Source organism: uncultured Bacteroides sp., assembly GCF_958445495.1.
Lineage (GTDB): Bacteria > Bacteroidota > Bacteroidia > Bacteroidales > Bacteroidaceae > Bacteroides.
Genome location: NZ_CAUCSQ010000030.1, coordinates 1 through 52,431, shown reverse-complemented (window position 1 = coordinate 52,431; position 52,431 = coordinate 1). Strand labels below are relative to the sequence as shown.

Sequence of the window (52,431 nt, the reverse complement as noted above, 5' to 3'; positions counted from 1 at the left end):
ATTTAATTAAAACTTGAATAACTCGTTTTAAAAGAGATGTATTTTGCTAACTTTGTATCATCTCTTTTGAAAACATATCCGTACTTGATAATCGTTGAAAGAAGAGATTCAGAAGCCGGAAGATGTTCGAGGTCTTCCGGTTTTTATTATGCCCTCTTCCCATCGGGACTCTGCAATTTATTCCGTGTTAATTCCTTTACTCATACTCTTCATTTTTAAGGTTGAACAATCATAGTATCATATCGTCTCTGATAACCGGTTAATAGATAGTTATATTGCGTCTTTCAATTTTATACTGCAACTTCTCGGTGGATGCCAATGCATCCAATACTTCCTGAATGGTTTGTTCACGACGGACAAAATTACCGTAGAACCGGAAATTGTTTAATGAATCATTGGCTATGCGGATTTTCACATTGTAGCTACGTTCCAGCTCTTTCACGATGTCCGGCAGAAGTTCTTCATCGAAAAACAAATAACCGTCTGTCCACTGGGAGGCATTGGAGGCCGTGACCGACTCCACCGTCATCATCCCGTTTGACTTATTTAATACGGCTCTTTCATCAGGGGAGAGAAAAGTTTCTTTCTCGCTTTTTAACTTATTATTTAATTCGACTTTCCCTTCCAACAGTGAGACTACGACTTCATGGTCTTCAAGATAGTTGCGGAAATTAAATTTCGTTCCCAGCACCCGTAACTGCAAATCTTTCGTTTTTACGTAAAAAGGAATCTCTTCATTCCGTTTGACTTCAAAATAACCTTCTCCCTCCAATTCGATTTTACGGTTATCAACTCCGAATCCTTGCGAATAGGTCATTCGCGAACCGGCATTCAGCCAGACCAACGTACCGTCCGGCAAATAGAGTTTGGTCTTCGAGCCTAGGGGGGCCTCTACCGAAATATCCGCAAATGTATCTTTCACATTTACTTCACCTCTCCAATATGAAAGAAATCCTACGGTGATTATCGCTGCAACGACTGCCGCATAACGCCACAAGACTGATAAACGGAATTGCTTCCGGGAAGATTTCCGCTCTTTTTCCAGCCGTATGCGCTCTTTGAAAGTGCCGAATGCTTTATCTTTATCATAGATAGATGCAGCCTCACGACTTACGGCTGAAAACCAGACTTCCCGCTGCCGGATAAAATACGCCTTATTTTCAGCCGATGCAGCTATCCAACCTTTTAATTCGGCCCGCTTATCTTCATCCAGACTTTCTGCCAGATAGCTTGCAATCAGTTCGTCAATGTATTTCTTTTCTTCTTCCATATTTCTGTTTTCTATAAAGGGGACAGTAATTTTTTAATTGAGGGTAGTCAAAATATGATTTATTTTCATTTTTAATTGAAGAAAAATAAAAAAAGGGCAATCAGGTATTTGCTCAGGTTCTTTTGCAAGGATGCTAATGCACTCTTTATGTGATATTTAACGGTATTAATAGAAATACCCAGGTCTTGGGAAATTTCTTCGTATGATTTTCCCTCAAAACGGCTTTTATCGAACACGCGACGACATTCGTCGGGAAGTTTATCTATGGCTTTATATATCTCTTCTTCCAGCTCACGCTCTAACAACATTCCTAACGGATGGGAGTCGGTCAGTATGATTTTTTCATCCGATATTTCATCAGGCATAAGGGCGGAAAAGGAGAATTCCCTTTTTTCCCGTTCCAGATTCAGATAATTAATACAACGGTTACGGACGGCTTTTAACAGATAACTGCGGATAGAAATCGAAATTTCTAAAGTCTCGCGAATCTCCCAGATGTGGAAAATGGTATCTCCAACGATGGTTTCTGCCAGGAATCGGTCTCTCACATAGCCGTTGGCAATATGACACAGCAGGGCATAATGATGGTCATAAATGTATTGCCAGGCATTTTCATCACCTAGTTTCAATTGCTCTACTATTAAAGTTTCAGTATGCTCCATGTATGTATTAGTCAAGTTAATGGCACAAATTTAGAGAATTATTCGAATTTAACGCATATACAAAGAAAAAAGGAGATGCGTTGTATCAACGTATCTCCTTTTCTTCCTTATCTGAATATACTGTTTTATTTCATCTTATAGACCAACGTCCCACCCTTCACAATGTCTTCATGCGAGATTGATTTTTCCGTATAAGGTTCTCCGTTCAACGTTATGCTATCCACATACATACGTTCTTTTGACAAGTTTTCCGCAATGATTGTGAAAGTCTTTCCATCAGCCAAATGCAGCACCATCTTAGGCAGTTGCGGAGCACCGAATACATACTCCCCGCTCACCGGGTCTACCGGATAGAAGCCCATCGCGCTAAGCATATACCAGGCAGACATCTGTCCGCAATCATCGTTTCCACAAAGTCCGTCAGGTTTGCTCTTGTATTGGGTATCGAATATTTCACGAACCAGTTCCTGAGTACGTTCCGGACGGCCTGCCAATGCATATAAATAGGTGACATGATGGCTCGGCTCGTTGCCGTGGGCATATTGTCCAATCAGCCCTGTCACATCCGACAGGCTCTCACCTTCAAGTTTAACGGTGAACAAAGAATCCAACTTATTCAGGAAAGGTTCTTCACCGCCGAACAGACTGATTAATCCCGGCACATCGTGCTGTACATGCCAGGTATATTGCCATGCATTTCCTTCGGTATAGTCACCGCCGATGCTTTCGGAATGCCCTAACGTACTTGGATTAAACGGCGACTTCCAGGTTCCGTCGGACTTGCGCGGACGCATGAACTGTGTCTCGGAATCGAAGAGATTCTTATAATAATCCGCCCGCTTCGCAAAATAGGCCGCGTCTTCTTCTTTACCCATGCGACGTGCCATATCGGCGGCGGCATAATCATCATATACAGACTCTAACGTGGAAGATACGGATTCCGCCTTTATCAGGTCTGTCGGGAAATATCCGTATTTCGTATAAATCTCCCAATTCGATTTCAACGGATGAGAGACTGTCTGTGTCTTCTTTATCATATTGAAAGCACGCTCGGCATCAAAACCGCGGAATCCTTTACGGTAGGCTTCGGCGATGACCGATACGCCGTGATTGCCAATCATGCAGAAGTTCTCTTTTCCCCATAATGCCCAAATAGGCAGGAAGCCTTGCACCTCGCCCTGTTCTATCAATGAATTTACGAAATCATCCACACGTTCGGGAATCATCAATGTGTAGAACGGATGGGCGGCACGATATGTATCCCATAAAGAGAAGGTAGAATAGAAAGTTCCTGTCCCGGCTTTCACAAGGGAATCGGCTGCGTTACGATACATGCCGTCTACATCTGAAATCTGATTCGGCTGAATCAGCGCATGATAGAAACAGGTATAGAAATTGGTTTTCTCGTCATCCGTACCGTCTATTTCAATACGGCTCAGGTAATTATTCCACTCATGATGGGCGGCAGTCTTTACTCCGTCAAAATCCCATCCCGGAATTTCGGCTTCCAGATTCTTTTTCGCTCCTTCTACACCGGTAGTGGAAAGGGCTACTTTCATCATCAGTTCTTCTCCCGGTTTCATGTCGAAAGTAGCAATGATGCGTTTGCCTTTTTCCGTTTCTCCCATCGGAAGGTAAAGCGAATCCACAACAGGACGGTTGAACTTCATCACGAAGAAATAGTCTTGCTCCACCCAAACCGTATTATTGACATGGCCGGTCAATGTCTGCGCGTCTTCCCAGTTTACTTCACAACTGTTTACCTGGGAGTGATACTGCTCTTCTCTCCATGCGGGCCCATGCTGCAGGTCAATCAGGACGGAAGCCGAATCAGCTTTAAGATAGGTGTAACGGTGAAGGGCCGCATGAATGGAAGCGGTCAGTTCCGCTTTTACTTGAGGCTCTGACAGCTCAACCGTATAATAACCCGGAGCGGCCGCCTCTTTGTCTTTGGAGAAACGGCTGCGATATGCATCCCATGCCCGGACACGTGTGCCTGTTACGGGCATTACCAGAATGTCTCCCAAGTCCATACATCCCGTCCCGTTCAGGTGGGTTTGGGTGAATCCCCAAATCAACGTATCCTGATAAACATATTCGGAACAGTAACGCCAACCGACTGCACCCGTCACAGGACTGGTCTGCACCATTCCGAAAGGATAACAAGCTCCGGGAAACGTATGCCCGTTATCGGCAGCACCGATAAAGGTATTGACGTACCGGGTATAATCCTGCGTTTCCTTTTTTTCCGTCGGTGTACAGGAAGAATAAAAAAACAAACCTGCCAAAGCGGCAGTCATAAAAGGAATTTTTCTTTTCATGTAGATATAATGTTAAGTTAATGCCGTATTACGTATGCTGATATTTATCTGGTTTTCCACGATAGCGGTTTTCCGCCTTTTTCCAATGACAGCAAGGAGCCGCGACGCATATCCATGTCAGGTCCGTATCTTTGAAGGGAAACCGCCTGTCCGGTGCCGGGCATGGGATATGATGCATCGCAATTATCATTATCTCCTGGCAAGCAACGGTTCGCACTTATTCCTTCACGGGCGGTCTGCGCCTGTACGGTCCATATCGGCAGAAGTAACATAAGTACGGATATGAGTTTTTTCATAATAGTATATTCAATGTTTCAATAGTTGCACTGCAAAATTAGAGAATTCTTCCCATTTAAGAGAATTATATACAGACAAATATATTTAAATCTTAGATGGAAGAAGCTTTGATTTATATCGATTCATTGTGATAAAACAAAAATTCATACGACTTATTGAATAAATATCAACTCAATTATTTATCTTTGTTAGCTTAATAATAAGCTGGCGTAAAAAACAACAAGTACAATGAAAGATTTCTTGAAATTCACACTTGCCACAGTGACAGGCATCATTTTGTCAAGTATTGTGTTATTTATTATCAGCATGGTGACGTTGTTCGGTATCATGTCTGCTTCGGATACGGAAACAATCGTAAAAAAGAATTCTGTAATGATGCTCGACTTAAACGGTACGTTGGTGGAACGTGTACAGGAAAACCCGTTGGGCATTTTATCACAGTTACTCGGTGACGGGTCTGATAAATACGGGCTGGATGATATCCTTTCATCTATCAAAAAGGCCAAGGAGAACGAAAATATCAAGGGGATTTATTTGCAGGCAACCTCATTGAATACTTCTTATGCTTCTTTACAGGAGATTCGTAATGCGTTGCTCGACTTCAAGGAAAGCGGAAAGTTCATCATCGCTTACGGCGATTCTTATACTCAAGGGCTTTATTATCTTTCCAGCGTGGCCGACAAAGTGTTGCTCAACCCCAAAGGCATGATTGAATGGCGGGGTATCGCTTCCGCTCCTCTTTTCTATAAGGAGCTGCTTCAGAAAATCGGCGTGGAGATGCAGATATTCAAAGTAGGGACATACAAATCTGCCGTCGAGCCGTTTATCGCGACGGAAATGAGTCCCGCCAACCGCGAACAGGTGACCGTTTTCATCAATTCCATCTGGGGGCAAGTGACCGAAGGGGTTGCTGCCAGCCGCAATCTTCCGGTCGATTCCCTCAATGCTTATGCAGACAGCATGCTGATGTTCTATCCTGCGGAAGAGAGCGTGAAATGCGGATTGGCAGATACTTTGATTTACCGTAACGATGTACGCAATTATCTCAAGGAAATGGTGGAAATCGGTGAGGATGACCGCCTTCCCGTATTGGGACTGGCAGATATGCTCAACGTGAAAAAGAATGTTCCTAAAGATAAAAGCGGCAATATCGTCGCCGTTTATTATGCGTCCGGCGAAATCACGGATTATCCGGGTTCTTCGGCTGCCGAGGAAGGTATTGTAGGGCCTAAAGTAATCCGGGATTTACGCAACTTGAAAGATGACGACGATGTGAAGGCTGTCGTGCTCCGTGTCAATTCTCCGGGCGGCAGTGCTTTCGCTTCGGAACAAATCTGGCATGCCGTGAAAGAATTGAAGGCTGAAAAGCCTGTCATTGTCTCTATGGGCGACTACGCCGCGTCAGGCGGATATTATATTTCTTGCGTGGCTGATACGATTGTTGCGGAACCTACGACTTTAACCGGTTCTATCGGTATCTTCGGGATGATTCCGAATGTTAAAGGATTGACAGAAAAAATCGGCTTGACTTATGATGTGGTAAAAACCAATAAACATTCGGATTTCGGCAACGTCATGCGTCCTTGCAATGAGGATGAAAAATCATTGCTGCAAATGATGATTGCCCAGGGATACGACACCTTTGTAGACAGATGCGCCGAAGGACGCCACATGACGAAAGAGGCCATTGAAAAGATTGCCGAAGGACGTGTGTGGACGGGTGAAACGGCTAAAGAACTAGGTTTGGTAGACGAACTCGGAGGCATCGACAAGGCCTTGGATATTGCCGTGGCAAAAGCGGGTATCGAGGGTTATACCGTAGTATCTTATCCTGCCAAGCAAGATTTCCTGTCTTCTCTGTTCGAGGTGCAGCCCGCTAATTATGTGGAATCACAACTCCTGAAAAGTAAACTGGGCGAGTATTATCAGCAGTTCGGTTTATTGAAGAATCTAAAAGAACAATCCATGATTCAGGCGCGTATTCCGTTCGAGCTGAATATTAAATAAACCGCAATTGCATGAACGGGCGCTTTTTCAAAATACACAAATGGCTGTATCCTGTCTCGTGGCTATACGGGGCAGTGGTAACCGTGAGGAATAAGTTCTTTGACTGGGGATTGCTCCGGTCGAGGAGTTTCGGCATTCCTGTCATTTGTGTCGGTAACCTGTCTGTAGGCGGAACGGGCAAGACTCCTCATACCGAGTATTTGATAAAGTTGCTTCACGATAAATACCAGGTGGCCGTACTAAGCCGCGGATACAAGCGGCGTACACAAGGTTATGTGCTTGCCACTCCTCAAAGTACTGCCAGGACGATTGGCGACGAGCCTTATCAGATGTACGCTAAATTCCCGTCCGTCACGCTGGCTGTCGACGAGAACCGTTGCCACGGGATAGAGAAGTTGCTTGAATTGAAGGAGCCTGCCGTGGATATTGTTTTATTGGATGATGCTTTCCAGCATCGTTATGTCAAACCGGGATTAAGCATTCTGCTGACTGATTATCACCGGCTTTTCTGTGATGACACATTACTTCCGGCAGGACGTTTACGCGAACCTGTCAGCGGAAAGAACCGGGCGCAAATCGTAATCGTCACCAAATGTCCGCAGGATATCAAGCCGATTGATTACAATATTATCACTAAACGGCTGGGGCTTTACCCGTATCAGCAGTTGTTTTTCTCTTCGTTCCGTTACGGGAATCTGCGACCCGTATTCCGGCAGGAAGGGAAAGAAGCTGGCATAAGTACGGTTCCGGCAGGCAAAGAGATTCCTTTGTCTTTACTGACGGGCATGAATGTATTGTTAGTAACGGGTATCGCATCCCCTACTCCTGTCCGGGAAAAGCTGGAAGGCTGCGTAAAACAGATAGAGACATTGTTTTTCGGCGACCATCATGATTTCACCCACAAGGATATGCAACAGATAAAGGAGCGGTTCGGGAAATTAGCCGGTGAAGGACGTTTGATAGTCACGACCGAGAAGGATGCGACTCGCCTGATGAATCATCCGGGATTGGACGAAGCGTTGAAACCGTTTATCTATGCTTTACCCATTGAAATAGAAATATTACAGAATCAACAAGATAAATTTAACCAACATATTATTGACTATGTTAGAGAAAATACAAGAAACTGCCGCTTATCTGAAGGCAAAGATGCACACCAGTCCTGAAACGGCCATCATTCTCGGCACCGGACTCGGAAGTTTAGCCAACGAAATCACCGAAAAGTATGAAATAAACTATTCTGATATTCCCAACTTTCCGGTATCTACCGTAGAAGGGCATAGCGGTAAGCTAATCTTCGGTAAATTGGGTAATAAAGATATCATGGCTATGCAGGGCCGTTTCCATTATTATGAGGGTTATTCGATGAAGGAGGTGACTTTCCCCGTACGTGTGATGCGTGAACTGGGTATCAAGACATTGTTTGTATCCAATGCCAGCGGCGGCACGAATGCTGATTTCGAAATCGGCGACTTGATGATTATCACTGACCATATCAACTATTTCCCCGAACACCCGCTTCGCGGCAAGAATATTCCTTACGGTCCCCGTTTCCCGGATATGAGTGAAGCGTACAGCAAGGAGTTGATTCGCAAAGCGGATGAGATTGCCAAGGAAAAGGGAATCAAGGTGCAACATGGGGTTTATGTCGGTACGCAAGGCCCGACTTTCGAAACTCCGGCTGAATATAAATTATTCCATATCCTGGGGGCCGACGCCGTAGGAATGTCCACCGTGCCCGAAGTGATTGTCGCCAACCACTGTGGCATCAAGGTTTTTGGCATTTCTGTCATCACCGACTTGGGGGTAGAAGGGAAAATCGTGGAAGTGACGCATGAGGAGGTACAAAAAGCTGCCGATGCCGCTCAACCTAAAATGACGACTATCATGCGTGAACTTATCAACCGTGCCTAAATTATTGAACTTGGCTTATGAGAACTGAAATAGCGACTCTCGGTGAATTCGGATTGATTAACCGTCTTACCGATGGTATTGAATTAGAGAATGAATCCAGTAAATATGGCGTGGGTGACGACGCTGCCGTCCTTTGTTACTCTCCGGAGAAACAAATATTGGTAACTACCGACCTTTTAATGGAGGGGGTACATTTTGACTTGACTTATGTGCCTTTAAAGCATTTGGGATACAAGGCCGCCGTAGTCAATTTCTCCGATATTTATGCCATGAACGGCACTCCCCGGCAGATTACCGTTTCTCTTGCTCTTTCCAAACGTTTTTGTGTGGAGGACATGGAGGAACTTTATGCGGGTATTCGTCTTGCCTGTCAGCAATACAACGTTGATATTGTGGGAGGGGATACGACTTCTTCTCTCACCGGACTTGCCATCAGCATTACATGTATCGGCGACGCCGACAAAGATAAGGTGGTTTACCGTAACGGCGCTAAGGAAACTGACTTGATTTGCGTAAGCGGTGATTTGGGCGCCGCCTATATGGGTTTACAACTTTTGGAACGTGAAAAGGCGGTACTGAAAGGTGAGAAGGATGTCCAACCTGATTTTTCCGGTAAAGAATATTTATTGGAACGTCAATTAAAACCGGAAGCCCGCAAGGACATTATCGAAAAACTTGCTTCTGCCAACATTGTTCCGACTGCGATGATGGATATTTCCGACGGTTTATCTTCCGAACTTATGCATATCTGCAAACAGAGTAATGCCGGCTGCCGCGTTTATGAGGAGCATATCCCGATTGATTACCAGACTGCTGTCATGGCCGAAGAATTCAACATGAACCTGACGACTTGTGCCATGAACGGAGGGGAGGATTATGAGCTTCTTTTCACTGTCCCCATAGCCGACCATGAAAAGGTTTCACAAATAGAGGGTATCCGTCTCATAGGACATATTACCAAACCTGAACTTGGCTGTGCCCTAATCACTCGTGACGGACAGGAATTTGAACTGAAAGCCCAAGGATGGAATCCTCTGAAAGAAGAGAAATAATGTTTCCAACACATGACATAATTATTTTTTAATTCATATAACACTGATAATAAGCGCCATAGTTTATTATCAGTGTTTTTTATTTCTGAAAGTCTTGCAAATTCCAAAAGTTTCACTACCTTTGCAACCGCAAAAGAGATATTAGAAGTTAAAGATAAATAGAAGGTGCCATAGCTCAGTTGGTAGAGCAAAGGACTGAAAATCCTTGTGTCCCCGGTTCGATTCCTGGTGGCACCACTTGAAAATCAGAGAGTTACAGTAATATAGCTCTCTTTTTTTGTACCCATATATACAGAAAAACAGGGTAATGTTTCTATCATTTGTGAATCATTGGGGCATAGTTCAGAGAAAGTAACCTAGATTTGTCTGGACAGCTTTGAGAACAATCAGATTGACAGAGCTATAGAGTTTCCTGAAATAGTGGAAGCTTTGATTTATGGAATGAGGTCAAGAAAAGTTATATAGCTAAGAGACTCTGTTCTTTCTATTTGGAAGTGTAGAGCTTCTTAGCTATATTTGCGCACTAAGGCATGATAAACACAAATTTTATAGTAATGTCAGATGGTGATAAGGATAAACTATTCAGTAGAATGGATTCAGACATAGCCCTTATTATAAACATCTGAAAACGTAATGTGTTACTTCGATATAACCGGAATGCAAATATCCACTATCCACTTCTTCTCTGGATGTGTTTCGCTATTATTCAAATAGACCTCAAAAGGCAGACCGCAACACTGGCAGCCATGTTCATCTATTAAGCGGTACATACATTCCCATGCAGGCTGAAACTCATCCCATGAAATTTCAAATCGGCCGATGGCATATTGCCCGGCAGGAAGGGTGTACGCACTGATTTCCCCGTCCGTCTTCATAGGCTCTTTGACTATCAGACAGGCATCCGAAATACGTTTTCCTTCCTCTGTCACGTTCGGATTATCGTGGTAAATGGCAGCCAAACGAAAATCCGGCGTTGTAACCAAGCCTTTGGGATACGCCCAACGTATTAGTTTCTCAAATGACTGTTGCATAGTGGTATATGCTCCATAATGACGGCAATACACTACATGGGTAACGTCTAACTGTTTAATCTCAAAATTACAATTCATACATTTATCTCCTATTTTTAATGTTTTACGCTGGCAAAAATAGTGAGAGTATGTACGACTTTGCGGACTGATATTGTGTTCCAATGTACAAATCTTGCTATCTTCTTGCTGCATTTTGCTTCGGTAGGCCTCGGCAGTCATGCCAAAATGTTTCTTGAAGTTACGGCAAAAGACATTGACGGAGTTAAATCCATATTCAAAGGCAATGTTCATAACGGGCTTTTGAACATCATTTCGCAATTGGATTGCGGCAAGTTCCAATCGCCTGCGCATGATGTATTTAGCTAATGATTCGCCCATTACAGCAGTAAAGATACGATGAAAGTGATAAGTAGACAAACTGGTTTGTTCAGCCAACAGTTGCACATCCAGTTTTTTATCTATATGAGTATTGATGTAGTCGATAACTGCATTAATTGATTTTGTGTATTTATCGGGTTCTTCCATTGCCTACTGATGATTTTAGAACAAAAGTACACATTATTACGGATTCTACCACTACCTTTATATCACGATAGCAGAAACTTATGCTGAATAGCTGGGAAATAAACTGTAAGTAACTTATAAAATAAAGGGAACAGGACCGAGAGAGGAAATTTGAGAGATACCTTTGACTGTATTTAAAGAAACCATTATTAACGCCTTGTCACACCGTGATTATTACGAACAAGATGCAAGCATTACGATAGAAATGTTGACGACCGGGTAGAAATTTCCAATTCCGACAGACTTTTGCCCGTTATGGAGAAAGATTTCAGGTATAAAAGCATGATATGTAACCCGCTAATTTTCGGTTTATTCACCCATATGTAACTGGTAGAGAGTTGTATCTGACATTCCTCGTATGCAGAAAGCTATGAGAGAAACGAATCTTTCTGAATCAGAATCCCACATAAAGGGGATGTTCTCAGTTGTATTTAAAAGAAATATCAGTATCAAGAATGATACTGTAAATGATACCGTAAACTCAAAAGAACAGGAAGTTCCAACCATCATCAAGCAATATCCGGGATTTAACTCATCCAAGACAGCAGAACTAACAAGCCAGCAGAATTAATAGGAAAAAGTGCGCCTACCGCCAAATGTTATTTGAGTTCTTCGGTTAGATTAAAACTGATAGAGTTTAAAGAAGCGCAAAAACCAGGAGGATAGTTTATAAATGAATCACATGAATAAATTTGAAGAACAAATCATAATACATAAAGAGCGTTTAAAGGGAATACCTCAAAAGAATAGACAACAATGGCATTCCGAGTAACAATATAAACTATCGGAATCTATGGGATGAGTTATAATAACTTATTGAGAAATAATGTGCAAACTGATTCCCGGTCGCAGGTTGCGCTATTTGAAAGTCTGAGAATTACAGAAATGCAGCTCTTTTTTATATCCGACATATGAATAGAGACATAGGACAATGTTTTCTCTAGTGTTTTACCTCAAATGGTAACAACAGACATAATGGTAACAACAGACATGATACATGATATGAACAAATATAAACCGTTGAAAACAGGAGAAAGACCCTGTTCCATTAATACGATTCTTCTCATGACAGGTCAAATCAAGAAAAATAAAAAGAAGAAAGACTTGCATGTTTCCAATAAGTAACATATATTTGTTCCCGGATAGTAACATTCGATACAATGAAAGGAAAAAACATAACTGTAGAAAGAGACCGGGAAGCTACCGAGAAACGGCTGTTGGACACCATTGGTAAAATGATTGCCGAAGAAGGCTTCGAGAAAATCGGTATTAATGCCGTAGCAACCCAATCAGGTGTTTCAAAAATATTGATATACCGCTACTTCGGTTCAGTGGAAGGATTGATGGCCGCCTATATACGGCAACATGATTTCTGGCTGAACCTGCCACTCGAATTTCCCGACCGTGAACAATTGCCCTCCTTTATTAAAAACATGTTTCAAGGACAAATAGAACAATTAAGAAACAATCCCACCCTCAAAAGGCTTTATCGCTGGGAACTATCTTGTAATAATGACATGATTGCCCAGTTAAGGGAACAACGGGAAAAAGTAGGAGTATATCTTGTTGAAAAAGTAAGCGAATTGACAGGTCGTCCACAAAAGGAAATTGCTGCGATGGCTTCTTTTCTTACGGCATCCATTACTTATCTGGCTATGCTGGAAGATTTTTGTCCGGTATATAACGGGATTCCTCTAAATGAAGATTCCGGCTGGAAGCAAATAAATGAAGGAATCGATATTCTAATCAATAAAATATTTCCCCATGAACACTGATTTTATACAAATAGCCAATTATGCCTCCAAAGCCCCTTCCGGGCATAACACACAACCTTGGAAATTCCATATCACTGACGATAGAATCACAGTCGTGCCTAATTTCAAAGTAGCCCTGCCTGTTGTTGACGGAAATAACCGAGAGCTATTTATAAGCTTAGGATGTGCTGTTGAAAACCTGCTTATCGCTGCCGGTCACTTGGGTTATACCACACACATTATGGAATATAATATTAAAGGAATAACAATCCGACTTGCAAAAACAGATTCAATAATTGAGAATCCCTTATTCCGCCAAATAGAAAAACGGCAAACGAACCGTAGCATCTATAATGGCAGTAAAATACCGAATGAGAAGTTAAGACAACTCCAAACCGTACAAAAAGAAAATCAGATACAGTTCTATTTTGCAGAAATAGGTACGCCACTCGCTGATACCATAACCGGATACATAATGAAAGGAAACGAGATTCAGATGAATGATACAGACTTTAAGAACGAGTTGCTTTCATGGATGCGATTTAATAAAAGACAAGTAGAAACCACACACAACGGATTGAGTTATCGGGTATTCGGAAACCCGCCACTTCCCAAGATACTGGCACGTCCCATAGTGAACCGGTTTTTGAAATCCGATGTACAAAATAAGTCAGACAGAAAGAAAATAACATCCTCTTCCCACTTTGTCATATACACTACACAGAAAAACACAGTTGAAGAATGGATAGACCTAGGCCGCACCCTACAACGTTTTCTATTAAAAGCTACAGAAACCGGAATCTCATACGCTTTCCTGAACCAACCGTGTGAAGTCCCGCCATTAGCTTCCGCCCTACAAAAAATATCCCCCTTTACCCAAGAATATCCCACACTGATATTAAGGATAGGTTATGCCCGACCGTTACCCTACTCTCCACGTCAGAAGATTGAAACAGTAATAGTCTGACATCCTATCCATATTTGGCGACAGGCGATATAACAATAAACCGATATGAAGAAGTCCAAACAATATATCAAAATTCATCCCGATTAAATTTGAACCCCAATAGCAATCTTTACATCCATAAAAAGATTACCGTCGAGCATTCATTCTATTATTTTTCATACCTTTGCATCCGAAGAGACCAATAATACAAATTGTCCAATCCATGAAACACCAACTCTGTATATAGCTACGTTCAACAGATAAACTTATCATACCGCATTATTTTAAGTTATCAAGGTGAATAACCATTATTCACTACAGAGTTTTATACCCTTTTTAATTATGAATTCACAACACGGCAAGGGAGTGTGTCGAAACTAAGATGAACACTCGGAACAGTTACAGAATCTAACTGATAAACATAAAAATAGCCGTATCATTACTCAGAATGAAGTGCACCCCAGAAGTTAGACACAAAACTTTTTGGGGTCACTTCAAAAATAGAATTGATACGGTCTTTTATTGCCGATGAAGAGTGTCGAATTTCAGATGAAAAATGCCAGGTTTCAGATGAAAAGTCCATTTCCTCTAAAATTGAATTTTGACACCCCCATGCTGCGTTGTACACATACCTATCAGAATAATGAATTACACATATAAACAACTATGGCACATCAATCTACCCGTTATGATGAGCATATTGATGGAACAATTAATCAATATTACAGACGCAATCTTTCTTGGAAATGTAGGAGAAGTAGAATTAGGCGCATCCGCCATTGCGAGCATCTACTACCTGGCACTCTATATGCTTGGTTTCGGCTTCTCCATCGGACTGCAAATTATGGTCGCCCGAAAAAACGGAGAGCAGAAATACAAAGAAACAGGCAAAATATTCTTTCAGGGATTATTCTTCTTATCCGGCCTGGCAGTATTCATCTGCCTATCCATACATCTCATATCCCCGTTTCTTTTAAAGCCAATGATTCATTCACAGGAAATATACCAGGCAGTGATTAGTTATCTGAAGTGGCGCAGTTTCGGATTGTTGTTCTCATTCCCCTTTTTAGCCATGCGTTCTTTTTTTGTCGGAATAACCGAGACCAAAACCTTGATATGGGCAGCCGGCATAAGTGTACTGGTGAATATAGCTCTCAATATCATATTAATATTCGGGCTCAGACTAGGCATATCAGGTGCAGCGATAGCATCGTCATTGGCAGAGGGCAGTGCATTGGTTGTTCTCTCCGCCTATATGAGAAGAAAAACGGATAAACTACATTACGGCCTGAAACCAGCCTTTCATAAACAAACATTGACGGACATATTGAAATTATCAATCTGGAGCATGCTACATACCTTTATCAGTGTTTTCCCTTGGTTTATATTTTTCATCGCCATCGAACATTTAGGAAAAGAAGAATTAGCCATATCCAATATTACCAGAAGCGTATCAACAGCATTTTTTGTCATAGTCAATTCATTTGCACTCACTACCGGTTCGCTAGTCAGCAATGCTGTCGGAGCAGGAAATACCAAAGCCTTATTCCCAATCTGTAAGAAAACACTGCAATTGGGATACATCCTTGGAATCCCCTTAATCGGCCTCATGCTATTTGAAAAACAAAGGATTATCGGGCTCTATACAAATAACGCACAACTGATACAATCCGCTTTTACCCCTTTCATTATCATGCTGTTGAATTATACATTCGCTCTACCCGGCTATGTATATCTCAATGCAGTAAACGGCATAGGAAAAACAAAAGCCGCCTTTATCTTTCAAGTAACGACCACCATCGTTTACCTATTCTACCTCTATTGGTTAAATTCCCATACACAAGCCGGCCTGGCTATCTACCTAACGGCAGAATACCTATTCGTAATAATGTTATGGATACAATCCGGCATTTATTTAAGAAAGAAATCATTTAATACTTCAAAATTATGATGACTAAAATATATCCACGTACAGGAGACAAACAAACGGTATATCTGAATGCCGTAGTGAAAAATCCGCGAATTAAAATCGGCGATTACACAATCTACAATGACTTCATTCACGACCCTTTATTATTCGAAAAGAACAACGTGCTTTATCACTATCCCATTCATCAGGAAAAACTCGTGATTGGCAAGTTCTGTTCCATTGCCTGTGGTACAAAATTCATGTTTAATTGTGCCAACCACACATTGAAATCCTTATCAACTTACACCTTTCCCCTCTTTTATGAAGAATGGGAACTGAACAAAGCGGATATATCAACAGCATGGGACGATAAAGGAGACATTATTCTGGGAAACGATGTTTGGACCGGTTATGAATCTGTAATCATGGCAGGAGTCCATATCGGCGACGGGGCTATCATTGCAGCCCGTTCCGTAGTCACAAAAGACATTCCTCCCTATACAATTGTCGGCGGCACTCCGGCAAAAGAAATCCGGAAGAGGTTCGATGAAGAGACAATATCGCAACTGTTAACATTAAACTGGTGGAACTGGCCCACCGACAAATTACAATCATGTTTACCCTACCTGACGGCAGGAAACCTCAATCGATTATTGACAATTTCCAACCAGAAGTAAAAATAGGAAATAGAAAATGCGGGACTCTTTCCCGAATCCCGCATTCCCGCCTATGATGGTATCGCAACGGATTCATGCCGTACCCGCCACGAACGCTTAATCATCCTTTCTACAGCCGTTCCAACGTGAAACAGTCTATATCAGGCGCCCAAGTATAATCACTTCCCATCCTGACGACATTATATCCCGCCTTCAATTCCACGGGAACAGTAACGACGGTCAAACCTTTAGAAGGGTCCGTTTCCAGACGGTCGATTGTATATTTCCTGTCATTGACCTTAACTTCCAGCTTATAATCCTTGATTTCCCTCTGGGTTCCCCTGACAGGTGCATACGAAACCTTCATAAGATACTTTCCGGCATTTGAGACATACACTTCATTCCACTCGGCATAATTCTCTTTTTCCCCACCCAGATTAGTGACGACCATTCCGCCGGAAGCACCTTTATAAGGCAAGTAGGCCACTCCCCGTTTACGTTTTCCCAAATCATTAAAACAGGGTAAATAAGCCCACTCCCCTTCATAACGCACCGGGTCCAGACGCTTTTCCGCTTCCACCCGCAAAATCTTAACACTGTGAGGAGGAAGTTCATACACCATCTTTCCAGACATGCTCCCTTCCGTTTTCTGTTGAACCAAATCACGGACATTCACCTTGCCGGAAAGCTCCAGAATCGAAAACGGAACCGAGAAAACGCAAGCCGTATCCGAAGGATTATAAATGGCTACGGCACGGACATTCCCCCGCTTCTTCTCGATATCCTTAACCAATACATACCCCCCATTCTCATGCTGGACAACATAAGCCTGTAATCCCAGCGAATCTTGATTCAACGCAATCAATTCCTTGTTCTTCAATAATTTCAAGGAATTCTCCGGAATCGTAGTCAAATCACACCCAATCAACAACGGAGAGCTCATGATACACCACATGCCAAAATGCACCTCTTCCTCCTCCGGCTTCAATCCCCTTCCGATTTCCAGCATATCCATGTCATTATAATGACCTCCACCCGCATAGGCGGACAAATAAAGATTCTTATGAATGATAGCCTTTACCGAGCCCCAGTCAGGAGATATGTCCGGACTGATACGCCAGGAACGCGCCAGATTTTTGACCCAAGTTCCGGGATATGCCCAACGACAAATATTTATAGAAATATTACGTTTGCAGACCTCATCTATCGACTTCCTGATTTCAGTGTACCTTTTCTCTTCGTCCAGCTCCAACTGCTGTCCCGCTCCGCAATAGTCTATCTTAATAAAATCAAATCCCCAGTCATTAAAATACAAATCCGCATCCTGTTTTTCGTGTCCGTACAAGCCGACTCCCACCCCGTTAGGGTCCTTGTCCCAAAGAGAGCCGCAAGTATTTCCTCCCGCATCGGAATAGATACCGGCTTTCAGTCCCTTCGAATGAATATAATCCGCCACACATTTCAGACCGTTCGGAAAACGTTCGGGATGCGTGTATAACCTGCCGTCCTTGTCCCGGCCTCCGAAAAATCCGTCATCGATATTTACATACCGATAACCGGCCTCCTTCAACCCTTTATGCACCATCGCATCCGCCTGTTTCTTTATCAGCTCCTCGCTGATATGGACACGATAAGTATTCCATGAACTCCATCCCATAACGGGAAGCTCTATATCATTTTCCCAGGCAGCAGCAGACGCCCCGCTTGCCAGGACAAGCAAGCCCCCGAACACATACTTTATTAAACAATGTCCTTTACTCATTCTGCAAAAATAACATTATCCGGTTATAAGAAACGAATGGAATCATTATACTGTTCCTGCAAATTCAATAACCCTTCCTTTAACTCCTTTACCACCGGTTCATATTCATCCTGTCCGTACAGATTATGCATTTCCGTCGGGTCAGACTGAATATCGTACAATTCCCAGCAGTCAATGTCATTATAAAAATGAATTAACTTATAACGCTCCGTACGTATTCCGTAATGACGTTTCACCATGTGTTCCGCCGGATATTCATAAAAATGATAATAAAGGGACTTCCTCCAGTCAGCAGGATGTTCGCCTTTTAACAAAGGAACCAAAGACGTCCCGTGAATATCGGACGGAATATCCGCACCTGCCAGTTCAAGGAAAGTAGGAGCATAATCAATATTCTGTACCATTTCAGTTATATCGCCCCGACGGGTAAATCCTTCGGGAAGCCTCATAATCAACGGAGTGCGCATAGATTCCTCATACATGAACCTCTTATCAAACCAACCATGTTCGCCCATATAAAAACCCTGGTCGGAAGTATAGACAACCAGTGTATTGTCAAGCAGCCCTTTCTTTTCCAGATAATCAAGCACGCGGCCTACATTGTCGTCAAGAGACTTCACCGTCTTCATATAATCGCGCATATAACGCTGGAACTTCCAGTTGGCGAGTTCCTTTCCCTGAAGGTTCTTTTTATAAAAATCATCAATGACAGGAGTATAGAATTTATCCCAGGCGGCACGTTGCCCTTCATCCATCCGCCCGATAAATCTCTCATACAGAGTCTTCAGGCGGGATTCCTTATCGGGACGCAGCATCTTCAAATCATAAATCATGTCCATATCCTTCACGATGCTCATCTCTTGGGCAGCCGCTGCCGGACGGCCCTCATAATCATCGAAGAAATTGTCCGGCAATGGGAAAGTCTTATCCTCAAAAAGAGATAAATTACAAGTATCCGCCATCCAGTTACGATGGATAGCCTTATGATGAATCAACAGGCAAAACGGTTTCTGGGAATCACGTTTATTCTCCATCCAATCAATGGCATCATCAGTGATAAGATTGGTTATATACCCGTGACGGCGCACCGTATCGTTATCCTGCGTGATGAAATCAGGATTATAATAATCTCCCTGTCCGGGCACAATCTCCCAATAATCAAATCCGCTGGGCAAGCTCTCCAGATGCCATTTGCCGACCAATGCCGTCTGATAGCCTACCTTCTGCAGAAGCTTCGGAAAAGTCTGTTGGGAACTGTCGAACACACAAGTCGTATTATCATAAAACTTATTCGCGCAACTATGTTTGCCCGTTATCATACAGGCACGGCTCGGACCGCTCAGGGAATTCGCGACAAAACTTTGGGTAAAGCGGACACCGTCGGCAGCGATACGGTCAAGATTAGGAGTTTCCATATAACGAGTATCATAACAACTCATCATCTGAGCGGTATGATCGTCCGTCATTATATAGACAATATTATATTGCCTGACATCTTCTTTTTTGGTCTGACATGCCGTAGATAAAAAAATCAAAGGTACAACCTCTGCAAAAACTGATACTCTTTTCATGATATAGAATTTATAATGGTATGCATACAACATTTCTCAAACGCCCTTTAAATCCCATCAGCCTATCCCCGATTTGATGCAACGGGAAAAATAAAGTCTCCTGATACCAGATAGCATCCTTTCTTTGGGATTTAAAATTATAGACTTTACCGATACGCCCTTCCAGCCGTTCCGCCATTTTTCCATCCACATACAAAGAAGTCCCCTTCATATCACCCTCTATGCGAATCTTGCTCCATTTCTCGGCCGGCAACCGGAAAGCATGAAACACAAACTCATAACCGTCCCGGCGAAAAGCAAACTTCCCCGTATTCTGCCAATTGGTGATAAATTCCGAATGAGGCCCTTTAAACAAGACAGCATCAATTTCCGGCTCCATATCAGGACATATCTCAAATTCCACGGCATACGGATATCCTATCTCAGGAACCTCGCTTATAACCGAATCATTCCCATGCAAAACCAGTTCCTTTCCCGGCTGTGTGAGCTCCTTTTTCCCATCTACCCGGGCCTGCAGATTCACTCCCGGCGCTTCCGGAGTATGCTTGCACAAATTGAAAAAATCTTCAAACGGAACATTCTCCGCATTATTTCCCTTCCACAATTTTTCGGCTATCACCTGCATTGCGGGGAAGATGCGGATATGTACATCCTGCTGGCTTATTCCATTCCCTACACGGTCATTCCAGACGGCAAACATAGCCCCCAGCAATCCCGGCGAACGTTCAACCATTTCACCCTTTTTCATCACTTGGGGCGACCATTCCTCATACAACCACTTATAATCCAGAAAATCATGGTAATAATTTACAGAAGGCACAATATAAAGAAAATTGTCGCACATATTGATGGCTTTTCCACCCTCCTTCAATATCGATTCTATATCCATCCAACTATAATTCCACGCATTCACAACCTTCCCTTTTATATCGACGGGAGTGTTTCCCTTCATGGATTTCAGACTTCCCCACAAACGAGGATTTTTCCCGTATTTCGTTATGTATTTCAAATAGTAATCCGTAAAATACCGGAACTGCTCCACCTCCTTCATATTATATTCGTCAGTGCCGATATGTACGTCCGGACCGACAAACACCGGCTCTTCTCCCGACAGATATTCATCAAAAAGCGAATCCAGAAACTCGTAGACTTCCTTCTTATAAAGGTCCAGATGGTCCATCCCATATTCTTTCTTATCAGCAGCCAATACAGGATTATAATGCGTAAAAGCCAATGAATGGGCAGGCACGTCTATCTCCGGAATAACATTAATGCCATAGCGCGCAGCCATCTTCTGAAAGTCGCGAAACTCTTCTTTAGTATATGAGCCGTCTTTCGCCGTCAAACCGGGAAAGCGTTCGCTTTCCAGACGAAAAGCCGCATACGTCTTATTCCAGTCATTGCCAAAGAACTCCACAAATCCGTTATCATTCAAATGCACCTGCAATTCATTCATTTTATAAAACGAAAGAATCTTGATATAATCACGCAGAAAATCCATTGTAAAGAACTTGCGTGCCACATCAATCATAAAACCGCGATGCGTGTAAGCCGGATAATCCACCGCCTTCCCTTTCATCATCCCTTCCGGCTGATTACAGAGCATCTGCAACAAAGTACGTGTTCCCCATAACACCCCCTTAGCCGTGGGCGCCTCGATTTCAACGGAACGAAGAATATTCAGTTTATACCCTTCATCCCCCAATGTTTTTTTATCGGTATCCTCCAAAGACAAATAAATCGAGTTCCTTTCAGGCTTTCCTGTCTCTATCCGGTAATGCCATCCGAACATTTCCTTTAAATCCTGAACCAGGATATCGGCAATCCCCCCCAAAGAACAAGTATCCTTCGGAGCTACTACTATCTTCCCGTTCTCAGGAAGCACCAACTTCCCACTCGCGGCTTTCCAGCTTTGCAAAGCAGGAATAACCTGTGGAACACTCTCTTGGGCATTCGCAGTGAGCCCAAGCAAAAGCATTATACAAAATACGCAAAAATGCCTCATTGTTTCTTCAATAATAATTATTAATAGATATGAAAACGGAAACTTGATATAAAGAACGCGCGACAAAGAATACAACCGTCTCACATGCTGCATCCCTTGTCACGCAAGATAATGACTATCTATCTCATATTCTCAATAGACAGTTACTTTTTCACAATCTTTAAAGGAGTCTCCCCGCCGGATGAATCGACTTCAAACTTATATTCCGAAATGCCGTCCGACTGACCGTTTAAATTATCAAGCCGGTTATGCAACTCGTCCGCAGTAGTCAAGTGTTCTGCTCCTTCTATACTTCCGTTATTGAAAACAGCATAATCGCAATTCATAAAATAACAAGTATTACATTCAAAATTGGAATCCGCTTTAGTTATTCCTCCCCAATCTCCCTTTCCGCTCATCATGCTCGTCGAATAACAGCTCGTCAGACTCTTGGTATTAGCACCTCCGCCTTGACCAATCAGACCTCCCATCGTACACCAGGCAGTGGTACTTTCAATTTTCGCTCCTGCATGAGATGCTATAATAGTTGCATCATTAGACGCCCATGCAGAACCAATCAAACCTCCCAGGCTAATAGCATTCGCGCCTGTACACTTTATGGTAGCTAAAGAACAGCAACCGTCCAATATTCCTCCATTTATCCATCCCACGATACCGCCGAGATCACCTCCTTCGGATGAATTGGTTATAACGACATCACTGCCTACAAACGCCCCTTTTATAGTACCCGAAGCATTCTCGCCCGCAATACCTCCAGCGGTATGTTTGGAACTTATCCCAACCGTTACCCGGCCTTCAACCCTGCAATCCGAAATCACACCGCTATTAACGCCAACCAGAATTCCTACCCGTTTATCATCTCCTCCGCTCACATCAATCACAGCTCCGTTAACCGAGCAATTTTCTATACTCCCTTTGTTGTCTGCGGCAAACAATCCCAATTGGTAACCATAACTTGCCGTCACGTTATTAAGGGACAAATTCTTTATCGTACCATTGTTGGTGACAAACAGTCCCAAGCCGCTATTCTCTTCCGATGAAATGGTAAGATTGGAAATGGAATGATTGTTACCGTCCAAAGTGGCGGCAAGAGTGGCGACAGGCGTCCAATTCCCTTCCTCTTTCATATCAATGTCGGTATCCAACGTAATCGTAGCATCAGGAGAACTCCAGACCTCAACCGGCAATGCCTTCAATCCGCCGGATTTAATAATCGTATAATTATTGCCGTCTTGCGTATATCCGCTGTCTTCCGTAGTCGGGGCAATCGATAAATTGACAATATAACGTTTGCCCGCCACATAGCCTTCCGTAGGCACAAGAGCACCCGGCTTACTGTATAAAGCGTTGATTGTAGCCTTCTTGACAACGATATTCTCCTCCACCTCTCCTTTTCCATCCTCATTGGTAGAAATGACCAATGAGAAAGTCAATTCAGTCTCCCCCATCATTCCTTCCGTCGGGAAGAAATTCATATAACCCGTAGCAGACTCTCCCGTTTTTATTACCGATTGAGGCATATTCAAAGTCAGTACATTCTTCTTTCCCGCATAAGAATACACCAATCCGTCATTGGTCGCCACAGTTAATTCAGTCGGGAAAATCTCACTATCAGCCTCCACGGACAATGATTTCACAACCACCTCACTTTCCCTCTGGTTAGTCAAGTCGAACTGGAAAAGGGCGGTCAGGTGATTAAAATTCAAACGTTGCACGGTATTTCCTTCCACAACCCCCTCAGCCAACATATACATGGTATGCTGCAACGCCGGTTTACCGCCCTCCGGTTGCGTTGCGACATTTGACAAGGTAAAACTCAAAGGAGTTGAAACCGCCTCCTGAGCCGGATAAATTCCCCACACTTTCGCCTCATCCTCAAAAGACGCCTCTCCCGTAAAAGTCACCTTCCGCGAAGGGTTAGCATCCAGGTCATCGCCTTCCGCAGCGAAAGCATATCCTTTGGCTCCGTCCCATATCGTCACCCGGTCGTCGGTATTCCACATAAAAGACTTACCGTTCTCCTGTACATTGGCACGTGTAGACAAACCTTCCTCATCACTTCCATACCCTTGAATACCGGCATATACAGTATAAGTGGACAAGCTTCCCGCATATCGAGTATCCTTTTCGATAACATCTTCCTCACAAGAAGTCAGGGAGGCTACACTCAGTAGCCCTATCCCCATTATATAATAACATCTATTCATGGTATATCTCATTTTAATTTCTCATATTAAATCTCATCGCCATCTCCAAAATCCGGCCCTCCGAATCCGGGACCGCTCACCTCCAGAATCAAAGGCTCATTCTCACCGCCGCCATTTTCAGTATATTCAAGCCCGGTTTCCGAAATAGAAGAATTCATCTCCGAGGCATGTTTAACCATACCGGCAACATCGTCAACTTTGGTAACCCCTTTATATTCCGTTTGAGCCTTATCGCTCACATAGAAACATGCTTCACAATTCAGTCCGTGTCCCTTGTTCGAATCATGGGCTCCAATAAATCCGCCCACATTTTGCGGATATCCGGTAATAACAGTAGTGGTGTAGCAACCGGAAATATGAATAGCCGCAGGATTCCATTCATCAGCACCTTTACCTATCAACCCTCCTATCGTGCTATGCCCGGTTCCGACAAGAGTGATGCTGCCTGTAGAATAACAAGCCGTAATCTCCACAGCGCTGGACGAAGCCGTCACTCCGATTAGTCCGCCGGCAAGTATGGCTTTCTCATTCGTCGTTATGGAAGCGGCGGCATGGCATCCCGTCAGTTTACCATTCTGATTCCATCCTACAAGTCCACCGACATTGGCGCCGCTACCACCATTTATATAGATGCTGACTCCTCTTCCTACGGACGAACGCTCAATCGTTCCGGAATTGTAACCAATCAAGCCTCCGGTACGCGGATTCGCTCCCATATTGCCACCGGTAGAGATATTCACATTACCCGTCACTTTACTATCAGCGACAACACCGGTATTATGTCCTACCAAAGCGCCCAAATTACCCGTAAAGCTGATACTTATCGCGCCGCCGTCAACGACACACTTGGAAACCGTTCCTTCATTCTTCGCCACAAGCAATCCGTTAGGATTAGAATCGGCCCCGTCCATTACAGAATTAGTTTCAAACTCCACATTGGCAAGAGTCAGGTTTTCGACAAGCCCGCTGTTGAGCGTAATGAATCCGCCGCTGCCTTCACTGGCAATCTTGAAATTAGAAATGGTCTGTCCGTTTCCATCGAACGTCCCTCTGAATTCCGCAATCGGAGTCCAGTCCGCACCACGCATATCAAAGTCTCCCTCTCCGTCCAAAGTGATGACCGTATTTTCGTCCGTAATATAATCGGCCTCATACCTCAACAGGTTGCTCAATCCTTCCGCAGAATATACCGTATAATTTTTATCTCCGTTATCCACATATCCCCTTTCATCCTCATTAAGCACAACATCCATATTTACGACATAACGCTTGCCCGCCACATACTGGAAACCATCCGATACGGCCAGGGGCAGTCCTGCATACAACTCACCGACAGTTCCGGTTTTCACCTGCACCTTCTCAGTCCCCTCTTCCACATAATTGACGGTAAAAGTCAGCTCATCGTTTTCCGACATTGTAATAGTGGGGAAAAAACTCATATAACCGCTCAATGATTCATCACTTGCGAGAATCCCCCCATCTCCAAAATTCAAGACCAGCTTATCCAACTGTGCCGAATACTCCGGCGTCGTCCCGTCCACAAGATTCAACTTCTCGGAAAAAACCGGTTTGGAGCTTTCTACCGTCACATTCTTCACAATTATCTGCTTAGGCCTCACATTGGAAATATTAAACTGGAAAAGAGAAGTCAAATGCCGGAAACTCAATCCCTGTATTTCATTACCCGCCACAGTTCCTTGCGCAACCATATACATCGTTTCCTGCAAATGAGGTTTAAAATCCGGTTTTTGTTCCGACATGCCACTCAGCTCAAAAGAAAACATACCCTCTTTTCCTTCTCCCTCCTTACTGGGATATATCCCCCATACAGACATGCCGTCTTCCAAATCGGCGTCATCGGAATAGAACGGTATTTCGGCAGAAGGGAAACTCTCGTCATAATCTTTCGAAATAGTGAATACGTTACCGGTCTCACCGTTCCAAACCGTTATTTCATCCGCTTTATTCCAGATAAAAGTCTTACCGTCATCCTGCACATTAGCGCGTGTGTCTGTTTCCTTACCCTCCGTCCGGTAATCCTGTATCCTAGCCCATGCCGTATAAGCATGCGCCTCTTGTTGCGAAGCGTTCTCCCCGCTTTCAATTATATCTTCCTGACAAGAAATCAGGGTGGCTGCAGTCAGCAGCCCGAACCCCAATAAAGAATAATATTTATTCATAGTCATAATGTGTTTTTTCGGTAACTAATTAAATTTCACCTCCATCGCCAAATCCCGGTCCTTCAACACCTTCGTCCGCCGGTTCCAACACCAACGGTTCCTTCTCTTTATCGGATGCGGTATTTTCCACATACTTAAAGCCCGAACCGGTTATTGACCGATTGATTCCCGGAAGATAAGGCAGAATATCCGCAGCAGTCTCCAATTTTTCCGCACCTTCCACCTCTCCGGCATTGACAGGCTTATCAACCTCATTCATATAATAACACTCTTTAAAGGCAAGAGTCACTATACTTGCCCCCTGTTGTTTTATCACAGCTTTTCCAACCAGACCGCCTTTCTTCTTATTTCCGGTAGCGGCATCTGCCGGAAGCTCGGTAGTAGAGTAGCAACCTATGATATTCACTTTCGCCCCACTCTCCGTAGTACCTCCGTTACCGGCCAGTCCTCCGACGGCCCACGTATTCAGACCGGATGCGACAGTAATCCTGCCAGCGGCATAAGAAGCCCCGATAGTCCCTTCTTTTCCTGCAGACCAGGCAGAACCTGCCAGCCCTCCGGCATTAGCTCCTTTTTCCAGGTTCAATGTAGCCGAAGCGTGGCATCCCGTCACATCACCGCCATGATTCCAACCGACTAATCCACCGATATTGGCCTCAGCATTATTCCCGCTATAAGTCAGCGAAACTTCCGTTCCAACGGACGAACCGATAAGCTTGCCCTCGTTGTATCCGACCAGTGCGCCGATGTTACCGCCTGCACCCGTCACTTTAATATTCGTCGCTCCGCCCACTGCGCAATTGATAATCTCGCCTTCATTCCTTGCCGCCAACACTCCGCTGGAAGTACCGGCCACATCCACATTCAATGTCATATCTGCGAAAATCAAATCTTTAATCGTACCTTTATTCACTCCGATAAAGCCGATATTATCGTCTGTAGACAGAAGAGTAGCTCCCTTAATCGTCACGCCATTCCCTTCAAAGACACCAGAGAATTCCGAAACGGCAGTCCATGCGCCGGAAAGAGTAAGCGTCAAGCCCTCGATGTAATCCTTTTCAAGAGTAACGGTAGCATCGCCGAAATCAGCGGCTTTCACAGCCCAGTTCGCCAGTCCCGTTTCATTGTAAATATGTACGTCACCTTCCGAATCTACAAGATACCCTTCTTCCGGAATCTGGAGCTTATCCACATTCACCGTCATCGGATAACGGTGTCCGGACACGAACTGGCAAGCCGTCTCATCCATTGTGCCGGCAACAAGCGGCAGTTCCCTCACCGTACCGTTCCACACCTCATTCACCTGGCTGACCCCGTCATTCAGAACCGTTACCTTAATCGACAATTCCGAACTCGACTGCAGCAAATTTTCTTCCCCGGTAGTAGTAGGCAGCATATTCAGATAAACAGTCTCTTCCTCACCGGATTCCAGATTCAGATGATTCACATCCAGCGTCACACCCTTCCGCGTGCCGGACAAACTCCGGATAGAACCGTCATTACCGATAGTCAGTTTTTCCGGAAATACGGACTCCTTGGATTCCAAAGTAACATATTGGACTTGCAGCGTTTTATCCGATATATTCTTCAAATCAAACTGCAACAATGCCGTCAAAGGAGAAAATTCCAATTCCGGCAAAACACCGTCCGTAACCTTCCCCGCAGCTACCATATATAAATTCTTTCTGAAATCCTGCACGCTCGTCGTATCGTCAATAAGACAGGTCGACAAATCACTGAAAACGACAGCCTCCCTTTGAGGAAACACAGCCAGCAACTGAGGGTCGTTCAATAATGCGGCCTTGCCGGTAAATTCGGCTTCCGTAGCCGAGGCGCCGCCGTCAGAAGACAATACGGTAAAGCCATATCCCTTTCCGGTATTCCGGTTCCACAGTGTAAAAGCATCCTGTGAATTCCAGACATACATATTGTCTTCCCCACTCACCGAAGCCGTCTGGACAATGCGTGCCTTCACCGTATAATCGGCCAGCTCCTCCGTTATATTCCCTCCGGTATTAATATTTACAATCTCGTCTTCTCCGCAAGAGACCAGCGTCCCTAATAGTCCGACGCTTATCAAATAACAAAACTTTTTCATGGTTCTATAAAGTTTATAAGATTATTTTGCTCATTACTCATACTGCTAAATTACGATTCATTCCACCATCACTTCATCCAGATAATAACGGGCGTCCTGTCCCGGACGCATGAAATGAGAAGGAGGGCACTTACCCGCCCCGATAGCCGTAATACGTATATAACGAGCCTTTTTATTCCCTATTTCGAAGGACACATCTTCTATAAAGTTACCTTCGCGAAAAATCTCATCCGGTGTAAAAGCCATCTCACCCGCTTTTACGAAATGCAGGTTGTCTTCCGACAGTTCCACCGCCAAAGACCGCGGTTTATGCACAGCCATTCCATAATTAGTAAGGCATCCTACACTCACTTTCGAAATATCCTCAACATCCAGCAAATCTATCGTAAAAGAAGCCCTATCCAATTTATCCCATGTGCACCATTCAAAATCAGACTGCCTCAAACTTCCGCGGACACCGTTCGTCAATAACCGTCCGTTCGCGTTGCCCCCCAATACAGGTTTTCCCGTCGCCTTATTACGAATCAGAGGAAGCCGTAAGACCTTCCCTTTCCGTTCATGACCGGAAAAAGCGGCGCACATTAAAGTCTGTGCCGTATCGACCGACAACGAGTCCCGGTACAAAGGAGAATCCGGTCCCGGTTCGCTGCCGTCGAGCGTATAGCGAATCTCCACATCCGGACGAATACATTCCAGTTTGACAATCAACTGTCCCTTTTGCGGGACCACCTTATGCTGCACATTATACATCGATTCCGCATAAACGACACCTTTGGCATCAAGATGGGCAAGATACTTATCCAGTCTCTTCAAGAACGAATTCCAGTCCTTCCTCCCCTTAGGCGACCAAGCAGTCTCCGCCAAAGCCGCTAAACGGGGAAAAATCTGATAAGTCACATCTTCCGGCCTATTGCAGAATTCCGTCCACATGGAAGCCTGCACTCCCATCAGGCGGGATTCGTATTCCGGTTTCCACCCCTCCTGCACCGGTTCATAATCATAAACATCCTTCAAGGTAATATTGCCAAAATAAGTCAAAGGTTCAAACCATTGCGGCCCCTGGTAACGAATCAGGTACATGACCCTCGCCGGAGTCATGACAAAACGATGTCCCGCCTCGACAGCTTTAAGAGCCGCATTGCCGAATCCCCGCCAACCGAAAACCACCGCGTCCTCAGGAATTGTGCTATTTGTCAGTTCATCCCAACCCATCACCTTCTTTCCTTTACCTCTGACATACTCCGCTACGCGCCCCATAAAATATCCCTGCAAATCCTCCGTATCATCCAGATGTTCCGTTCTCATGCGTTCCCGGCACAAAGGACATTTTTCCCAATATGTCTTCACAGCCTCATCACCTCCCAAATGTATATATTGCGAAGGAAACAATTCCGTCACCTCATCAACCACTCCCTGTAAAAACTCAAAGACCTTATCGTTTCCGGCACAATAAATAATCTCCGTATTCCGTCCGCCCAATCCGGGCAAAACAGTCACGGGAACCTTCACCACCGGACACGCCAACTCAGGATAAGCCGCCAGAGCAGCATTGGAATGCGCCGGCATGTCAATCTCCGGAATAATCTCTATCTGCCTTTCAGCCGCATAGGAAATAATCTTCCTCATTTCCTCCTGCGTATAAAATCCGCCGACAGAAGCAGTCTCGCCGGGGAGGGCATTCCGACGTTCATAAAAAGGAAGGTCGCCCCTGTCCACTCTCCACGCTCCTATCTCCGTCAAACGGGGATAACGCTTAATCTCCAAACGCCAACCCGTATCGTCCGACAGATGAAGATGCAAAGTGTTCAACTTCAACATAGCCATGCAATCTATGATACGCATGACTTCCGTCGAAGGCATAAAATAACGGGCCACATCAAGCATCAGCCCCCGATATTCAAAGCGCGGTCTATCCGTCACGGACATAGCGGGAACACTCCAATCCGCATCCGTTACCGAAGGATTGTCTATGGCGGCCGGCAGAGCCAGGCGAAGCGTCTGGACAGCATAAAAGAACCCCTTATTGTCAGAAGCCTTCACCTCTATGCCATCCGTGGAAACATGCAAATCATAAGCCCCGCTCTGTAAAGCGGTATCCTTCAAGAAACGCAAGTCCCCTTTTGACGTTCCGACTTTCACATGCGGCGTAAATCCCGCCGAATTCGTAAAAAGCCCCGCCAGATAAGCCGCCACCGTAGCCTGTTCTTCATCCTCCACTGCCACAGTCGTGTTAGAAGTAAACGTAAAATATCCACTTCCCTGTACAAGGTCTGCAGGGAGAGGCACGATATCCGCTTTCTCCTTCACACCGGTTTTGCACGAAGACAATACCAGGACGGAAACAGAAAATATCAAATATCTCAAGAGTCTTTTTTTATTCATTATTCAACAGCTAATTATTGATAGAACTCTCATTATCAAACATTTTATTCCAGCATATTTTTTCAGGAATACCTTTCATTACATAAATCCCGAAGCATAAACGACAGAAAATGTTCCGGGATTCATGTTTTCCATATAAATCGTATCCCTATTGAAAAAGAGTTAATACATCGGATAATTCTTCCATGTCACAACGCCGTTTCCTTTATACAGATAATTATCCGTTTTATAGAAACGTATCCAGTCAATTTCCATGCGCGGAGTATTGCTGTTCGTCTTGCTGCCTGCATAAGGGATATTCTTCAACGTCTTATCAATTTCAGCCTTCATCTCCTCTTCCGACAAGCCCTTGCTTCCTAAAGCCCAATCACTTCCGCAACCGAACGTGAGCAACAAATGCATGCCTTCGGAATTAAACGTATCGGAAAACGGCCAATGGTTATACTTGTTCGGATAGTCGGAAAAGCGAATCGTCACTTGTTCGGAGCCATTGATACCCATAGCGATTTCCTCATTGTCCCTCCATTCAAGCCAGTAAATATTAAACTCATCCATGTTGGCAAGCTGCTTGCCTCCGTTGTTAGGATTATGATTGTCCTGTTGCGTTTCCTGGTCGGGATTGTCGGCCCAGTGGAAAGTCTGCCATGCCGCATTGTCACTATTGCCGCTTGCCGGATTTTCCAAAATATCACATTCGCCGTAAGCAGACCATTGCACCGCATTATCACCGGCATCCCGGTTGCCCTGAGTCCACAAAGCAGCATTGAAAGTACGCTTTTCTCCCCTCAAACGCATTCTTATCTCTATGCGTGTACCCGGCAAAATACGGACATTGGAAGACTCCCACGTATCATTCACGGCATTTCCGCCTTTAAATTTATTCGCATAGAATCCGGCAACTCCATAATCCCGCGTACCGGAACCCGCTTCCGTAATCTGTAATCCAGGGTCGTACGCACTCCACATCATCAGATATCCCTCTTCCGTCATATTGGAATACTTCTCATTGTTCATCGCCTGATAAACCTGCGTATTCTCCACAGCCTGCATTGCCATGTAACGAGGCACGCGGTTGTCCCATTCGTTAGGTTCCCCGTCTCCTGCCGTCAAAGACTTAATCGGGTGGAACTCCAGAGAATTCAAGAACTTCCAGCCCTTAGCGGCCAATTCTTCATTCGGATGCGGATCATTCAACTTCATCAACAAACCGTCAGTTTTCTTAGTCATATCCCAAACCATAACTTCCGCCTCACTGTCTTCCGAATAAAAAATCTGATCCGGGTCGATATATACATAACGTTCATCTTCAAACGGCTCACCCAAATCCCCGTCCAGGTCGACAATCGTAATCGTCATTTCCTCCTCATATACCGGATGCACCTCCGAGCTTCCGCTAAACCGCAATTTAGCGGAATCATAAATATTATTCCCCTCTTGGCGCTTTATCTTGACAGGGTCCGATTCCGCCGTGCGGAAACCGGCTTTCACAACCATCGATTCGGGCAAATCCTCAAACGCCCCCGTTTCGTCGGGAGTAATATTGATGACGACATCCTCCTTCGCCAGGCTGCCGACAGTCGCAACCAAAATAAAAGAACTGCCTTCCCTTACAGAAAAATCCGAGTTGTTTTTCAAAGACATCACCGTATAATGCTTGTCGGAAACCACCAAAGTACGTTCCGCCGGGCTAATCTGGTATCCTCTGGCATAAGCCTTCAACGTGATATCCACAGGGTAGTCGGCCATCCCGTCCTTCACCGTAAATTCCACAAACCCCTGCTGGTCTCCCTTATGCAAATGGATTTTATCCGTAAAATCGACAAACACGTCCGAAGCCGCCACATTCTTCTTTTCATCCCCTTCACCGACCGTACCGGAGAAAGTCAAAGTAACATCGATATCCTCCTGCATGGTTTGCGTCGTATTGTCCATTCCGTCAAGCTTCACGGTAAAAACCACCTTTTCGCCAAAAACCGCACTCGACGTACTGATTTCCGTCGTCAATTTCTGTTCCGCACCAATAGAAAGCGTTATCGTATCTTCCTTACAACCGGCCAGAGACAATACCAAAAGACAGGCCGGCAACCATTTATATATAATATTCTTCATATCAGTTTCCATTTTTAATCATGTTCTTCCTATTACCAATTAGGATTCTGTTTCAGGGTCTTGTTCAACTCAAGTTCCGACGGAGAAATCGGCAACAAATAATCCCTGTTTGCCTGAAATTGATATCCGCCCGGCAAAAGCCCTGCCATCGGGTCGGCCCATCCTTCCTCGTCCAAGGTCAATCGTTCACGGATAATCTGCTGGTCAGACGGGCTGTAGGCATTATACAAGGTAGAACCTTCCTCCTTGTCATAACCGATATACGCCCCCTTACCACGCTTATTCACAATTAACATATGTCCTCTCCAACGCATCAAGTCGTCCAGGCGGAAACCCTGCAAAGCCAATTCAGAACGACGTTCACGACGAATCTCCTGCATGTTGGGCGTCAGTGTATAACCGAAAGCGGTAAAATTAGGATCAGTCGCGAATGACACAGACTTATCAAAATGAACTCCCGCACGCCTGCGCAATTCACCGATTGTCTTGTCCATCACATCCGAAGAGCAAGAACCTAACTCCTCTGCCGCTTCGGCATACGCCAACAAAGCCTCGGCATAACGGATGATAGGCAATGCAGTCTCGCCATTTCCACTGACATAAGTCGTATCGATTCCCAAACGTATATGATAGCCGGTCAATGAACGGGTATTGCCTTCCCCGGCCAGTTTGGGCGCACTGATGCGGTCCTTCGTCTCGTCCGAATATACTTCCAGATTCATCGGTTTCGTATTGTTGTTCGCCACAGAAGCCCATTTAGCCCCCTGATGCATGATAGTCTGCAACAAACGGGGATCACGTCCTTCAAACATTTTTTTGAAATCCTTAAAGTCATCATCCGCAGGATTAATGAAATTCCCGTCTTCATACAAATAGTTATTAACCAACTCCTGGGTTACGCCGGCCGCACCCTCCGTATCTACGACCCCGGCTTTCAGGTTGCCGTTCACGGAATGGGAAACCCCGTCGGCATCCGAATACTTCCTCCACAACAAAACCTCATCCATATTCGACAAATCAGTGTTGTTAAACAGAGCCGCATACGAACTTCCCGGTTCCTCCGCATCATTTCCGCCCGTGTACAGGCCAATGCCGGACTGGAACAACTCATCTCCCCATTTCAGGACCTCACCGAAAAAGTAGGCAGATTCGTCAACATTGTTTCCGTTGGCATCCTTCGCCGCAAAATCCGTTCCTGCATGATACTTTTCCCATGAACCCTCAAAAAGAGCCACATTCATAGCCAACGTCATTGCAGCTTCCCGATTGATACGAAGACCGGCATATTTGCTGCGCGGATGCAACAGCCCCTTTGCAGTGTTCAAATCCTCCAGAATAAATTTAGCCACCTCTCCGCGCGTCTTCGCCGGAATCTGCAATCCCGCCACCGTGGCGTTTCCGTCCCAGAAATCATCCATCACAGGTATGGAACCGAATTTCTTCAACAAATAGAAATGCCAGTAAGCGCGCAAGAAGTAAGCCTCCCCTTTCAATGAAAGCACATCCTCCGTTTCCAGCGATTCCGGAATTCCGTAGTAATGGAAAAAATAGTTCACCTCACGCAAATTCTGATAACCGGTTTGCCAATCCGAGGTCCCGCTAAACTGGTTGTTCTGACCGCTTAAACGGACATCATATTCTTCTGCGACAATATTGTCACTGTTTTTCTCTTCACCTCTGGTTCCCATCCCCCATTGGTTAAACGACGGCAGGGAAATATAAAGCCCGTTAATATAATTCTCCACCTGAGTCGCACCTGATAAAAAAGTAGTAGCCTCCGGCTGTGTCAAAGGCTCCCTGTCCAAAAAATCAGAACAGCCCGAAAGCGCAACTATCGAAGCGGCAGCAATAGCCATTATATATTTTCTTTTCATGGATATTAATTATTTAAAAAGTAAAATCTACACCAAACACAAAGTTCCTATTCAGCGGGTACACCTTTCCGTTACCGTTCTCATTCATCGGAGAAGTCAATCCCGGAGCAGTCTCGTTACTGCCGCCGGCCCATGTATTAACCTGATTAAGCGTTTCAGGGTCGAAAACACCGGGCAAATTATCGATGGTAAACAAATTATCGCAAGTAAAATAAACCTTCAAATTCTCCAGACCGAGCTTTTTGGTGATTTTCTTGTTAAAGGTATATGAAACCATCAAGTTCTTCAAACGCATATAAGCGGCATTCAGCAAATAGCGGGTAGTGTTGTAACCCACGTTGGCATTATAATCCTGTGAGCCGGACCTGGTCAGGCGCGGCAACCACCCTCCCGGATTATCCACGTTCCAGTAGTCCAGATGGTCCTTGAAGAAGTTGGAATTGCCGCTGAACAAATAAGTACTTGCCGACATCGGGTAATCGCGTTTCATTACCCCCTGGAACAAAGCAGAGACTTCAAACCCTTTATACCCTGCATTCAAATTCAAACCGAACGAATAGCGGGGAGTAGTATTCCCTATAATCTTCAAGTCACCGTGATCGGACAACGTTCCGCTTCCCGGATCAATCTTGCCGTCGCCGTTCGAATCTATATACTTCAAATCACCGCGTTGCCAACTGTCGTTAGGTTTAAAGAAAGACATGTCCACATTCTGCAGGTAAGCGTCCACTTCCTGGTTCGTCAGGAACAAATCATCGGCCTGATACCCCCAGATTTCTCCCAAGTCCATACCTTCATAATACCCCTTATTGCGTTCCAGACCCGTATGGTTATTATAAATCAATCCCTCCGGGTTGTTGTATTTGGTAACGACAGCCTTGTAGTCAAAGATATTGAAACCAACCCCGTAACTGAATCCGTTTTTCAACTGGTCGTGCCAGTTTACGGACAATTCCCAACCACGGTTGCGCAAAGTGGCATTATTTACTTTAGCACGCTGGTCTACCGCGATACCTCCCATTTCCGGGATTGCCTCAGCCGGACCAATCATATCCCGTGTCACACGTTGATAAATATCGGCAGTCACCGTCAGACGGTCGTCAAACATGGACAAGTCTATACCCAAGTTCGCATTATCCACCTTTTCCCAAGTAATATCAGGGCTAACCATAGCCGGCGTCAGAGCCACCGTTCCCCTGGAAGGAGTAGTGGAATTCATCCCCGGAAGCAACCATGCGGAAGAATATTCCGGTTTCAAAGTCATAAAACTCAAGTAATCGTATAAGCCCGCCCCATTCTGGTTACCCAGGCGACCGTAAGAAATACGCACCTTCAATTGGGAAACCGGCAATTTCAATTTCTGGAAATAATCCGTACGTGCAATGTCATATCCGGCAGAGAAAGAAGGAAAAAGCCCCCAACGGTTGCCCGGAGCAAAACGGGAAGAACCGTCATAACGTCCGCTGAACTCCAAAAAATAAATATTCTGGTAGTTCCAGTTCAAACGGGTATAAAATCCCATCGTAGCCCAATGTTCGCGGGCTTCCCCGTTATATACCTTTCCGTTGGCGTTATCGAACGAATACGTATCGTCACTCATTATGCCGTCCTTATAAGCATACATACTGGAATTATTCTGCACTTCCATCTGGTATCCCGCCATACCTTTAAAGAAATGGTCTCCCCACTGGTTGGTATAAGACGTATTAATCGCAGGAGACAAATAATAATTGAAGTCATTTCCACGGGTCATCGAACCCCATTGGGAATTCAGATAATCAATTCCCGGATAAGAATATCCCTGCCTGGGAGACTTCACATCATCAATCGTCCCGTCAGGGCGTGTCGTACGCGGTTGTCTCTGCAAGAACTCATCGTTCTCCACATCAAAACGCACTTTCATTTCGCCGATAATATCCCACCCTTTCAAAGGGGTTATCGTAGCAGACATCGTCATAGCATCCGAAATTCGGTTCTGGTTGTAATTCACATTACTCAAATATAAAGATTCATTCCAGTCCGGAATATCATACTGTCCGGCAACAGGCACGCGCACGGCGGCATTAGGAGCAGAACGGGCAATATTATGATAAAGGATAGACATGTTCGGCAACGGCCTGGATATTAAATTCAAAGTCAGGTTATTATTGAAATTGAATTTCAGCCAGTCGTTAGTCTTCATTTGAAGTTTCGTGTTTACATTATACTTATCCAAAGAATCCTCCATCCGTTCAAGCAAACCGCCTTGATACGTATAACCCAAACCTATATAATACGTAATCTTTTCAGACCCTCCCGAAATACTCAGATTATGAGAATGCCGCAACGAGCTATTCTTATAATAATAATCAAACCAATCCGTATTGGCATACATCGCCTCACCCGTACGCCAGCCCGTATTCTCGGTATTGGGTAATACTCCCGGCAAGTTCTCACTGTACGGATTCTGCATGAACTGATACATCAAATCAATCGTTTCCTGTGAGAAAAGAGCCTTCTCCCCGATAGCAGACTGATATGCATTCTTATAATTGGCATATTCCAAAGAATTCATCATGCGGGGCATATTGATAGGAGCGCTTAAACCGACAGAACCGCGGTAAGTCACGCGGGCCTTATCCTGTTTTCCGCTCTTCGTAGTCACCAGCACCACGCCATAAGCCGCACGGGCTCCGTACACGGCCGCTGCAGAAGCATCTTTCAAGACAGAAATACTTTCAATATCGGCAGGGTTCACATTCTGCATGCTTTGTTCCACACCGTCCACCAATACGTAAGGCTCGCCGCCGTTGATAGAACCGATACCGCGGATATTGAATTTAATCTCTCCGCCCAACTCACCTCCGGTACCGCTTTCCGTTCCGTCGGAAGCAAAATTCAAACCCGCCACATTTCCTTGCAACGCGCTCGTCACATCAGTAACCGGACGATTCACAATAGCCTCCTGGTCCACCGTTGCCACAGCAGCAGTAATCGTACTGCGTTTCTGCGTACCCATACCGACAACGACCACCTCATCCAAAGCCTGCGTATCCTCTTTCAATAAAACATTGATTTTCGTCTGATTCTTAACTTGGATTTCCTGGGTTGAATAACCGACAAAAGAAAAAACCAAAACAGATTTAGAACTAGGCACAGTAATAGAATAATTACCGTCAATGTCAGTAATAACTCCAGTTGTAGTACCTTTAACTTGAACATTTACACCCGGCATCCCGAAATTTGAGTTATCGGTTACCTGACCGGTTACCACTACTTGCTGAGCAAAAGCATTAACTACCGTCAGCAGACTAAGTAGAGGTATTAAAAGAAGGGATATAAACTTCTTCCTTACCATACTTTTTTTCATGAATTAAATTTAAAATAACATTTCTATTCCGTCTCCAAAGCTACGGTTTAAAGAATAAGGAAAAGAGCAAAAATGAACTTTTAGAGTCTAAAAATAATCACAGACAAGAAAAGTGGTAAAATTTGGACATGCCAAGCACTTTTTTGGACATCGAAATATAAAAATTACCTTATTTATTTTTTCATCTTCGATGGAATATTTATTTTTGAAACGAAATTAACGTTAAAATAGAACAATATATCATGAGGAATTCCACCTTTTTCAGACCGTTATCCATCCTTATATTATTCACCATATATTCCGGATTCCTCTATGCAGAACAATATGCATATAAGCAAATTTCGCAAAAAGAAGGACTGCCTTCAAATGTACGATGCATCTATAAAGAACGTAACAACATCTGGTTCGGAACTCCCAAAGGCATATACCGGTTCGACGGAAACGAGCTGAAACATTACGAACTGTATAACAATCCGAATGCGCCGGACAACACGGTCTATCAGATAATCTGTGATAAAGAAAAAAATCTCTGGGCACTAACCGGTTCCGCCCTGGTATTATATGACCAGGATAAAGACGCTTTTACCGACATAAAAAATGAGTCGGGAAAAAGCATAGCGACATACAGCATATGCATGACGGAAGACGGATTCTTCATCGGAGGAGAAAATAAAATTTACAGATTCCGATACGAAAGCCGGAAGATAGAAACATTCAAGACCCTTAAAACCTCCAGACGCTTCGTCATAGACCAGTTGCAACAGATTGACGGAGAAAGACTGATATGCAGCAACAATAAAGAAGGCTTTTTCATCCTGGACACGGCCAGCAAAGAAACCTCCCGTTCGCTTTTCGATTGTCCCAAAGAAATCTCCTGCATTTTCATCGACACCGGAAAAAGAATATGGATTGCAGGTTACAACCAGGGAATACTATGCTTCGATAACACAGGAAAAGAGATAGCGCGCTACAATACGCAAAACTCCCGGTTGAGCAACGACATCGTTTTAAGCATGACGGAAAAAGACTCGTTAATCTGGATTGGGACAGACGGAGGAGGCATCAACATCCTAAATCCGGAAAACGGGAACATCCAGGTCTTGTCGCATATACCGGGCAACAATCATTCGTTGCCGACCAACTCCATACAATGCCTGTACAATGACAGCGACAACAATATATGGGCGGGAAGCATACGCAACGGAGCCATCAATATACGGCAAGGTTCCATCAGGACATATACCGATACGAACAACCGGTACGGGTTGAGCAACCCCACCGTACTATGCCTGTACCAAACACCCAGGGAAAAATCCGTGATATGGATCGGAACAGACGGAGGAGGATTGAACTCATTCGACACAGAAAAACAAGAATTCACCTATTACCCGCAAACGCGGAACATGAAAATAGCCTCCATCGCCTCCTATTCCGACTCGGAACTTCTATTATCCCTTTATTCAAAAGGACTGTTCCTGTTCAATAAAAAGAACGGCCGCATCTCCCCCTACGCCATCAAAGAAAAAGGAGTCAACAACGAAATACTCTACACAGGCAAAATAGTCAATCTGTTCAACGAAACCAATAAAGACCTGTTGCTGCTGGGAACAAACCTGTACAGGTACAAGCCCTATTCCAAAAGCACGGAACAGATTATGATTCCGGAACCGCACAACACCAGCTTTTTCTCTCCCATCGTCGCAACCAGAGACTATGTACTCGTACATAACCAGCACAGCATATACAAAATTAACAAAGGAGACACCCTTATGGAAGCCTATTTCCGCATTCCGCAGCAAATGAAAATCAATTCCGCCTCTATGGACTCAACCGGAAATATCTGGATTGCGACGAATGCCGGATTAGCCAGGCTTTCCTTAAAAGACAAACAATTCACCCATTTGCCCACCACATTATTTAAAGAAGCCACCGCAGCCATTTGCGACAATAAAGGAAAAGTCTGGCTCGGCACGGACAACCACCGGCTGTTCGCCTATCTCATCGATGAAAACAGCTTCACGATGTTCGGAGAATCCGACGGAGTCATCCCCAATGACTTCTTAGAGATACCGCACCTGATAACCGCGCAACAAGACATCTATATCGGCGGAACCCAGGGACTTCTGTGTATCGATAAAGACTTCGACATCAAAATATCCGAAGAGCCGGAAATCAAACTAGCCAACGTAAAGATTGACGGAAGAGCAGTCTATATCGATAAAGAAAATCCCATGATTAAAGTACCGTATAGGAGCAAAACGCTGGAGATACAGATAACCTCATTGGAAAACGATATCTTCCGAGAAAAGATATATAGGTATTTCTTCAAGGCAGGAAAAGAAGAACAGCAAATCGAATCCTATTCCCCTACCCTGGTCTTACCCCTATTGCCCACAGGACAATACGCCCTATACGCCTCATGCAACATGCGCGACGGAAAATGGAGCTCCCCCGTCCAAATAGCCGCCATCGACGTATTGACGCCCTGGTGGAAAACGTGGTGGTTCGCGCTCTCATGCAGCCTTTTCGTAACCTGCATCATCCTAATCATTGCCACCACCCTGATACACAGACACAAAAACAAACTGAAAATACTCATGAAAGAGCGCGAACGAGACATTTATGAAGAAAAAGTACGTTTCCTCATCAATATCAGCCACGAATTGCGCACCCCTCTGACACTGATATACGCGCCATTAAAACGGATATTGCAAAAAATGCAGGCCACCGACAGCAACTTTCTGGACCTGAGCAGGATATACAGGCAGACCAGCCGGATGAAAGAACTGATTAATATGGTTCTGGACCTGCGGAAGATGGAAGTAGGAGAAGACAACCTGAAAATAGAGTCCCATAACGTCAACGAATGGATTCATGAAATAGCCGACGACTTCACCAGCGAAGCCGAAGTCCAGGGAATTGAAATCCAAATAGAGACCTCCCCCGAAATAGGAAACATCAATTTCGATAAGAGAAAATGCAACATCATCCTGACGAACCTGCTCACCAATGCGGTAAAACACAGTTCACGGGGAAACACCATCCGTATAACGTCAGAATTTACGGAAAGAAATACCGTACGGATATCAGTCATTGACCAGGGGACAGGGCTCACAGGAGTAGACCCTCAAAAATTATTCACACGTTTCTATCAAGGAAGCGAAGAAAACTACGGAACAGGGATAGGCCTGGCATACTCCAAGATATTAGTAGAACTTCACGGAGGAAGCATAGGCGCTGTCGATAATGAAAAACAAGGAGCCACCTTCTTCTTCGAACTGCCCTCCGACATACAAGCCGGGCAGACGATTTGCGAGTCCAAAGCCTATTTAAATGAGCTGACTACGCCGGATTACATACCATTCTCCCCCACCCATACCGAAATCTTCGATACCGGACAAACCGACATCCTTCTGGTAGACGACAGTACGGAACTGTTGGAGTTCATGGAAAAAGCGCTCCAAGACAAATTCAGAAACGTATATACGGCGTCCGACGGAAAAGAAGCGTTGGAACTGCTGGAGAAAAAAATCCCGAACATCATCATCAGTGACGTAATGATGCCCCACATGAACGGTTACGAGCTTTGCAGGCAACTGAAAAGCGATATCAACTACAGCCACATCCCCGTCATCCTGCTCACAGCCAAAAGCGAAGAACAAAGCCAGAAAATAGGCTATCAACTGGGAGCCGACGGTTTTCTGGCAAAACCATTCGACATAGACACCCTGCTGGAAATAGTACGGAGCAAGCTAAAAGCCAGGGAAGACATAAAACAACGCTTCACCCACCCCCTTCTGCCGCAAGAAACCCAGGTGCAAACCTTCAATTCGACAGACGAGAACTTCCTGCTCAAACTGAACAATATCATCATAGAAAATATCGGCAATGCCAAACTCGGCCTGCCTTTTATCTGCCAGGAAATAGGCATGAGCCGCACCTCGCTGTACAACAAACTAAAAGCAATCACCGGGATAGGGCTGAACGATTACATCAATAAAATCAGAATAGAAAAAGCAATCCTCCTAATCCAGACAGGCGGGCTGTCCGTTGCAGAAATAGCAGAACAGGTCGGGTTCACCACCTCGCGCTATTTCAGCACGGTATTCAAACAACATACGGGACAGACTCCCACACAATATAAAGACCGGAACGAAAGAAAAAGACAATAAACGGTACATTCGGAATATTTTTGGAAATAAAATAATGTTTTTTGGATTCTACTTTTCTTAAAAGCGACTATATTTGGAACTTTAAAAGACAACTTAAATCATAATCCATTAAACCATGAAATTTATGATCCGAAACAAACTCCACTATTATCTTTTTCTGACATGCTTGCTAAGCATGATAACTGCGGCAAACAGTAAAGCCCAGAGCCCGTTCGGCAAAAATTCCTTATACCGGATTTGCCCGTCCCTGCATTCAGACAAGGCGCTGGGCTTCAAAAACGGAAACACGTCTCTGGTCCTGATGCAGAATCAGACCGATTCCCTGCAATTGTGGAATATAAACGACCTGTCCGGAAGTTTCCGCATCATAAACCCCTATGAAAACAAAGCCATCCGTGCGAAGATAGAAAACCGGCATCCCGAAATCACGGAAAACAACGGTTCCGACGAAGCCCAACTATGGAACATCACACAAAAAGGAAACTACTTCCAGCTCTCTCCGACCAATGCACCGGAACTGATTCTGGTCTGCAACGAGAGCGGTGCAATCAGGCTGGAAGAAAAGCAAAAGATAAAAAAAGACAAAGAAACCCTCTTCCTGTTCAGGAAAAGCGAGCAAACAGTCCCGCAAAAAAACAACGACAGGCAAGCCAAGAACAAAGTCCCCTGGGAAGACGAAACCTTTTTCGCCGACAACAAAGAAACGGGACATGCCACCTACATCCCCTACCCTTCCGAGAAAGAAATGATTGCCGACACGGATTTCTATCATAAACCGTGGTTAAACAACAACAGCAAGACCTTCCGCCTGTTAAACGGCGACTGGTTCTTCAAATTCGTCGACAATCCTTCCTCGCGCCCGGTCGATTTCTATAAAGAAGACTACGACATTTCCCAATGGGCCACCATTCCGGTCCCCTCCAATTGGGAAATGCAAGGATACGACCGTCCGATTTACGCCAATGTGGAATATCCGCATTCCAACACCCCTCCCTACATCAATGCCCGCAAAGGATTCAATGACAACGGAAAAAACTACGGAATCAACCCCGTAGGTTCCTACATACGCTTCTTCGATTTGCCGGACAACTGGGACAAACAACGCACGTTCATTCATTTCGGAGGCATCTACAGTGCAGCGCTCATCTACCTCAACGGCAAATACATCGGCTACACGCAAGGCTCGAACAATGTAGCGGAATTCGACCTGACCAAATACCTCAGGAAAAAGAACAACCGCCTTGCCGTGCAAGTGTTCCGCTGGTGCGACGGTTCCTATCTGGAATGCCAGGACATGTTCCGTATGAGCGGCATATTCCGGGACGTATATCTGTACAATACCCCCTCCGTCAGCATACGCGACCACTACATCACTTCCTCGCTCGACGCGGAATCCGGCTACCGAAGCGGCACAATGACCCTGCAAATGACATTGGACAACCGTGACAAGGCACAAGGGAAAAAAGAAATCATTGTCAGACTGTTAGACCCCCAAGGGAAAAAGATTGCAGAAAACAAGGAAAACATATACTACAAGCCCCAAGACAGCATTGCCGAGATAAAAACCTCCTTCAAACTGGACAACCTCTCTGCATGGACAGCGGAGACCCCCAATCTCTATACAGTGCATATCATCCAGCAAAAAGACGGAAAAGACGAAATGGCCTTCTCTACCAAATACGGCTTCCGGAAAATAGAAATCAAAGAATCGCTGGTATATGTCAACGGAAAACGGGTCTTCTTCAAAGGAGTGAACCGGCATGACACACATCCCGTCTACGGCCGTGCAGTCCCCACCGAATCAATGCTGCAAGACGTGTTAATGATGAAACAGAACAACATAAACACCATCCGGACATCCCACTATCCGAATGACGAGAAAATGTACGCCATGTTCGACTACTACGGGCTGTATGTGATGGACGAAGCAGACCTCGAAGACCATGCCAACCAATCCATCAGCGACATGCCCTCATGGATACCGGCCTTCGTCGACCGCATAGACCGCATGGTCTTGCGCGACCGTAACCATCCGAGCATCATATTCTGGAGCCTGGGCAACGAAGCCGGAGGAGGAAGCAACTTCCAGGCATGCTACGAAGCAGCCCGGCAACTGGACAGCCGCCCCATCCATTACGAAGGAACCCGTGACGGAAAATCATACGGCGGAAACCGGTTCAGCGACCTCTATTCCAAGATGTACCCCAGCATGGAATGGATGGACACCCACGTAAGCAAATTCGAAAAGCCCCTGTTCGTATGCGAATACGCCCATGCGATGGGAAACGCCATCGGCAACCTGAAAGAATACTGGAACAGCATAACAAACAGCACCTCAACCATAGGAGGAGCGATATGGGACTGGGTAGACCAGGCCATTTACGAACCGGCGGAAATCAAAAAAGGGATATACAGGCTACACACAGGATATGATTTCCCCGGCCCTCACCAAGGTAACTTCTGCTCAAACGGCATTATACCCGCCACACGGACAGAGTCGTCCAAGCTGAAAGAAGTAAAAGCCGTCTATCAATACATCGACTTCAAACTTCTGGAAAAAGACAGCAAACGCAACCAGGCAACGGTTAAGCTCATCAACCGCTACAACTTCCTGGCCCTGGACGCTTCCGACCTCAAATGGGAAACCGTGGAAAACGGGAAAATCGTAAAAAGCGACAGCATGCAACTCGATAAGATACTGCCCGGCGACTCCCTGACCGTAACGCTCAAACTGTCTGCCAACATCGCAAAAGCCGAAAAGAAAGGGAACGAAGTAATGATTAACCTCTTCGTCCGGCAATGCAATCCCAGCACATGGGCAAACGCCTACCACACCATAGCCCAACAACAATATGAGCTGCTGCCCAGAAAAAATCTTCCGGCGCTCCATGCCCGCAAGAGCAAAGACAAACTGGAGATAACCGCCAGAGACAAACAGATAGAAATCAGCAACAACAACATCACAGCCCTCTTCAATGAAGAGACAGGACAAATGACACAGTTGCAGATAAAAGGGAAAAACATCCTGAGCGCGCAAGGAGGCTTCCTGTACGACAACCACAGATGGATAGAAAACGACCGCTTCCAAAACACGGAAAACGGCCTGCTTCCCCAAGGCTCGTGCACAGTCTCCAAAGAAAAAGGAAATGTCATTGTAAAGACTGTCAGAAAAGGAAAATTGTGCGACACCGACATCACATATACCTTCACCCCCGACGGCACGCTGGACATCCATTCCCAATTCACGCCGCAAACCGACAAACTCCGCCGTTGCGGACTCGTGTGCCTGCTCGATTCGACATTGGGAAATGTGGATTACTATGCCTACGGGCCCTATGAAAACTATCCGGACCGTAAAGAAGGATGCATGATTGGCAGATATGCCACCACCGTAGACCAGATGGAAGAACCGTATGTGAAACCCCAGTCCATGGGAAACCGTGAAGGAGTAAGAGAGCTGGAATTCAAAGACGCCCAAGGAAGAGGAATCAAGATTCAAACGGAAGGCAATGTCTCATTCTCCGCCCTCCGTTACACCGACCAAGACCTTATGAATACACAACACGCCTGGGAATTGAACAAACGCCCCTACATCGTATTGCATCTGGACGCCGCCCTACGCGGCATCGGAAACGCCAGTTGCGGTCCGGAAACACTCAAGAAATATCAGATACCGTTAAAAACATTCGATTATAAACTACGTATCAGCGCCATCCGCTGATAAAACGGAAAACAAAAAAGGCTGAGCCGAAAACAGGCAACCCGGTTCTTCCCCTCACATTCGAGAAGAAAGAAAACCGTACATCCACCTGTTTACCGGTCAGCCTCCAACTAAAAAAAAGAACGGAAAACTATATCTTTACCTATACGAGCCCGTCCCGGACGGGCTCTTTCACTTCAGGTCCATTCTCCAAACAGATATTGACGGCATTCATCCCTTTCACACCGCGTTCAAGGTCAAATGTCACTATACTATTCTCAGCAATACTACCAATGATATTGTTCACATGAAAAAAATACTTCTCCACTCCGGAAAGCTCCTTAATAAATCCAAATCCCCTGGCCTCATTAAAAAATTCCACCCGTCCTCTCAAAACGACCGCTTCCTCCTCCTTCTTCTTAGGCGTCGCGATAGCAATCTCGTCAAGATTAATCTCCTCCTTCTTGATATTCTCCGCAGGCGGGGTTGAAGTAATCATCCCGTTCTCGTCCACGTAAGCAATCATATCCTCAAAACGATTTGCCTTACCCGACATTTTCCTGCTTTCCTTCTTCTTTAATTTCTCCTCTCGTTTAGCGAGCCTCTTCTTCTCATTTTCACGTTTGCCAACAGTCATGGATTTTGCCATATAATCTATATTTAATTCATACTCGTTTATAAATGAATGATTCAAAAGAGCTCCGTCCTACAGAACCCCTCTATTCAATTTCTTACCGGTCAGTTTCTGGATATCATGAACCAGTTGGCGCTCTTCCTGCGAGCAGAAAGTCAGCGCAGTCCCCGTATTTCCCGCCCTTCCGGTACGCCCGATACGATGCACATAAGTCTCCGGTACATCGGGCAAGTCATAGTTGATAACCAACGGCAATTCATTGATATCAATCCCCCTGGAAGCAATATCGGTAGCCACCATCACTTGCGTCTTCCCCGACTTGAAATTACCCAATGCCGACTGCCTCGCCGCCTGGCTCTTGTTCCCATGGATAGCCTGGCCCCCTATCCCCGCTTTTCCCAGCACCTTCACGATTCTATCAGCTCCATGCTTCGTACGTGAAAACACAAGGACAGACTGACCTTCCGATTTCTGCAGGATAGAAACCAGCAAATGGCTTTTCTCTTTCTTTTCAACGTAATAAACCACCTGCTTGATTGCATCCACGGCAGGCGATTCGGGAGTTATGCTAATCTTCACCGGCCTCTTCAACAAAGAATCCGTCAAGGCAACAACCGTGCCGGGCATGGTAGCAGAGAAAAACAAAGTCTGCTTTTCCTTAGGCAACTTCGGTAAAATCCGTTTTATGTCATGGATAAATCCCATGTCGAGCATGCGGTCCGCCTCGTCAAGGACAAAATGCCTTACGCCGTCCAGGCACACATACCCTTGGTCCATCAAGTCGAACAAACGTCCCGGAGTAGCCACCAATATATCAATCCCCTTGCGCAGCATATCCACCTGCGGACGCTGATTCACCCCGCCGAAAACAACCCCGTGGCGGATACGGGTATATTTTGCATAATCGTCGATACATTCGCTAATCTGCAAGGCAAGCTCACGGGTAGGTGTCAAAATCAAAGCCCTGATACCCTTACGTCCGTCAAGTTCCCTGTCCATCTGCAAGTGCTGGATAATAGGTATCGCAAACGAAGCGGTCTTCCCCGTCCCGGTTTGCGCACACCCCAACACATCCCTTTTCGCCAATGCGGCGGGAATCGCCTGTTCCTGAATCGGAGTGGGCATCGTATATCCTTTTTCCTTAATAGCCCTTAAAACAGGCTCCATTATATTTAATTCTTTAAATGTCATAAATGTTATTTTTGCCGCACCTGAAAGAATAAAACCGACATGCACATCGCCATCCATACTGATGGCTAAAGCGGTTCCATAATCGATACGGCGTATGATTATACTTATTAAACTTTACTCTGTTTCCTGATAGAGTACGATATTACAAGAAAGTCTAATAAATCTATTTTCAGAATGAAAAGTACAGGACCGGAAACCCCTGATATTGCATAGAAGAGCCAGAATTAGCAGGACTTAAATGTAAAACGATTCTTATTTTTCCCCGTCGGCCGGAGAGTGCCCCGTTGAATCGTGAAACGGGAACAACTTATCAATGAGGCTGTTCGAAAAGGCTCGGATTTTCCACTCCTCCTTACTGCCGCCAACGACAGAGGCGAATCTTCTCTCCTACCGCTTTTTGAACAGCCTCACCCGAATATTAATATCTTCTGGAATTGTTATAGCCGCCGCCACGGTTACCGCCGCCATAAGCAGGCTTCTCGGCACGTGGGCGCGCAACGCTTACCGAAATAACCTTCCGGTCGTATTCAACCCCATTCAATTCGTCAATAGCCTTTTGTCCTTCTGCGTCATTCGTCATTTCCACGAATGCGAATCCTCTGGATCTGCCCGTTTCCCTGTCAAAAATAACTTTAGCCGAAGAAACTTCTCCAAACTCTGCGAATAAATTTGTTAAGTCAGCGTCATTAACGCCATAACTTAAACCTGAAATGTAAATGTTCATTTAAAATTTTATTAAAATAAATACTAAATTGGAGTGAGGAGGATAATTAAAGAAGAGGACTACTTGCTAATAATCTAAATAATATATTATAAAGGAGAACTGCACAATAATAATTCGTAACTCAAACTCTGGGAACAAAGGTAATCTAATTAATCGGATAAATACGTTTTTCCTCCTTCTTTTTCGTAAGAAAGACGTTTATTATCATTTATTAGCATGTAAAACAATCAAAAACAGTCCATCCGTCCCAATTCCCCCGTTCATTTTTGATAAATTGCCGCAATATACCTATTTTTGCCGGAGCATAACCAATCGGAGACGGACTGTATGAATGTTAGAATAGAAGAAAGCTGGAGACAACGGCTGCAAGAAGAGTTTGACAAACCATATTTCGAAAAACTGGTGGCATTCGTCAAAAGCGAATACGGGCGCGCCCACATCCTCCCTCCCGGCCGTCAGATTTTCCATGTATTCAATTCCTGCCCCTTCGAAAAAGTAAAAGTCGTCATTCTCGGACAAGACCCCTACCCCAATCCCGGCCAATACTACGGCATCTGCTTCTCCGTTCCGGACGGCGTCGCCATCCCTGGCTCATTAGCCAATATATTCAGAGAGATACATCAGGACATCGGAAAACCGGTTCCCGCTTCCGGCAATCTGGACCGCTGGGTAGCGCAAGGAGTATTCTCAATGAACTCCGTCCTCACCGTACGCGCATACGAAACAGGCTCTCACCGGAATATGGGATGGGAAACCTTCACAGACGCGGTTATCAGAAAGCTGAGCGACGAACGGGAAAACCTGGTATTCATGCTCTGGGGAAGCTACGCAAAAGAAAAACTCTCCCTGATAGACACCGGCAAACACCTGGTGCTGACAGCCACCCATCCCTCTCCCCGTTCTGCCGAACACGGATTCTTCGGCTGCAAACATTTCAGCAAAGCAAACGCTTTTCTACGAAGTAAAGGAATAGAAGAAATCGATTGGTAAGTTAAAAAAGAAATACCTGCCGTCACCCTCTTTTCCGTCTGTAAAATAAATACACGGCAGCCAAAGCAGACAGGAAAAGAACAGCCTTCCAGCGCCCTTTCCCCCTTGCCACCTCCACCGTCCTTTCAGTTTCCCGTATCCGGGTTCCCGCCTCGGAATCCGCGTACGATACGCTTTCCTCCTCCAGCAATTTCCCTGAAAGCCGTAATTTCTCCCTTCCCCGTTTCCGGTCCGTCACAGTCTTTACCACCGCCCTCCGTCTTTCCCCAGGCGTATCCGCAGCAAACACAAAAGCCACCTGTTCGATATGTTCCTCCACAAGCTCCGAATCCCCTTCCGACATACACACCCGCCCGACAGCCTTTTTCTTCAAACCGGTCCGGGAACTCGAATCCGCCGTAAGCCCGTAACTCCTGCCCACCACCTCTCTCTTGCTCCCGCACCCCGACAAGAACACCGGAACAACCCAAGCCAATAACCATACAAACAGCAAAGCCCTCCCGCTCCGTAAAAACTTCCTCACGTCAAAACAAGGACAAGTCTTCACATATTCGTCAGGCCCAATCACCCCGTCCCCATTCAAATCCGGCGAAGTATCCCGATGCCCCAATACCTGCAACACCTCATACTCCCGTTGCAAATCCATGATTACCTGATAAAGCACCCTTTTCTGAGCGTTCGTCCGGGTATCCGCAGGTTGCCCGTTCCCGTCCAATCCGCCGATATAACATATCCCGATGCTCCGTTCGTTCCATCCCCTGCAATGCGCGCCGGGCAAAGAAATATCCCGTCCCTTCTCCAGTCTCCCGTCCAGACGGATAACATAATGGTACCCGATACCGTTAAATCCACGTTCGCGATGCCAGCGGTCAATGTCCGCGGCAGTAAAATCCAGCCCCGCCCTGGTAGCCGAACAATGTATGATAATAGAATCTATTTTTCTCATGCCTTTTGTTATTTAATAATAATCCCGTCAATAATCCGAAGGAGGAATACGTTGCGCACATCCCCTGAGCTCGCACTTCTTCACCTCCAACTCTTTCTGCACCAGCTCCACCTCATGACATTTATGTATCCAGTCAATCTTGTCTTCCTGTTCCTTCCGCAATTCAGCATAAAGCCCGTCAATTTTCTCATCCCGCAAAGTCAGGCGTTCTTCCAGCCAATCGACCTTCTTACGGCGGTTCTCCTCCTCCAAGCCGCTGACAGAAGCCTCCTCCTTCCGCGCCTCCGTCTTTCGGCAAGTGATATATCTCACCGCCCATTTCACAGCTTCCAACCCGCCCATAGCAGTAATGAAAGCAAGGATTGTAGTTATTTGCATACACCCGTTTATTATTTGTAAATCAACCTTATATGAAAGATGATACGTCCCCTTTTAAAAGAACCGTAAAGAAAGAATGAGGCCGAAGCCCCATTCCAAACCAATCCGGGCAATTCCCGGTTATCCCGCCGTCATGCAGCCGGGTCGGGGGCTTCACCGTTGTCCCCCGAACCGTTGTCCGGGTCAGGTGCGGGCGTATCGCTTCCCCCGTCCGAATCCCCGTCCAGTATGCTCGACTCATTGATATGGTCCAAATCCTTAAACTTCAACCCATCCGAGCGTGTCGAAGTTCCCGTAAAGAGACGGATATCCGAATTCGCACGAAAACAAATCCGCAGGCCGCTGATGTCAGCCACAGTAAAATCCTCCGCTTTCTCCGTCCCCTTGCTCTGGGCAGCGAGAAAAAAATACCCCAGTCCCTTAATATTCACCGAACGTCCCGAAAGCAATGTCTTACGCAACAACGTACGGAAATCCTTCAATACACTAATCGTCTCACCCTCGCTCACCCCGGAAGTAGAAGAAATATCTTTCGCAAACTCATCCAGCGTCGCACTGGTATCATACTGGTAAGAAACCACCGGATACACTCTTTTTCCTGCCTTTTTGTTCGTCGGGTCGCACAAACGCTGAACCCTTTTAAATCTAATCGCCATAAAACTTTTCTTTTTTAAATGAATACTGTTTTAATTATCACTTCGCTAACGTTAACAGTACAAAGATGAGGCATATCTGCCGGACATGAAACGACAAGGAACTATCGGCTCCACAGGCCTTTCTTCGGACATTTACAGCCAATTAACCGGCTTATACACGGAAAAAAGCGACAGAGAGGGAAAGAAGGGAGAATAAAATCAGCAAATACCATGTCCGGAAGCCGGCAGGCAATCACACACCGCCACTACCGCAAACCCGGTCATAAGCCGTTTCGTTTGGTTAAAGGTCAAAAGTATGTGTACCAACTAATTTCATGACAAGTCAATGTTGGATTGGGTGATTCGATATTTGGGAAGGTTAATACAACAGAAAAGAGGTAGTGGACTCACACGCATCTGCAACGAGACCAAAGCATTGGATGGGTATAGGGATGAACTAAATGTCGGAGATAATGACGGAGACGTGTCAGAGACGAAAATCACTGAGCGTCAGCAGAAAATACTGAATCTCATCAAAGAGTCTCCGACAATTAGTGGTCGCCAAATGTCAGAGAAGCTGTCGGTGAGCCAACGCACAATAGAACGAGACCTTTCCGCTTTGCAAAAGAGTGGAATTCTGAAACACGAAGGCAAGGATAATGATGGGATATGGGTAGTATTAGAGTAATATTAATGAGGGATATTCAGTAAATGTCCCTAAAAACTAAAATAGCATATGAAGATGACAGGCCATAATCACTTCATATGCTATTTTAGTTCTTCAAGTTGTAAATATCAGAATATAATTTTGAATTATAGAATTATATCCATATCTTTGTCACACGATAATTGAGTAACCAATGAGAATATTTACCGAACAAGCATTAAAAGAATATGCAGAGAACCATCCCGATTCAAAGGTCGCTTTGCAAGAATGGACTACCATTGTAAAAAGAAGCAAGTGGACTTGCTTTGCCGATGTTAAGAAAACATTTAATAGCGTTGATAATGTAGGCAATCAACACTATGTTTTCAACATCAAAGGCAATAACTATCGTTTGGTAGTAGTGATTAAATTCACCATTCAGTTTGTGTATGTTCGCTTTATTGGTACTCATAAAGAATATGATAAAATAGATTG

General features: G+C 45.0%; 33 protein-coding genes, 1 tRNA gene and 2 pseudogenes. 15 read left to right on the top strand and 21 right to left on the bottom strand.

Annotated features, from left to right (window positions below; all coding sequences use genetic code 11):
• Positions 1-259 precede the first annotated feature (259 nt).
• The 4 genes from Q5076_RS11385 to Q5076_RS11370 form a co-directional block, all read right to left on the bottom strand.
• Complete coding sequence (locus Q5076_RS11385) at positions 260-1,270, bottom strand: FecR family protein (RefSeq protein WP_303013342.1); 1,011 nt, start codon at positions 1,268-1,270, stop codon at positions 260-262.
• A gap of 71 nt (positions 1,271-1,341) precedes the next feature.
• Positions 1,342-1,932, bottom strand: coding sequence for an RNA polymerase sigma-70 factor (locus Q5076_RS11380; RefSeq protein ID WP_303013339.1), 591 nt, complete (start codon positions 1,930-1,932; stop codon positions 1,342-1,344).
• 125 nt (positions 1,933-2,057) lie between these two features.
• A complete protein-coding gene (locus tag Q5076_RS11375; protein WP_303013338.1) occupies positions 2,058-4,253 on the bottom strand; it encodes a GH92 family glycosyl hydrolase in 2,196 nt (731 codons plus the stop codon).
• 44 nt (positions 4,254-4,297) lie between these two features.
• On the bottom strand, positions 4,298-4,549 hold the full coding sequence (locus tag Q5076_RS11370) for a hypothetical protein (RefSeq protein WP_303013336.1): 252 nt from the start codon (positions 4,547-4,549) through the stop codon (positions 4,298-4,300).
• A gap of 229 nt (positions 4,550-4,778) precedes the next feature.
• Here Q5076_RS11370 and sppA point away from each other — a divergent pair, with 229 nt between their 5' ends.
• From sppA to Q5076_RS11345, 5 genes are all read left to right on the top strand, one after another.
• Positions 4,779-6,557, top strand: coding sequence for a signal peptide peptidase SppA (gene sppA / locus Q5076_RS11365; RefSeq protein WP_303013334.1), 1,779 nt, complete (start codon positions 4,779-4,781; stop codon positions 6,555-6,557).
• An 11-nt stretch (positions 6,558-6,568) separates the two neighbouring features.
• Positions 6,569-7,723: a tetraacyldisaccharide 4'-kinase gene (gene lpxK / locus Q5076_RS11360; RefSeq protein WP_303013332.1), complete on the top strand. Its 1,155-nt coding sequence runs from the start codon at positions 6,569-6,571 to the stop codon at positions 7,721-7,723.
• The gene (locus tag Q5076_RS11355; RefSeq protein WP_303013330.1) at positions 7,662-8,471 is read left to right on the top strand and encodes a purine-nucleoside phosphorylase; all 810 of its coding nucleotides are present in this window, start codon (positions 7,662-7,664) and stop codon (positions 8,469-8,471) included. Before lpxK ends, Q5076_RS11355 begins: the two co-directional genes overlap by 62 nt.
• Positions 8,472-8,488: 17 nt before the next feature.
• Positions 8,489-9,523 carry a thiamine-phosphate kinase gene (thiL, locus tag Q5076_RS11350; RefSeq protein WP_303013329.1) on the top strand — a complete coding sequence of 345 codons (1,035 nt, stop codon included), beginning with the start codon at positions 8,489-8,491 and terminating at the stop codon, positions 9,521-9,523.
• Between the two features lie 164 nt (positions 9,524-9,687).
• Positions 9,688-9,760 (top strand) — tRNA-Phe (locus Q5076_RS11345).
• A 401-nt stretch (positions 9,761-10,161) separates the two neighbouring features.
• Here Q5076_RS11345 and Q5076_RS11340 read toward each other — a convergent pair.
• A complete protein-coding gene (locus tag Q5076_RS11340) occupies positions 10,162-11,079 on the bottom strand; it encodes a GyrI-like domain-containing protein (protein ID WP_303013327.1) in 918 nt (305 codons plus the stop codon).
• Positions 11,080-11,168: 89 nt separating this feature from the next.
• Here Q5076_RS11340 and Q5076_RS11335 point away from each other — a divergent pair.
• From Q5076_RS11335 to Q5076_RS11315, 5 genes and pseudogenes are all read left to right on the top strand, one after another.
• A pseudogene (locus Q5076_RS11335) lies at positions 11,169-11,784 on the top strand (ATP-binding protein); the annotation flags it as partial.
• A gap of 494 nt (positions 11,785-12,278) precedes the next feature.
• Positions 12,279-12,893 (top strand): TetR/AcrR family transcriptional regulator, encoded by a 615-nt coding sequence (locus Q5076_RS11330; protein WP_303013325.1) that lies wholly within the window; start codon positions 12,279-12,281, stop codon positions 12,891-12,893.
• The gene (locus tag Q5076_RS11325; RefSeq protein ID WP_303013324.1) at positions 12,883-13,839 is read left to right on the top strand and encodes a nitroreductase; all 957 of its coding nucleotides are present in this window, start codon (positions 12,883-12,885) and stop codon (positions 13,837-13,839) included. The genes Q5076_RS11330 and Q5076_RS11325 overlap by 11 nt, the downstream gene beginning before the upstream one ends.
• Before the next feature lie 622 nt (positions 13,840-14,461).
• Positions 14,462-15,769 carry an MATE family efflux transporter gene (locus tag Q5076_RS11320; protein WP_303013322.1) on the top strand — a complete coding sequence of 436 codons (1,308 nt, stop codon included), beginning with the start codon at positions 14,462-14,464 and terminating at the stop codon, positions 15,767-15,769.
• Positions 15,766-16,404: a CatB-related O-acetyltransferase gene (locus Q5076_RS11315; protein ID WP_303013319.1), complete on the top strand. Its 639-nt coding sequence runs from the start codon at positions 15,766-15,768 to the stop codon at positions 16,402-16,404. The genes Q5076_RS11320 and Q5076_RS11315 overlap by 4 nt, the downstream gene beginning before the upstream one ends.
• A gap of 109 nt (positions 16,405-16,513) precedes the next feature.
• Here Q5076_RS11315 and Q5076_RS11310 read toward each other — a convergent pair whose 3' ends face one another.
• The 10 genes and pseudogenes from Q5076_RS11310 to Q5076_RS11265 all read right to left on the bottom strand — a co-directional run bounded on the left by Q5076_RS11310 (position 16,514) and on the right by Q5076_RS11265 (position 37,920).
• Positions 16,514-18,040 carry an alpha-galactosidase gene (locus Q5076_RS11310; RefSeq protein WP_303013346.1) on the bottom strand — a complete coding sequence of 509 codons (1,527 nt, stop codon included), beginning with the start codon at positions 18,038-18,040 and terminating at the stop codon, positions 16,514-16,516.
• A 128-nt stretch (positions 18,041-18,168) separates the two neighbouring features.
• Positions 18,169-19,650, bottom strand: a pseudogene (locus Q5076_RS11305) (sulfatase); the annotation flags it as partial.
• A gap of 76 nt (positions 19,651-19,726) precedes the next feature.
• Entirely contained in the window at positions 19,727-21,694 is a 1,968-nt protein-coding gene (locus Q5076_RS11300) for a family 20 glycosylhydrolase (protein ID WP_303013344.1), read from the bottom strand.
• Positions 21,695-21,864: 170 nt separating this feature from the next.
• Positions 21,865-23,928: a fimbrillin family protein gene (locus Q5076_RS11295; RefSeq protein ID WP_303013314.1), complete on the bottom strand. Its 2,064-nt coding sequence runs from the start codon at positions 23,926-23,928 to the stop codon at positions 21,865-21,867.
• Positions 23,929-23,954: 26 nt separating this feature from the next.
• Entirely contained in the window at positions 23,955-26,108 is a 2,154-nt protein-coding gene (locus tag Q5076_RS11290) for a GLUG motif-containing protein (RefSeq protein WP_303013311.1), read from the bottom strand.
• A gap of 28 nt (positions 26,109-26,136) precedes the next feature.
• Positions 26,137-28,206 (bottom strand): GLUG motif-containing protein, encoded by a 2,070-nt coding sequence (locus Q5076_RS11285; RefSeq protein WP_303013306.1) that lies wholly within the window; start codon positions 28,204-28,206, stop codon positions 26,137-26,139.
• Between the two features lie 57 nt (positions 28,207-28,263).
• Positions 28,264-30,588, bottom strand: coding sequence for a glycoside hydrolase family 20 protein (locus tag Q5076_RS11280; protein ID WP_303013304.1), 2,325 nt, complete (start codon positions 30,586-30,588; stop codon positions 28,264-28,266).
• A 162-nt stretch (positions 30,589-30,750) separates the two neighbouring features.
• A complete protein-coding gene (locus Q5076_RS11275) occupies positions 30,751-32,697 on the bottom strand; it encodes a DUF5006 domain-containing protein (protein ID WP_303013299.1) in 1,947 nt (648 codons plus the stop codon).
• 32 nt (positions 32,698-32,729) lie between these two features.
• Entirely contained in the window at positions 32,730-34,571 is a 1,842-nt protein-coding gene (locus Q5076_RS11270) for a RagB/SusD family nutrient uptake outer membrane protein (RefSeq protein WP_303013296.1), read from the bottom strand.
• A 13-nt stretch (positions 34,572-34,584) separates the two neighbouring features.
• Complete coding sequence (locus tag Q5076_RS11265) at positions 34,585-37,920, bottom strand: TonB-dependent receptor (protein WP_303013293.1); 3,336 nt, start codon at positions 37,918-37,920, stop codon at positions 34,585-34,587.
• A gap of 242 nt (positions 37,921-38,162) precedes the next feature.
• On the opposite strand from Q5076_RS11265, the gene Q5076_RS11260 reads away from it, so the two are divergent.
• Positions 38,163-42,092, top strand: a complete 3,930-nt coding sequence (locus Q5076_RS11260; protein ID WP_303013292.1) for a response regulator — start codon at positions 38,163-38,165, stop codon at positions 42,090-42,092.
• 115 nt (positions 42,093-42,207) lie between these two features.
• Positions 42,208-45,813, top strand: coding sequence for a glycoside hydrolase family 2 TIM barrel-domain containing protein (locus Q5076_RS11255; RefSeq protein ID WP_303013290.1), 3,606 nt, complete (start codon positions 42,208-42,210; stop codon positions 45,811-45,813).
• Positions 45,814-45,955: 142 nt separating this feature from the next.
• On the opposite strand, the gene Q5076_RS11250 is transcribed toward Q5076_RS11255, so the two are convergent.
• The 3 genes from Q5076_RS11250 to Q5076_RS11240 form a co-directional block, all read right to left on the bottom strand.
• The gene (locus Q5076_RS11250; protein WP_303013288.1) at positions 45,956-46,441 is read right to left on the bottom strand and encodes a cold-shock protein; all 486 of its coding nucleotides are present in this window, start codon (positions 46,439-46,441) and stop codon (positions 45,956-45,958) included.
• Between the two features lie 57 nt (positions 46,442-46,498).
• The gene (locus Q5076_RS11245) at positions 46,499-47,617 is read right to left on the bottom strand and encodes a DEAD/DEAH box helicase (RefSeq protein WP_303013286.1); all 1,119 of its coding nucleotides are present in this window, start codon (positions 47,615-47,617) and stop codon (positions 46,499-46,501) included.
• A gap of 418 nt (positions 47,618-48,035) precedes the next feature.
• On the bottom strand, positions 48,036-48,341 hold the full coding sequence (locus Q5076_RS11240) for an RNA-binding protein (RefSeq protein ID WP_303013284.1): 306 nt from the start codon (positions 48,339-48,341) through the stop codon (positions 48,036-48,038).
• Positions 48,342-48,668: 327 nt separating this feature from the next.
• Here Q5076_RS11240 and ung point away from each other — a divergent pair, with 327 nt between their 5' ends.
• A complete protein-coding gene (ung, locus tag Q5076_RS11235; protein WP_303013278.1) occupies positions 48,669-49,331 on the top strand; it encodes a uracil-DNA glycosylase in 663 nt (220 codons plus the stop codon).
• Positions 49,332-49,353: 22 nt separating this feature from the next.
• On the opposite strand, the gene Q5076_RS11230 is transcribed toward ung, so the two are convergent.
• The 3 genes from Q5076_RS11230 to Q5076_RS11220 all read right to left on the bottom strand — a co-directional run bounded on the left by Q5076_RS11230 (position 49,354) and on the right by Q5076_RS11220 (position 51,311).
• Positions 49,354-50,277, bottom strand: a complete 924-nt coding sequence (locus Q5076_RS11230) for an N-acetylmuramoyl-L-alanine amidase (RefSeq protein WP_303013276.1) — start codon at positions 50,275-50,277, stop codon at positions 49,354-49,356.
• A gap of 27 nt (positions 50,278-50,304) precedes the next feature.
• The gene (locus Q5076_RS11225) at positions 50,305-50,655 is read right to left on the bottom strand and encodes a hypothetical protein (protein ID WP_303013274.1); all 351 of its coding nucleotides are present in this window, start codon (positions 50,653-50,655) and stop codon (positions 50,305-50,307) included.
• Between the two features lie 131 nt (positions 50,656-50,786).
• The gene (locus tag Q5076_RS11220; RefSeq protein WP_303013271.1) at positions 50,787-51,311 is read right to left on the bottom strand and encodes an HU family DNA-binding protein; all 525 of its coding nucleotides are present in this window, start codon (positions 51,309-51,311) and stop codon (positions 50,787-50,789) included.
• 349 nt (positions 51,312-51,660) lie between these two features.
• On the opposite strand from Q5076_RS11220, the gene Q5076_RS11215 reads away from it, so the two are divergent.
• Positions 51,661-51,978, top strand: a complete 318-nt coding sequence (locus Q5076_RS11215) for an HTH domain-containing protein (protein WP_303013269.1) — start codon at positions 51,661-51,663, stop codon at positions 51,976-51,978.
• Positions 51,979-52,150: 172 nt separating this feature from the next.
• A partial coding sequence (locus Q5076_RS11210; RefSeq protein ID WP_303013268.1) for a type II toxin-antitoxin system HigB family toxin occupies positions 52,151-52,431 on the top strand: 281 nt, incomplete at its 3' end.

What these genes read in the sequence shown, in the direction of transcription:
- Q5076_RS11260 (WP_303013292.1), top strand. Translation starts at nt 38,163, where the DNA reads ATGAGGAATTCCACCTTTTTCAGACCGTTATCCATCCTTATATTATTC.
- Q5076_RS11250 (WP_303013288.1), bottom strand. Translation starts at nt 46,441, where the DNA reads ATGGCAAAATCCATGACTGTTGGCAAACGTGAAAATGAGAAGAAGAGG.
- Q5076_RS11315 (WP_303013319.1), top strand. Translation starts at nt 15,766, where the DNA reads ATGATGACTAAAATATATCCACGTACAGGAGACAAACAAACGGTATAT.
- Q5076_RS11355 (WP_303013330.1), top strand. Translation starts at nt 7,662, where the DNA reads ATGTTAGAGAAAATACAAGAAACTGCCGCTTATCTGAAGGCAAAGATG.
- Q5076_RS11290 (WP_303013311.1), bottom strand. Translation starts at nt 26,108, where the DNA reads ATGAATAAATATTATTCTTTATTGGGGTTCGGGCTGCTGACTGCAGCC.
- Q5076_RS11245 (WP_303013286.1), bottom strand. Translation starts at nt 47,617, where the DNA reads ATGACATTTAAAGAATTAAATATAATGGAGCCTGTTTTAAGGGCTATT.
- Q5076_RS11280 (WP_303013304.1), bottom strand. Translation starts at nt 30,588, where the DNA reads ATGAATAAAAAAAGACTCTTGAGATATTTGATATTTTCTGTTTCCGTC.
- Q5076_RS11220 (WP_303013271.1), bottom strand. Translation starts at nt 51,311, where the DNA reads ATGGCGATTAGATTTAAAAGGGTTCAGCGTTTGTGCGACCCGACGAAC.
- Q5076_RS11265 (WP_303013293.1), bottom strand. Translation starts at nt 37,920, where the DNA reads ATGAAAAAAAGTATGGTAAGGAAGAAGTTTATATCCCTTCTTTTAATA.
- sppA (WP_303013334.1), top strand. Translation starts at nt 4,779, where the DNA reads ATGAAAGATTTCTTGAAATTCACACTTGCCACAGTGACAGGCATCATT.
- Q5076_RS11285 (WP_303013306.1), bottom strand. Translation starts at nt 28,206, where the DNA reads ATGAAAAAGTTTTGTTATTTGATAAGCGTCGGACTATTAGGGACGCTG.
- ung (WP_303013278.1), top strand. Translation starts at nt 48,669, where the DNA reads ATGAATGTTAGAATAGAAGAAAGCTGGAGACAACGGCTGCAAGAAGAG.
- Q5076_RS11300 (WP_303013344.1), bottom strand. Translation starts at nt 21,694, where the DNA reads ATGCTTTTGCTTGGGCTCACTGCGAATGCCCAAGAGAGTGTTCCACAG.
- Q5076_RS11325 (WP_303013324.1), top strand. Translation starts at nt 12,883, where the DNA reads ATGAACACTGATTTTATACAAATAGCCAATTATGCCTCCAAAGCCCCT.
- Q5076_RS11295 (WP_303013314.1), bottom strand. Translation starts at nt 23,928, where the DNA reads ATGAATAGATGTTATTATATAATGGGGATAGGGCTACTGAGTGTAGCC.
- Q5076_RS11275 (WP_303013299.1), bottom strand. Translation starts at nt 32,697, where the DNA reads ATGAAGAATATTATATATAAATGGTTGCCGGCCTGTCTTTTGGTATTG.
- Q5076_RS11375 (WP_303013338.1), bottom strand. Translation starts at nt 4,253, where the DNA reads ATGAAAAGAAAAATTCCTTTTATGACTGCCGCTTTGGCAGGTTTGTTT.
- Q5076_RS11255 (WP_303013290.1), top strand. Translation starts at nt 42,208, where the DNA reads ATGAAATTTATGATCCGAAACAAACTCCACTATTATCTTTTTCTGACA.
- Q5076_RS11320 (WP_303013322.1), top strand. Translation starts at nt 14,462, where the DNA reads ATGAATTACACATATAAACAACTATGGCACATCAATCTACCCGTTATG.
- Q5076_RS11240 (WP_303013284.1), bottom strand. Translation starts at nt 48,341, where the DNA reads ATGAACATTTACATTTCAGGTTTAAGTTATGGCGTTAATGACGCTGAC.
- Q5076_RS11330 (WP_303013325.1), top strand. Translation starts at nt 12,279, where the DNA reads ATGAAAGGAAAAAACATAACTGTAGAAAGAGACCGGGAAGCTACCGAG.
- Q5076_RS11270 (WP_303013296.1), bottom strand. Translation starts at nt 34,571, where the DNA reads ATGAAAAGAAAATATATAATGGCTATTGCTGCCGCTTCGATAGTTGCG.
- Q5076_RS11310 (WP_303013346.1), bottom strand. Translation starts at nt 18,040, where the DNA reads ATGGGATGGAGTTCATGGAATACTTATCGTGTCCATATCAGCGAGGAG.
- Q5076_RS11370 (WP_303013336.1), bottom strand. Translation starts at nt 4,549, where the DNA reads ATGAAAAAACTCATATCCGTACTTATGTTACTTCTGCCGATATGGACC.
- Q5076_RS11340 (WP_303013327.1), bottom strand. Translation starts at nt 11,079, where the DNA reads ATGGAAGAACCCGATAAATACACAAAATCAATTAATGCAGTTATCGAC.
- Q5076_RS11385 (WP_303013342.1), bottom strand. Translation starts at nt 1,270, where the DNA reads ATGGAAGAAGAAAAGAAATACATTGACGAACTGATTGCAAGCTATCTG.
- lpxK (WP_303013332.1), top strand. Translation starts at nt 6,569, where the DNA reads ATGAACGGGCGCTTTTTCAAAATACACAAATGGCTGTATCCTGTCTCG.
- Q5076_RS11225 (WP_303013274.1), bottom strand. Translation starts at nt 50,655, where the DNA reads ATGCAAATAACTACAATCCTTGCTTTCATTACTGCTATGGGCGGGTTG.
- thiL (WP_303013329.1), top strand. Translation starts at nt 8,489, where the DNA reads ATGAGAACTGAAATAGCGACTCTCGGTGAATTCGGATTGATTAACCGT.
- Q5076_RS11380 (WP_303013339.1), bottom strand. Translation starts at nt 1,932, where the DNA reads ATGGAGCATACTGAAACTTTAATAGTAGAGCAATTGAAACTAGGTGAT.
- Q5076_RS11230 (WP_303013276.1), bottom strand. Translation starts at nt 50,277, where the DNA reads ATGAGAAAAATAGATTCTATTATCATACATTGTTCGGCTACCAGGGCG.